Source organism: Micromonospora sp. DH14 (assembly GCF_029809455.1).
Classification (GTDB): Bacteria; Actinomycetota; Actinomycetes; order Mycobacteriales; family Micromonosporaceae; genus Micromonospora; species Micromonospora parva.
In genome coordinates this window covers 228,069-284,147 of sequence record NZ_JARVKT010000006.1, presented here as the reverse complement: position 1 = coordinate 284,147, position 56,079 = coordinate 228,069, and the positions used below count along the sequence as shown (strand labels likewise).

The following is a 56,079-nucleotide window of genomic DNA, read 5'->3' as shown; positions in this document are numbered from 1 at the left end:
GGGGCGGGTGGGGTGGTCGGCGGTGCGGTGCCGTCCAGCCCGAAGAAGCGGATCACCTGCGCGGCGTCGACCGGCAGGTTGTGCGTGACACCCTGCATGCTGATCGCCTCGACCGGCGCCATCGGACCGCTGCTGCCGTACCGGGTGCGGGTGTAGCCGGACTGTGGGGAGTCGGTGTACGTCGGGGTCTGGCTCAGCCCGTGCACGTTGGTCCACTGCTTGACCTGCTCACCGAAGTTCGGGTAGCGCAGCGTCTCATCGTTGGTGCCGTGCCAGATCTGCATCCGGGGTCGCTGCCCGGTGTAGCCGGGGTACGCCTCCCGGACCAGGTCACCCCACTGCTGCGCGGTCCGGATGAGTTGCCCGTTCGCGCACTGGCTGTTCCACTCCGAGGTGCCGCCGGTGGCGAAACAGGCGAACGGCACCCCGGCGAACGAGGCGCCCGCCGCGAACACGTCCGGGTAGTCACCCAGCATGACGTTGGTCATCATCGCGCCGGACGAGGTGCCGGTGGCGAAGATCCGCGCGGGGTCGGCGGAGTAGCGCTGCTTCACGTAGTCGACCATGGACATCAGCCCGACCGGATCGCTGCCGCCGCCACGGCGCAACGCCTGCGGCGAGTAGACGTCCCAGCACTTGCTGCTGCGGGTTGCCGACGGGTAGATCACGATGAACCCGTACCGGTCCGCCAGGGACGCGTACTGCGTGCCCGAGTGGAACGCGGGGCCCGTCCCGGTGCAGTAGTGCATCGCCAGGAGAATCGCCGGTCGGGTCGCCACCCGGTCCGGGACGTACAGGTGCATCTGCAGGTTGGTGGGGTTGGTGCCGAAGTTGGTCACCTGCGTGAGCGTCGCCGCCGACGCGGGGGTGGCGAACGTCAGCGCGGCGGCGGCCAACGTCACGGCAGCCATGACGACGCCGAGCATCTTCGTCTTGAGTGTCATCGTCGCGATCCCTTGCGAAAAAAGGCGCGTGGAAGGGGACTTGAGTCGAGGACTGCCCTTCGCCCGACCTTGACCGCGGCTCGCGTGACCATGTCAGCTTCAATCGAGCACGCTCGATTGTCAAGACTTCCGGAGACCTTTCGCCGCAACGGTTCCGGCGGCCACCTGCGCTACCACCGGCATCGACGGGCATGATCAGCGACTACCGGTCGCGAGAAATTACCGGGACATTATCGGAACCCGTCAGACCCCGCTGAGCGCGAGGTCACCGACGGCCCGACCGGGTGGTCGGACCGTCCGCCGCCGCTCAGTAGATGTCCCGCCCTCGCTCGTCCGGCACCCCGGACTTGCGGAAGAAGTACGTGTTGATCTGGTCGCGCCACTCGGTGGCGCACCGCACCTGCTCCTCCAGGCGTTCGGCGACCCGCTCGTACACGCTCGGGTCGATCATGCCGTTGAGCCGCTGCCACCGTCGCCGCATCGCCGTCACCTCCTCCACCCCCGCGAAGTGGGTGTCGTAGATGTGCTGGATGACCGTCGAGCCGCTGTGCAGCACATGCCCGTACGGCACGTGGTGGAAGAAGAGCAACAGCTCGTCGGGGCAGCTCTCGGGTGACTCGTACACCTGCGCCCAGTACGGCGGGTACTGGCCGGTGAAACCGGTGCCCGACGCGCGGGTGCGGTCCACGCCGACGCCGTCGCGGTCGGCGAAGTGGTAGGTGCCCCACCGCGTGTACTCGTACCCGTCGACGCCGGGGCCGTAGTGGTCGCCGGGGTTGACCATGAAGCCGACGCCCAGCGGGGCGGTGTAGCGCTCATAGGTGCGCCACGAGTCGTCCATGATCTCGTGCAGTGTCCGCCGCACCAACTCCGCGTCGGCGGTCGCCGACGGCGGGAAGGTCAGCGTGATCCACTCGTCGAGGATAGTCGTCGGGTCCCGCCGCGGATCCCAGGCCAGCCGGCCGAACGTGTAAAGGTTGGCCTGCGCCAACGGATGCCCGGTCCAGAACGGGTCGTCGCCGACGTTGGCGACGGCGACCATCCCGCCGCCCGCTGCCGCCTCCCCGGTGACCACGTCGGCGATCGTCCGCCCGCCCGGCCCCCAGGGGGCGAAGCTGAGCACCTCACTCCACCACGGACCGAGGTGGCAGACGTGCCGCTGCTGGCCCGTGTACTCCTGGGTGACCTGCAACTCCACCGCCAACCGGGTCGCCGGCATCGCGGCGAGCACCGGTGAGATCGGCTCCCGCGTCTGGAAGTCCACCGGACCGAACTTCACCTGGACGACCACGTTGGTGCGGAAGCGCCCGTCGAGCGGGGCGAAGTGATCGTAGGCGGCCCGCGCCCGGTCGGTGGACCGGTCCCGCCAGTCCTGGTGGTGGTTGTAGACGAACGCCCGCCAGTGCACCACTCCCCCGTGCGGGGCGAGCGCCTCGGCCAGCAGGTTCGCGCCGTCGGCGTGGTCACGGCCGTACGTGAACGGGCCCGGTTGACCCTCCGAGTCGGCCTTCACCAGGTAACCGCCGAAGTCCGGGATGCGCTCGTACACCCGCCGGGTGGTCGCGGCCCACCAGACCCGTACGTTCTCGTCCAAGGGGTCGGCGGTCGACAGGCCACCGAGGACCACCGGCGCGGCGAAGCTGACCGACAGGTGCACCCGGATGCCGTAGCGGCGCAGCACGTCCGCGATCTCGGCCACGTCACCGAGCCGTTCGGTGAGCAGCAGCGCCTCGGTGCGGGCCACGTTGACGTTGTTCACCGAGATCGCGTTGACCCCGCAGGAGGCCAGCAGCCGCGCGTACTCCCGTACCCGGTCCAGGTCGCCGCGCGAACGGCCGTCCCGCCAGAAGATCGAACCGCCGGCGTACCCCCGTTCGACCTGGCCCATCACCGGGTGCACGGCGACGTTGTCCCAGTGGTTCAGCATCCGCCGGCGCAGCGCCGGCCGGTGCCACTCCGGCGGGCGGGCCGGGTCGAAGGCCGCCGCGCAGAGCCGGACCACGTGGAAGAGCCCGTACAGCAGGCCGGCCGGCGCGTCGGCCAGCACCACCGTCACGTCACCGGCCCGCGCCAACACGAAACCCTCGTCGCCGAGCGTCTCGCCGTCGGCCAGCTCGACCAGCCCCGCCTCACCGGCGGCACGGGCCGCCTCGACCGCCGGGTTGGGCAGCTCAGCGGCGTCGCGCAGGGCGAACACCAGGTCGACGTCGACGTCCCAGGACGGGGAGTGCCACACCAGCCCGCCGTAGCGCGCGCAGGCCCGCGAGACCTCGTCGAGGACGGTGTCGACGAGCAACCCCTCGCCGTGCACGAGGACGCGGCGCGCACCGAGCGACCGGAACGCCTCCGGGGGCAACCAGGCCGGGTGGACCCGCGGCCCGTCACCATCCATCGGCTCGTCGACGAACATCAACTGCTCCAGGTCCACTGACTCTTCGGCGTTCACCGGTCTCCCTCCAGCACGACGACCCCGTACGCCAGCGGTCGCGGGATGGCGAGCGCCGACGGCGGTTCGGTCTCCTGTCGCGGGTTGTCGTCGCCCCCGAAGGGCACCGTGGCGCTCAGGGGCAGGCTCATGTGGTGAACTCCTTCCGGATCAGGTGGATCATCGGCTCGCTGACGCGCAGGAACGCCAGGGCGGCGATCGACGCGAGCAGCATCAGCACCGCCTCGGAGAGGACCGCGGTGACCGCGGCCGCCGCGGCCAGCAGCAGGACGTTCCCGACGGTGACCACCGGGGTACGCACGAGGAAGTGCGCCGCCAGTCGGAGCACGTCCCGGGTGCGGAAGTCGAACAGCGAGGTGATCACCAGGGCGTTGGCCGCGCCGAGTGTCACCGCCACCGCGATCAGCACCAGCGGTGCCGTCCACCAGGTCGCCAGGCCGACCGCGTCCCGGTAGGCGAGGTTCAGGGCGAGAACGGCCAACCACAGCAGCGTCGGCACCCAGATGCGCAGCACCCCGAACGCGTTCGCCCGGTAGCCACGCCAGAACACCGCCGCCGGGTGCAGGTCGGTCAGGTCGGTTCGCTGGTGACGCAGGACGTACAGGGCGGCGGAGAGGGCCGGACCGACAGGCACCAGGAAGAGCGCGACCAGCGGCAGGTTGCTGGGGTCGCGGTCCAGCAACAGCAACGGGAGCAGGCCGGGCACTGTGCTGAGCAGCAGGAGCAGTTCGACCACGAGCAGGATGTAGACGCGCGAGGTGATCCGCGACAGTGGTCCGTCGCCGAACTGTCGCCAGGTCTGGGCCGCGCCACTCACTATCGTTTCCTCTGATCGTCCGACCGGTGCCCACCACGAGGTCCGGTCGGGCCGCGACTGGCCGCCCGACCGGACCTCGCTGGTCAGCCGTTGTTCTTCTGGAACCGCTCGTACGCCTTGTTGACCAGCTCGATGTACTGGTCGGAGTTCTTGGCCTTCAGCTCCGCCACGTACGCGTCCCACTCGGCGAGCGGGCGCTGGCCGAGGGCGAACTTCAGCGTGTTCTGGGTGACGAAGTCCTTCAACGGCGTCTCCCAGAGCGACACCTGCTCGCGCTCCTCGTCGGTCAACGGGGCCGGTGGAGGCACCATCCTCGGGGTACGCGCGTCCATCACCTTCTGGAACTCCAGCTCTTCCGGGGAGAAGAACCCACGGACCAGGTCGGGGGTGCCGCCGTAGGCGAAGACGCCGTTGTGGAAGCCGAAGTCCTTCTGGAGGTGCTTGGGCGCCTTCGGGTGCAGCCCGAGGAAGTCGATGCCCGCGTCGAGCGTGCGCTTACCGGAGGCGTCCTTGGTGAAGGTGGTGCCCTCGACGCCCCAGCGGGCGAACTCCAGGCCGGCGTCCGAATACCACAACCAGTCGATGAACTGCATCATGGCCACGAAGTTCTTGCTCTCCCGGGCCTTCGTGGAGATCATGATGCCGTTCTCCAGCCGGGGGAACGGGTTGATCTCACCGGCCGGGCCGACCGGCAGCGGGATCTTGGCCATCTTCGCGTTCGGCAGCGTCTTGGCCAGGTCGGGCCGGTGGTTGTTGACCAGCGTCTGCGCGTTTCCGGTGACCACGAAGGACTTGCCGTTGGCCAGCTTCTGGCGTGCCTGGTCGTCGGTCTGGGTGAAGCTCTCCGGGTCGAGCAGGCCCTCGGCGACGAGCTTGTGCAGGAAGGTGACCATCTGCTTGTACTGCTCGGACGCTCCGGTGTAGGTGAACTTCTTCGCCGCCGGGTCCCAGGTGGCGTGCTGGTAGTCCCAGCCCGCCTGGGTGCCGTGGGCCGAGCCGAGGATGTTCAGCAGCGCGCCGGTCGGGTTCGGCTTGCTGAAGAGGTCGGAGTACGGGTAGACGTTCGGGTACTTCGCCTTCATCGCCTTGAGCACGGCGTACAGGTCGTCCCAGGTCTTCGGCGTCGGCAGGTTGAGTTCCTGCATGATGTCGGTGCGCACCAGCACCGTGTAGTCCTGCGTGGGCTTCTCGTGCAGCCCGGGCAGCAGGTAGAACTTACCGTCGGCCTGTCGCAGGTTGTCGATCTCCGGCTTGAGGTTCCACTTGGCGATCTTGTCCTTGAGGTTGGGCATCAGGTCCAGGTAGTCGCTCACCGGAAGGATCGCCCCGGAGGACACGAACGCGTTCTCCTGCGGGTGGTACGTCTTCGGGATGATCAGCGGCGCGTCCCCGGCCCCGATCAGCAGGCTGCGCTTCTGCTCGTAGTCGCTCAGCGGCACGGCCACCGGTTCGATGGTGACGTTGGTCCGCTTCGTCAACTCGGACCAGAACAGCCAGTCCTCCTTGAGCGGGTAGAACGTGTGGTTGTTGTAGAGGGTGGAGAACGAGAGCGCCTCGCTGGCCTTGAACTGGTCGCCGACGCCGTAGTCGGCCATCGCGCCGACCCGGTTCCCGGAGAGGTCCGTCGACTCACCGGGGTCCTCGGAACAGGCGGTGGCAAGGGAGAGCGCGAGCAGACCCGCGGTGGCTACCGCCACGCGGCGCCACGTCTTGTGGAGCATGGCTCGTCCTTTCAGTGGTGGGTTCGGAGGTGCCGCGGTGCGGCGTTCGGCGTCATCCCTTGACCGCGCCGAGCATCACGCCGCGGACGAAGTACCGCTGGACGAAGGGGTAGACCGCCAGGATCGGCAGTGTGGTGAGCACGATCGTCACGGCCTGGAGGGTGGCCGCGGCCTGCACCTTGTCGGCGTCGGCAGCGGCCGACTCGGCGCTGGTGGCACCCGCGATGAGGTTGCGCAGGTAGACGGTGACCGGCAGCAGATCCTGCTGGTCGATGTAGAGGAACGCGGTGAACCACGAGTTCCAGAAGGAGACCGCGTAGAAGAGCACCATCGTCGCGATGATCGCCTTCGACAGTGGCAGCACGATGCGCAGCAGGATGCCGTACGTGTTCAGGCCGTCGACCGCCGCGGCCTCCTCCAACTCGTTCGGCAGACTCTCGAAGAACGCCTTCATCACCAGCAGGTTGAACACGCTGATGGCGTTGGGGACCACCACGGCCCAGATGGTGTTCTTCATCCCCAGGCTGGTGACCAGCACGTAGTTGGGAATCAGGCCACCGGAGAAGAACATGGTGAGCAGCGCGACACCGACGAGAAAGGGGCGCCCCTTGAGCTGCGGCTTGGACAGCACGTACGCGTAACAGGTGGTCAGCACGATGGAGATGAGCGTGGCGACCACCGTGTACACCACCGTGTTGCGGTAGTTCGTCCAGAACAGCGAGTCCGACATCAGCAGCTTGTACGCGGTCAGGTCGAACCCGCGCGGGACGACGCTCACCTTGCCGGCGATGATGTACGCCTCTTCGCTGAGCGAGCGGGCCACGATGTTGAGGAACGGGTACAGCGTCACGACCACGACGCCGAGCAGCACTATCGTGTTGACGACGCGGAAGATCCGGTAACCCCGGCTGTCGTCCGGCCCGCGGGTCTTCGGGGCGTCGATCTTCGTCCCGACGGTCACCACAGGCTCGTCCCCACCGTGCGACGGGAGATGACGTTCGCCGACAGGACGAGGATCAGCCCGATCACCGCCTCGAAGAGGCCGATGGCCGCCGCGTAGCTGAAGTTGCTCGACTGGAAGCCCATCCGGAACAGATAGGTGGAGACCACGTCGGCGGTCGGGTACGTCAACGGGTTGTAGAGCAGCAGGATCTTCTCGAACCCGACGGCCAGGAAGCTGCCGATGTTGAGGATCAGCAGGGTCATCATCGTCGGGCGGATGCCGGGCAACGTGATGTGCCAGGTTTGGCGCAGCCGGCCCGCGCCGTCGATCCGGGCGGCCTCGTACAGGTCCTCGTCGATGGTGGTGAGGGCGGCGAGGTAGAGGATCGTGCCCCAGCCGACCGTCTGCCAGACCTCGGACGAGACGTAGATGGTGCGGAACCACTCCGGTTTCTGCAGGAAGGCCACCGGGTCGCCGCCGAACAGGCTGACGAGTTGGTTGGCCGTGCCCTCGATCGAGGTCAGCTGCATGACCATCGCGGCCACGATCACGATCGACAGGAAGTGCGGCAGGTAGGAGACGGACTGGACGAACCGCTTGAAACGGTGGACCCGGACCTCGTTGAGCAGCAGCGCCAGCACGATGGGCAGCGGGAAGCAGAACAGCAGGGTCAGCGCCCCGAGCACCAGGGTGTTGGTGAACACCTCCCAGAACGTCGGGTCGGTGAGGAACATCCGGAAGTAGCGCAGCCCGACCCAGTACTCACCGAAGATGCTGCCGCCCGGCTTGAACCGGCGGAAGGCGATGATGTTGCCGAGCATCGGCAGATACCGGAAGACCAGGAAGAACAGCAGCGGCAGAATGGCGAGGGAGTAGAGCTGCCAGTCCCGGCGCAATGCCTGCCGCCAGCTTCGGCCACGTCGCGGTGGGCGCGGAGCAGGGCTGTGCGCCTCCTGCGGCGGCGCCGGCGGCGGTGGCCGCAGGGTTGATGTCATCCACGACCTCCTATGCCGACTGGGGAGCAGCCCCGATCCGAAACTTCACGATCCGAAACTTTCCGGAAACCTGCGCAACCTTTTCGGCAACCTAAGTGCCCCATCGATGCCTGTCAAGAGTCTCAATCGGACCACCAGGCATTGTTTCCTGCACACGGTGACTCTGAGATCGGCGCTCCGTCGTCGATGGGCCGCGCGATGACCCACCAATGGGCGCCCCGACGACGAGACCGACTGGCGTGAATGTCACATCATGTTAAGGTCGGCCGAAACTTTCGAATGTTGTATGGGGCTGCGATGACAGAGCACCGCCCGCTCGGCCCACCCGCCTCCACCACCATCGCGACCATCGCCAACGATGTCGGCGTCTCCGTCGCGACGGTGTCCAAGGTCCTCAACGGACGCGGCGACGTCGCCCCCGGCACCAGAGCCCGGGTGGAGGCGAGCCTCGACCGCCACCAGTACCAGCGCCGCGCCCGGCGACACGCGACCAGCAGCGGTCGGGTGGGCCTCGTCTTCCACGAGTTCGACACGGGTTGGGCAATGGAGATCCTGCGGGGCGTCGAGGCGGTGACCTCCGCCGCCGGCATCGGGCTGTCGGTCGCCCAACTCGACGGCGCGCACCGACCGCCGGCACGATGGCTGGAGGCGTTGCTCGCCGACCGCCCGCTGGGTGTGGTGTTCGTCCTCTCCCACCTGGCCGAGGCGCAACAGCAGCACCTGCGTCGGCAGGGCATACCGTTCGTCGTCGTCGACACCGACAGCGCGACCTCGGCCTCCGTGCCCACCGTCGGGTCGAACAACTGGAACGGCGGCCTGCTCGCCGCTCGGCACCTGCTGGATCTCGGGCACCGCCGGATCGCCGTCATCTCCGGCCCACCCGAGGTGCTGTGCAGCCGCGCACGCGCCGCCGGCTTCCAGTCGGCCCACGAGGAAGCCGGGCTGGTGGTCGACCGCGAGCTGATCCGCTACGGCAGTTTCTCCGCCGGGGCCGGGCACGCGCACGGGCTGCAACTGCTCCAGCGGCCGGACCGACCCACGGCGATCTTCGCCGGGTCGGACATCCAGGCCATGGGGGTGCTCCGGGCCGCCCGTCAGTGCGGCCTGCGGGTGCCCGAGGACCTGTCGGTGATCGGGTACGACAACCTGCCGCTCTCCGCCTGGACCGATCCGGCCCTCACCACGATCAACCAGCCCCTGCGCGACATGGCCGGCATCGCCACCCAGATGCTGCTCGACCTGACGAGGGGGAACGAGCCGGCGACCAGCCGGATCGACCTGGTGACCGAGCTGATCGTCCGGGAGAGCACCGCGCCACCGACACACCCGCACTGACCCCGGCCCCTGCGAGGACCCGTGCCCCACGACGCCTTCACCGTCGACGAGCTTCAGCGCTACGCGCCCGAGGTCGCCGAGCCCGACGACTTCGACGAGTTCTGGCGGGACACGCTCGCCGAGGCGACCGCCGCGCCGGTGCTCGTCGACGTCCGTCCCGAGCCTACCGACCTACTGCTGCTCGACTCCTGGGACGTCACGTTCGCCGGTTTCGACGGTGACCCCGTACGCGCCTGGTACACCCGCCCGGCGGGGGTGCGGGGGCCGCTGCCGGCCGTGGTCGAGTACGCCGGCTACGGTCGCGGTCGTGGCCTGCCCCACGAACGGCTGACCTGGCCGGTGGCCGGGTACGCGCACCTGCTGATGGACAACCGGGGCCAGGCGGGGCAGTACGGCGCCGGGGACACCCCCGACCCGCACGGCGCGCCCGGTGGGCCCGCGCCGGTCACCTGGGGGATCCTCGATCCGAGGACCTACCACTACCGCCGCCTGATCACCGACGCGGTCCGGGCGGTCGTGGCGGTCCGGGCGCTGCCCGGGGTCGAGGGCGACCAGGTCAGCGTGGTCGGCAACAGCCAGGGCGGCGGCCTCGCCCTGGCGGTGGCCGGTCTCGTCGACGACCTCAGCGCGGTGCTGACCACCGCCCCGTTCCTGTGCGACATGCGCCGCAGCGTCGCGCTCACCGACCTCGCGCCGTACGGCGAGATCGCCCGGTACCTGGCCGTGCACCGGGAGGCCGAGGAGGCGGTCTGGCGCACGCTGTCCTACGTCGACGGTGTGAGCTTCGCCCGCCGAGCGACGGCCCCGGCGCATTTCGGGGTCGGCCGGCGCGACACCGTCTGCCCACCGCGGACCGCCTTCGCCGCCTACAACCACTACGGCGCCGCGAACGGCAGGCCGGTCCCACCCGAGCGCGAGATGCACGTCTACCCGTTCAACGGTCACGAGGGCGGCGAGGCCGTGCACGTCCGGCGTCAGCTGCGCTGGCTGGGCTCGGTGTTGCGCCCAGCCCGGCACCACCGGGCACATCCGCTCGTCGACCGGACGCCACGCCGCGCACCGACGCCGTGAGTGTGCTGCTCACGGCTCCAGCAGGCGCTGGACCGGAGCACACGCACGGCAGGGCCACACGCGTACGGTGCCGTCGTCGTGGGTCGAGACGAGCCGCTCGCCGTCCGGACTGAAGTCGACGGTCTCCACGGACGCCCCGAACCCGTCGAAGGTCACCGACTGCGCGGCCTCCGACGCGCGCCACAGGCGAGCGGTGCCGTCCTTTCCGGAGCTGAGCACCCACCGCCCGTCCGGGCTGAACGACACGTGCCAGACGGGGCCCTCGTGGCCCCGCAACACCATCGGCGCGTCGCCGCCGGTGATGGAGTGGATCTGCACGGTGCCGTCGAAGCCGGCGCTGGCGACCCGTTCTCCGTCCGGGCTGAAGGCCACGGCCCAGACCAGTCCCTCGTGACCGGGAAGGAGCAGCGGGTCGGCAGCGCCGAGGGCGTCCCAGATCCGCAGGGTGCCCTCCGCGCCGGCGGTGGCGACCTTCGTGCCGTCGGGGCTGAAGGCGGCGTACCGGATCTCCTCGGCGACCCGATGGACCACCGGGCCGCGCTGGCCGGTCAGGTCCCAGATGCGCAGGCTCCGGTCGTTGCTGACACTGGCCAGGAGACGGCCGTCAGGGCTGAAGTCGGCGGTCCACGCCTGTTTCTCGTGCCCGCGCAGCACCACCGGATCGTCTCTGCCGGCGAGGTCCCACACCCGCACCGTCCCGTCGCTGCCGCCGGTTGCCACCCGCGACCCGTCCGGGCTGACCGTGAGGCCGTAGACGTCGCCGTCGTGGCGGCCGAGCAGCCGAGGCTCGTCGGGCGCGGCCAGGTTCCAGACCCGTACCGTGCCGTCCTCGCCGCCGCTGACCACCCGCTGCCCGTCCGGGGTGAACGCGGCGGACCAGGTGGCCTTGTCGTGCCCGCGCAGGATCACCCGTTCGCTGCCCGGGTCCCAGACCCGCAGCGTGCCGTCGTCGGCGGCGCTCACCAGCCGTGATCCGTCCGGACTGAACGCCACCGCCCAGACCCGGTTGGTGTGACCGCGCAGCACCAGCGGGTCGCCGGCGCCGTCGGCGTTCCAGATCCGCACGGTCAGGTCGTCGCTGGTGGTCGCGATCCACTGTTCGTCCGGGCTGAGCGCGAGCCCTTCCACTGTGCCCTCATGCCCCCGCAACACCACCGGAGCGGCTGACCCGGTCAGCGACCACAGCCACGCCGTGCCATCGCTGCTGGAGCAGGCCAGGCGGCTGCCGTCGCGGCTGAACACCAGTGTCCTGGTGGCCGTGCGCGGCCCGGTCAGCGTCGTTGTGGCGGTTCGTTCGGCCAGATCCCAGAGCCGCACCGTCGCGTCGTGGCCGCTGCTGGCCAACTGGCGCCCGTCGGGGCTGAAGGCCACACCGACCGCGACCTTGGTGTGCCCCCGCAGCACCACCGGTCGAGCGCCACCACGGGCATCCCAGACCCGGACGGTGGTGTCCTCGCCGGCACTGGCGACCAGCCGTCCGTCGGGGCTGAACGCCACGCCCCACACCGGGCCCTCGTGCCCGCGCAGGACGATCGGCCCACCGGTCGCGTCGACCTGCCAGATCCGGACGGTACCGTCCGAGCCGGCGGTGACCAGCCGCTTTCCGTCCGGGTTGAACACCGGGCTCCAGAGCTGCCCGTCGGGTCCGCCGGGGAGAGCCAGGCCCGGCCCGGAGACGCCGCGCCCGGTCCAGCACCCCGGCCGCGGCCAACGGGTCGGCGCCGCCCACCAGCTCGGCGAGGGGGCCCGACGTCGGGTGTCCTCGGTGCCGTCACCGAGGGCGGTCAGCCGCAGGAAGATGTCCCGGGCCAGCCCACGCTGCCCCTCGTCGAACTGCGCGTACACCCCTTCGGCGGTCCGGGTGATGGCACCGTTCACGCCGCCCGACTCGCGATAGTGGGCCAGCGTGATCCGCCTGCCCTGCCGCAGGCGTGACGTTTCCAGCAGCGCGTGGGACAGCAGCGGTAGCGCCCCCGTCTGACCGTCGACGTCGGCAACGGCCATCTCGACCAACGCGGGGTCCACCTGCAACCCGGCACGCTCGGCCGGGCCGGTGATCGTCCGACGCAGATCCTCGTCGTCCATTGGGCCGACCAACAGTTGGTGCTCGTGCAGGGCCGCCACCAGGGCCGGGTAGGCCGCACACCGACCGTAGAAGTCGGCCCGCACCCCCAGCACCACACGCGCCCTGGGAAGGTCCGCCGCGGCGAGCAGCGCGGCAATGAACCCCGATCGTTCCTCCTCGTCCCGGCAGAGCGTGAAGAGCTCCTCGAACTGGTCCACCACGATGAGCAGGTGTGCGACCGACGGACGGGAGTCGAGAATGTGCTCGATCGTCGCGCGAATGTTCGCCGGATCGTCGGTCAGCCTGCTCTGGACCGTGTCGCGAGCGTCCGGTCCATTCACGAGCTGAGTCGCGAGCTCTTCGATGGGATGTTCGCCGGGGGTCATCAGCACAGTGGCCCAGGCCGGCTGACCCTTGCCGGGATTCTCGGCCACTGTCGCCAGCAGGCCGGCGCGGAGCAGTGATGACTTGCCCGCACCGGACGGGGCGAAAACGGCGACGAACCGCAGACGGGTGAGCATTTCACACAGTTGAGCCACCATGCGCTCGCGTCCGAAGAACCATTCGGAGTCCTCCGGCTGAAAGGCCGCCATTCCCCAGTACGGCCCCCGGCTGACCTCCGTCGTGTCGGCGGACGCCACGCTGGCGATCAAACTGTGCCACCGCTCGGTCCACTCGGCCAGATCGCCGTCACACGCGGCCACGTACGCGAGTGTCACCTGGAGGATCGGCACGGTCTCGCCGCTGGCCGCCTTCGCCAGGGTGGTCACCGAGAAGTGCGCCCGTCTGGCCAGTTGGCGGTACGTCGGCGTCCCCGCCTTCGCCCGCAGTTTCCGCAGGTCGAGCGCGAATCGCTCCAGCTCACCCGCCTCCGGGTCGAGCGGCCGGTCAGGTCTTCCCACGTTGTCCCCCGTCGAAGAGTTGTTTGTCAGTCTCGCGACGTGATTGGCAAACAATCCATCAGGGACTATATCTAGTTTTGTGATCGCCGATCGATGACTGTCAGATAGCAGGCATCGTACGACGAGGTGTGCGGGTGCCTTCGACAGGCAACGCGATCGGCGACACGGAGGAGAACAGGGAGGGCGGTGTGACGCGCGCCAGAAACGGTATCGGCGTTGTTTCCGACAACACCGGTGACCGTCCTGGGATCGGGGGGCGTCACACGGTCCTGAATAGACGGGGGGCCTTATCCAGATACGCGCGTGATCGACAACGGGATTCGTCGACACTGTCGGACCGGCTGATGGGGCGGCGACGGATTCCGTCGCCGCCCCATCACGGTGCGTGTGGTCAGGAGGCGGTGCAGGACTGCACCACCGGGCGGTTCCAGTTGCCGTTGGCCATGGTGGTGAAGCCGAAGGCGTTGCCGCTGCCGTTCGACCGCATGGTCATGACGTTCCCGCTGCTGTCCCAGGTCGGACTGCCGTTCCAGGTGCCGGAGATCTTCTGGGGCGGGGTGACGGCGACCACGACGGTCCAGTTGCTCGCGCCGCTGACGGTGACCGTGCTGTTGAACCGGTCGCCCCACCGGGTGCCGTCCTGCAGGGTCGCGGTGCAGCTGCCGCCGGGCGGGTTGGTCGGCGGAGTCGTGGGCGGGTTGGTCGGCGGGTCGGTGGGCGTGGTGCCGTTGTTCAACGCGGCGAGGACGGCGTCGTACGCTGCCTTCTTCTGACCACTGTTGTTGAACAGCAACGGGGTCTGCGACGCCCGCCACGAGTCGCTGTCCCGAATGCCCCACACCGTGACGCCGTTGCACCGGGCCACCGCCAGGCAGTCCTCCACCACAGCGCGGTAGGTGTTCGCCGGAGCGCCCTGGATGTCCAACTCGGTCACCTGCACGTCGACGCCCAGTGCCGCGAAGCTCGACAGCGTGGTGCGGTAGTTGCTGTTGTACGGCGAGTCGTTGTTGAAGTGCGACTGGAACCCGACACAGTCGATCGGCACACCACGCGACTTGAAGTCCCGCACCATGTTGTAGACGGCCTGCGTCTTCGCGTGCGTCCAGTTGTCGGTGTTGTAGTCGTTGTAACACAACTTCGCGTTCGGGTCCGCCGCATCCGCCGCCCGGAACGCCGCCTCGATCCAATCATTACCCGTACGCTGCAAATTCGAATCACGACGCGCACCCGAACTACCGTCAGCGAACGCCTCGTTCACCACATCCCACGCCACCACCTGACCCCGGAAGTGCGTGGCCACCTGCGTCACATGATTGAGCATCGCCTGCCGCAACGCACTACCACTCATGCTCTGCATCCAACCCGGCTGCTGCGAATGCCACGCCAACGTGTGACCCCGCACGCTCATACCCCGAGACCGCGCATGACTGACAATCTGATCGGCCGCCCCATAACTGAACCGACCCTGCTGCGGCTCCGTCGCGTCGATCTTCATCTCATTCTCAGGCGTCACCGAATTGAACTCACGGTTCAAAATCGTCGTGTACGCACTATCAGACAACTTGTTCGCCGCCACCGCCGTACCGAAGTACCGCCCCTTCTCCGCGGCGGACGCGCCCAGGGTCGTACCGGCGCTCGCCGTGCCCGGCAGGAACGCGGCGCTGGTTGCGGCGAGCAGGGCGGCGGCGGCGAGGACGACCGCCGTACGCGCTCGAGGGCCGAACCGTGGGCGGGTGTCCTCTTGGCACCGTTCGATCATGTCTTTTCCTTCCGTGGAACCCGGGGCAGCGCAGGTGACACGCACCGCCCCTGCGGTGGTGGGGTGCCGGGTCACGACCACGCGCGGGAGTGCGCCCGGGAAGTGGCACACACCGTTGGCCATCGACCTCGGTGGATGTGGAGTATGTCAGCGCCACTGATCGACAGGCAAGAATTTCCGGAAGGATTACGAGAATTGATTCGGCCCGGGTGCCGGAGCAGGGCGTAGCTGCCCAGGCCGGGTGCCATCGAGAGGCGACGGCGGCGCCCTGCTGGGGTCGGCCGGGTCGATTCACCAGCCGCAGGGCACCGCAAGTTCCGGAAGTTCTCTCGCAACGCTACCGGAGGTCGCGACACACCGGCCAGACCACAGACGAACTGGGGTCAGCGCTGCGCGGCAGCGTAGAGCCGGCTGACGGTCTCGGCCACGCAGACCGGCTTACCGCCGCTGTCGCTCTCCACCACGACCGTCACGACCAGCTGCACGCCGCCGGTCACCGGCGACACGTCGGCGATGGTCGCGGTGGCGCGTACGGCGGCGCCGACCCGCAGCGGCGCGGGGAAACGCACCCGGTTCAGCCCGTAGTTGACCCCCATCGCCACCCCCTCGACCCGGTAGAGCCCGCCCGCCAGGGCCGGCAGCAGCGACAGGGTGAGGTACCCGTGCGCGATCGTCGCGCCGAACGGCCCCGCTGCGGCTCGGACCGGGTCGACGTGAATCCACTGGTGGTCGTCGGTGGCGTCGGCGAACAGGTCGACGCGGCTCTGCTCGACGCGCTGCCACGGACCGGGTCCGAGGCTCTCGCCGGTCGCGGCGGCCAACTCCTCGAACGAGGTGAACACTCTCATGCCAGGTCTCCCTACAGGTGCTAGAAGGCGTTGACGCCGGTGAGCGCGCGTCCGATGAGGAGTTGCTGGATCTGACTGGTGCCCTCGTAGAGGGTGGCGACCCGGGCGTCGCGCAGGTACTTGCCGACCGGGTACTCGTCGATGTAGCCGTACCCACCGAACACCTGGACCGCGTTGTTGGCCGCGCGGACGGCGGCCTCGCTGGCGAAGAGCTTGGCCACCGACGCCTCGGTGGCGAACGGCTGGTCGCGGTCGATCAGGTCGGCCACCTGCCAGACCAGCAGCCGGGCGGCGGCGGTGTCCACAGCGATGGCGGCGAGCAGTTGCTGGACGAGCTGGTGCCCGGCGATCGGCCCGCCGAACTGGGTCCGCTGCCCGGCGTAACCGACCGCCGCGTCGAGGCAGCCCTGGGCGATGCCGACACACCCGGCGGCCACCGACATCCGCCCCTTGGCGAGGGTGGCCAGGGCCAGCCGGAATCCGCCGCCCTCGGCACCGAGCAGCGCCGTGTCGGGCACGCGTACCTCGTCGAAGCCCAGCTCGCCGGTGGCCTGGCCGCGCAGGCCGAGTTTGCCGTGGATCTCCCGTCGGGTCAGTCCCGGACTGTCGGTGGGCACCAGGAACGCGCTGATCCCCCGGTGCCCCGGGCCGCCGGTGCGGGCGAAGACCAGCGCCACGTCGGCGGTGGTGCCGTTGGTGATGAACGTCTTCGTGCCGGAGATCAGCCAGTCGGTGCCGTCGCGGACCGCACGGGTGCGCAGTGCGGCCGCGTCGGAGCCGCTGTCCGGCTCGGTCAGCGCGAAGCAGCCGAGCGCGGTGCCGGCGCAGAGCTTCGGCAGCCACTCGGCCCGCTGTTCCGCGCTGCCGTTGGCGGCGATCGACTTCGCGACCAGGCCGAGGGAGACCGAGACGATGCCGCGCACCGCGGAGTCGCCCCGGCCCAGTTCTTCCAGCACCAGGCAGTACGCGAGGTGGTCGCCGCCGGACCCGCCGTCGGCCTCGGCGATGGTCAGCCCCAGGAAGCCCAGGTCACCGAGCATGCCGACGATGGCGGGATCGACCGATTCGCGACGATCCCAGGCGGCCGCGTGCGGCAGCAGCTCGCGGTCGGCGAACTCGGCGGCCAGCTGGCGGACCGCCGCCTGCTCGGCGGAGAGGGTGAGGTCCATGACGCTCAAACTAGCGGTGATAGTTTAACGCGTCCAGAGCGGAGGGTCACCGCTCGGAGGCCAGACCGACGTGCCGTTCGGCGGTGAAGGCGCGGGCCAGCTCGGTACGGGAACGGATGCCCAGCCGATGGAACACGTTGCGCAGGTGGTGGTCGACAGTACGGGTGGAGAGGAACATCCGGGCGGCGATCTCCCGGTTGGTGGCGCCCTCGGCGACCAGCTCGGCGATCCGCAGTTGCTGGCCGGTCAGCAACCGCGCCGCGGGCAGGTCCGGCGGGCCGATCGACTCCCCGGCCGCCCGCAGCTCCGTGGTGGCCTGCTCGGCCCAGCACTCCACGCCGAGCAGGCTGAACATCTCGCGGGCCTGGTGCAGGTGCGTGCGCGCGTCGCGGGGGCGTCGGCTGCGGCGCAACTCCTGACCGAAGAGCAGTTCGGTGCGGGCCCGCTCGACCGTGCCGGCCTCTGTCGGGTGCAGCCGTAACGCCGCCTCGAAGTGCCGTTCCGCCTCGGCGCCACCCCGGGGAGCGAGCAGCGCGTGGCACCGCGCGGACAGGGCCCGGCGCAGCGGGCTCGCGGTGCTGCTGGCCCACCTGTCGAACGCGGCGAGCGCGGCCGTCGCGGCCGGCCGGTGCGGCAGGTGCGCCGCCGCCTCCACCAGGTACGGGGTGGCCATCACCTGCACGAGGACCTGACCTCGACCGGTGCCGAGCCGGGCCAGCGACGCCAGCCGGTCCGCCGCCTCGGCGTGCCGGCCGTCGACCAGGTCGAGCACCGCCAGGGCCCACGCGGCGAGCGCGTGCGGACGGCTGCCCGGCGTCGGTGACTCGCCGATCTCCCGAATCCGCCGCAGGCTGGTGGCCCGGTCGGCCCGGATCGCGGCCAGCACGGCCAGCATGCCCAGATGGACGTTGGCGCAGTTGACCTGGCCGGTGGCCCGGGCGACGCGCAGCCCGTCGCGGGAGGTCTCCGCCGCCGCCTCGTGTCGACCCAGCCAGTATTCGGCGACCGCCCGCAGCTCCAAGGCCCGCGACAGCATCGACAGCTCGCCCCGTTCCCGGGCCAGCTCGACAGCGCGCCCGGCGAGCCGGTGGGCCGCGCCGTCCACCGCCACCAGCAGCCCGGCCGCCGCGGCGCAGCTGAGCGCGGTGGGGGTCAGCGCCCAACCGGTCAGCCGGCCGCCCAGCACCACGGCGCGGCGCAGCGCGGGCCCGGCCCGCTCGTGGTCGCCCCGCAGGGTCGCCGCCACCCCGGCGACCAGACAGCCCATCACCTCCAGGGCCGGCGGGTCGTCCGGGCGCCGCAACGCCAGCGCCCGGCGGCCGACCTCGGCGTAGCGGTACTGGTCGCCGGCGAAGCAGACCGCCTCGCCGGCCCGCACCAGCCCGGTCAGGGCCAGGGCACGGTCGGTGCCGTCCACGGCCGCCGCGGCGGCCAGCAGCGTGACCGACGCGCCCGACGCGGTGCCGCAGCGCAGCTCCAGCTCACCGCGGAGCAGGTCGGCACGTGCGCGGACGACCGGGTCGGCGCAGACCGCGCGCAGGCGGTCGAGCAGCAGCCGGGCCGCGTCGGGTTGCCCACCGGCCCAGGCGTAGCGGGCGGCGGTCAACAGCCGGGCGGCGGTCAACTGTGGCTGATCGCTCAACTCGGCGGCCCACCGCAGGGCCACCGACGCGGTGGCCCAGCCGTCGGATCCGCCGACCGCGGCCTGTTCCAGCTCGGCGGCGAGGGCCGGATCGGCGCCCGCCATCGCGGCGGCGAGGTGCATCGCCCGGCGCAGCCGCTGCCCCTGCGCGACCAGCACCTCGGCGAGCAGTCGGTGCGCCGCGCGGCGCTCCGCGAGCGGCGCGCTGGCCGCGATCATCATGCGCACCAGCGGCTGCGGAAAGGTGACACCACGTGGCTCGACGCGGACCAGGCCCGCGACCTCCGCCGGGGCGAGCGCCTCGACCTCGGCGCCGGCGGCTGCGGCGGCCCGGATCAGGGTGCCCGGCGCGCCGTCCTCGTCGAGCGCGGCGAGCAGCAGCACCCGTCGGGTCTCCGGTGGCAGCCGGTCCAGCCGGGCCCGGTACGCCCGACCGAGCGCCCCGTCCGCCGGTGGCGCGGCGGGCAGCGGCTCCTCCCCCCGCCACTGCCCCGCGCTGAGCCCCTCGGCGAGGTCCACCAGGGCCTGCGGGTTGCCGCCGCCGGTCGTGGCCAACGCGGCCAGCGCCGACGCGGCCGGCCGTTCGGGGAGCCGGTCGACGCCCGCGCGCTCGGCGAGCCGACGAAGCCGGTCGGTGAGGACGGCGGTGCTCTCGTGCTCGGTCAGCGCCCGCAGCCGGTGCGCCGGTATCCCGTCGAGATTGGCGGTGACGTCGGCGGTGAGCAGGACGGCCAGCGGCAGGTGCCGCAGTCGGCGCGCGACGAACGCGAGCACCTGCGCGGTCTGCGGGTCACCCCGGTCGACGTCGTCCATGGTGGCGAGCAGCGGCCGCTCGTGGGCGGCGGCGGCGAGCAGCCCGAGCACCGCCATCGACAGCGTCAGTTGCCGGTCGGCCGGGCAGCTCTCCCCGGCCAGCGCGCGGCGCAGCAGTTGGCGCTGCTCGTCGGGCAGGTCGGCGGCATGGTGCAGCACCGGGTCGACCAGCCGTTGCAGGCCGGCGTACGGCAGGGTGGCCTCCTCGGCGAGCCCACTGCCGACGAGCACGATGCGGTCCTCGGCATGCCGGTGGGCGTAGCCGATCAGCGCGGTCCGGCCCGATCCGGGCTCTCCGCGTAACAGCAGGGCACCGCCGGCGTTGGTCATGCCGTCGAGCAGGCTCCGGACAGCCCGGCACTCGTCGTCCCGGCCACGCAGCACGGTTAGTTGCACTCTTGATGCAGTAACCATGCCTGCCAGTGTTACCCATCGGAAACCGAATGGAAAGAGGGGTCGATATCGGGCCGGGCCGGAATCAGTCGGGCGTGACCTCGGCCAGCAGGGCGCCCACGGTCCGGGACATCACCGCGCGGGCCTGGTCCACGCCCAGACCGAGCCCGTAGCGCAGCATCGACCAGGCCTGCCAGGTGCTCGCCGCCACCAGGGCGTGCACCAACTGTTCCCGGCCCGGCCCGGCCTCGGCCAGCTCGACGGCGAACAGCTCCTCGACCTCGTCGCGGACGCGCTCGATGTGCTTGAGTTTGTTGCGGTGCAGCTGCTCGGAGACGGGCTCACGCATCTGGGCGGCCCGCGCCGACGGCGCGATCAGCTGGAGCAGCCGAGCCCGCTGGCGGCAGTACGCGTCGACCCGCTTCGCCAGCGGCAGCCCGGGTGAGATCAGCCGGTGCGCGGCGTCCTGCTGGCGCAGCACCTCCGCGCCGCTGGCCTCGAAGAGCGTCTCCATGTCCTTGAAGTTGGTCCAGAGGGTGCGCAGCGAGATCCCGGCCCGCTCGGCGATGCGCTCGCCGGTCGGGCGGAGGTCACCCTCGGAGATGAGCGCGAGGTGCGCCTCGACGATGGCCGCGCGGGTGCGTTCGGCGCGGGCGGTGCGCCCGTCGACCCGGCCCACCACATCGACCCCGTCCATCCGCCTCCGCCCCCTCACCGCCATGGCGTCCCCCGACGCACCGCCGAGTCTAGACAGGGGTTGATCAGCGTTCCCGGACGCGCCACCGACGCCGTCATCCGGCCCGGCCGGTCAGCGAGACGCCGCCGCCGCACCGACCCACCCGGGCGCCCTCGGCGACGAGGCGCTGGGCGATGCCCAGACCAATCCCCCGAGCGGCGCCGGTGACGATGGCGATCCGGTCCGCGAGGCGATCCGAATATGCATTCACGGTGCAGATAGTAGGAGCGTCAATCGGCATCGGTCAACGCCTCGAACAGTCGCGCCGGCAGACCGGTGCAGCAACGCGCGCAGCCGTCCGACCGGGCGTGGTCACGCGAACCAGCCCGGTCGGACGTCGGGACACCCCGACTCAGGAGCCGGTCGGCACCCCGTTCGCCGGCGGCACCGCCGCGGGGGCGGTGTACTCGTTGACCGCCCCGTCGGCCTCGTCCGTCTCGTACGCCGGCCCGAAGTAGCTCTGCACTCCCCCGGTCACCCGGCTCAGCCGCTGACCGCCGTACCCGGAGTGGTCCTTCTCGGAGAAGCGCAGCGGCACCAGCCCGGGGCCCTGGAAGCCGCCCTTCTGCACGGCGTCCACCACCTTCTCCCGGGTGAGGTCCTTGCCGGCGGCGAGCAGCACCTGCACGAAGAGGTACCCGACCGACATGCCGTAGACGGTGTTGCCGTCGAACGGCGCGTCCCCGTTGTGCTCCTTGTTGATCTTCGTGAAGAGCTGGATCCACGGGTTCGCGGTGTCGTTCTGCATCGGCAGGTAGTTGGTGCCGACCATGCCCTCCAGCAGCGGCGCGGCGGCGCCGAGCTGCTTGGCCAGGGTCGGGTGGTCGGCACCGACGTTGGAGACGAGCCACTGCGGCTTGAAGCCCAGCCGTGCGGCGGTGCCGATGGAGAGCGCGGTGAAGCCGGGCACCGTGGCGAGCACGACGACCTGGCAACCGGCCGCCTTGAACGCGCCGATCTGCGGCGCCACGTTGGTGTTGCTGGTGACGTACGTCTGCTTGACCGCCACGGCCCCGGGGCCGAGCACCTTCTCCACACCCGCCAGGCTGTCCCGGCCGAAGTCGTCGTCCTGCCCGAGGAAGCAGACCTTCTGACCGGCCAGGTCCCGCTTCGCGTAGTTGGCGAGGATCTTGCCCTCGACCGTGTAGTCCGGGTTGAACCCGAACGTGCCCGGATACTTGTCGGGCTGGTCCCAGCTGCGGCTGCCCGAGGCGACGAAGAGATCCGGCACCCGGTTGCTCTTGAGGAAGTCGAGAACCCCGGTGTGCGTCGGCGTGCCCAGACCGTTGAGGACGGCGAAGACCTTGTCCTGCAGGACGAGCTGACGGACCACCTGCTGGGTGTTCGCCGGGTTGTAGCCGTCGTCCATGATCTTGTAAGTGATCTTGCGGCCGTGCACGCCACCGTTGGCGTTGACGTAGTCGAAGTAGGCCTTCGTCGCCGGGGCGATCTTCGAGTAGCCGGCCGAGGCCGGCCCGGTCAGCGGCATGTGGGTGCCGACGGTGATCTCGGTGTCGGTGACGCCCGGCACCGACGCCCCGCCGGAGCCGGGGCCGTCGTCACCGCCACAGCCGGCCACGGCGATGAGCAGGGCAAGGGAGCTGGCGATCGCGAGGCCGCGATGCGCTTTACGGTGCATGGGAAACACCGACCTTTCTCGGTCCGGTTGTCTGGGGAACGGTGTGGTGGTGGGGCGCCCGGCCGGGGCCGGACCGAGGACAGCTCAGGAACGCCGGGTCGGCCGCCGGGCCAGCACAGCCCGGCCGAGACGCGACAGCAGACCCTGCACACCGCCCGGGGCGGCGATCATGACGACGATCAGGGTGAGTCCGAAGATCGCCAGCGGAAGGTTGCCCTCCAGCCGCTGCGCCACCGCGGGCGAGAGCGTCAGCAGCTCGGTCAGCGAGTGGGTGAGATCGGGCAGGGCGACCAGCAGGACCGCCCCCCACAGCGCGCCGCTCAGTCGACCCAGACCACCGATCACCACCGCCATCAGCAGGAACAGCGACAGGGTCAGCGAGAACGCCCCGGGTGAGACGCTCTGCGCGAGCACCGCCAGCAGCGCGCCGCCGAGCCCGGCGGTGGCGGCGCTGACCACGAACGCGAGGACCTGGGTGCGGGCCACGTGGATACCGGCGAGGCGGGCCGCCACCTCGTCGTCGCGGACCGCCCGGAAGGTCCGCCCGTACCGGCTGCGGATCAGGTTCGCCAGCAGCAGCAACGCCAGCAGGGTGGCCGCGCCGGTGACCCAGAGCTGCCACCGCTCGTACGGGAAGTACGCGCCGAGCGCCAACGGCGGCGGCTTCACCGGCACCGACAACCCCTGCTCGCCGTTGAACACGCCGTCGAAGGTGACGGCCAGCGCCGGCACCACCACGGCCACCGCGAGAGTGACCCCGGCCAGGTAGGGGCCGCGCAGCCGGGCCGCGGCCACCCCGACCACCGCGCCGACCGCCACCGTGCTGACGACCGCCGCGACCAGCGAGATCGGCAACAGCCAGCCGCCGGTCGTCCCCCGGTCGGCGAACGCGGTCTGGCACAGCGCCACGGTGTACGCACCGGTGGCCATCAACGCACCGTGCCCGAGCGACAGTTGACCGTTGAGCCCGGTGAGGACGGTCAAACCGGCGGTCGCGCAGAAGTAGGCGGCCACCGTGGCGAGCTGGAAGTTGCGGAACGGCTCCACGGAGTAGCTGACCGCCACCAGCAGCAACCCGGCGGCGAGCACGACCGCCAGGTGGCGCAGCAGGGTCGAGCCGCGCCGACGGTCGGCCGGTCGGCCCGCCCCGACGAGCTGCTGTTTCGGCGGCACCGCCGCCCTGGTGGCGCTCACACCCGCCTCGCCGCGACCGGGGCGAACAGCCCACCGGGCCGGACCAGCAGCACCGCCAGCAGCAGGACCAGCACCGCAAGCGGCGTCAGGTCGCTGCCGGCGTAGCCACTCACGTAGGAGAGCAGCAACCCCACCACCAGGCCACCGACCACCGCCCCCGGTGGACTGTCCAGCCCGCCGACCACCGCCGCGGTGAACGCCGAGACGAACACCAGGTCCATCGCGTGCGGGTGCAGGCCCAACTCGGTCGGGAGGACCAGCATGGCGGCCAGCGCGCCCACCCCGGAGGCGAGCGCCCAGCCGAGAGTCAACATCCCGCCGACGTTGACCCCGAGCAGCCGGGACATCTCGGGGGCGAAGGCCGCCGCGCGCATCCGCAACCCCACCGGGGTACGCGCGAACAGCCACGCCAGGCCGCTGACCACCACCCCGATCGTGGCGAAGACGAACAGGTCGTACGGGGACAGCACGGCCACTCCACCCACGGTGAGGGCGGACCGGCTGAACGGGGCCTGCGCGGGGCGGAACTCGCTGCCGTACACCATGCCCAGCACGGCCTGGATCAGCAGCACCAGCCCGAGCGCGACGATCACCGGGTTCAGCGGTGAGGCGTGATCGACGTGCCGCATCACCACCCGGTCCACCAGCGCGCCGAGCAGCAGGCCGGCGACGATCGCGACCACGAAGCCCAGCCAGTACGAACCGGTCGCGGTGCTGACGGAGTAGGCGACGTACGCGGCGGCGACGGCCATCGCCCCCTGGGCGAAGTTGACGACCCGCGCCGCCCGCCAGATGAGCACCAGGGCCAACGCGAACGCGGCGTACACCGCGCCCCGGGACAGGCCGTCGACGGTGAGGAAGACGAAGCGGTCCAACAGTCCTCCCTCCGGGGGACGAGGTGGTGGTCAGAAACCGAGGTACGCGTGGCGCAGGTCGACGTCGTCGCGCAGTTGCGCCGCCGGGGCGGCGATCACCACCCGACCGAGGGACATCACGACGCCCTGGTCGGCGACGGCGAGCGCGCTGCGCACGTTCTGCTCCACGAGCAGGACGGTCAGGCCGGTGCGGTCACGCAGTTGGCGGAGCAGGGCCATGGTCCGCGCGACCACCCGTGGCGCCAGGCCGAGCGACGGCTCGTCCAGCAGCAGCAGACGGGGTCGGCCGACCAGGGCCCGACCGAGCGCGAGCATCTGCCGCTCACCCCCGGAGAGCTGGTGACCCAGGTGCCGACGGCGTCGGGCCAGTGGCTCGAAGAGCTGGTAGACCTCGTCGAGCGCCCGTCCCGCGTCGGCCCGGTCACGCCGCCACAACCCACCGAGCCGCAGGTTCTCGTCAACCGTCAGCTCGCTGATCACCCCCCGGCCCTCCGGGACGTGCGCCATGCCGCGTCGAACGAGCTGCTCCACGGGCGTACCCCGAAGGTCCTCCCCGGCCAGCAGAACCTGGCCGGCGGTCGGGCGGATCATGCCGGACAGCGCACGCAGCAGGGTGGTCTTGCCGGCGCCGTTGGCGCCGACGACAGCGGCGATCGTGCCGGCCGGGACGGTGAGGTCGATGGCCCGCAACACGGGCGCGGCGCCGTAACCGGCGGCCAGCCCCCGCACGACGAGCAGGTCGGTCCCGGTCACCGTGCCGCCTTTCGTTCGCGACTGCGGGGCTCGCAAACCCGGCTCACTCCTCGCGCTCACACCGTGCCGCCTTTCGTTCGCGACTGCGGGGCTCGCAAACCCGGCTCACTCCTCGCGCTCACACCGTGCCGCCTTTCGTTCGCGACTGCGGGGCTCGCAAACCCGGCTCACTCCTCGCGCTCACGGGGAGACCTCTTCCTCGACCGTCGCACCGAGGTACGCGTCGGTGACCGCCGGATCGTCGCGGACCTCGTCCGGGGTGCCGGCGGCGATGACCCGGCCGAAATCGAGCACCACGATCTCGTCGCAGACGGCCATCACCAGGTCCATGTGGTGCTCGACCAGGAGCACCGCGCAGGGATCGGTGTCCCGCCGGGGCAGTTGCCGGACCAGCTCCGCCAGCTCGGCGATGTCGTCGGCACCGAGGCCACCGGCCGGTTCGTCGAGCAGCAGCAGCCGGGGCCGGGCGGCGAGCGCGCGGGCCAGGGCGACCCGCTGACGTACCGCGAAGGGCAGGGTGCCCGGCGCGGCCTCGGCGTGCCCGGCGATGCCCAGCTCGTCGAGGATGGCCAGGGCGTCGTCGCGCAGCCGGCGCTCGTCGCGGTCGCTGGCCGGCAGCCCGAGCAGCGCCGGGACGAAGCCGGCACGGGCGGTGTGCGACGCGCCGGTCATCACGTTCTCCACCACGCTGAGCCCGGCGAAGAGCCCGGTGCCCTGCAGGGTCCGGGCGATGCCGAGCCGGGTCAGCCGGTGCGGCCGTGGCCGCAGCGGCCGGCCGTCGAGGGTGAGCGAACCCGTCTCCGGCGCGACGAAACCACAGATCACGTTGAAGAGCGTGGTCTTGCCGGCGCCGTTGGGCCCGATCACGCCCACCACCCGGTTGGGTGGCACCCGCAGGGACACGTCGTCGAGGGCGGTGAGGCCGCCGAAACGGACGCCGATGTGGTGCAGTTCGAGGCCGCGCTCCATCACCCATCCCTCTGTCGTGGCGGGTGTTTATTTACACTCGCAGTGTACGTTTCTCGGGTATGGCGTCAAGACCTTCAATGCTCCCGCGCGCAGGTGGACGGGGCGGCCGCCAACGGCGACCGCCCCGGTGACCGCCGTCAGGCGCTCGGACAGGTGTTGCGGTACTCCTGGATGGCCGAGCCGCTCGGGCCGGGGCAGAGGAACTGCTCGTAGCGGGTGTCGTCGTCGACGAACCGCTTCAACCAGGCCACCATCTGCCGGGCGGTCGGCGTGTTGGTGGTCTGCGGGAAGAAGTGGCTCGCCCCGTTCAGCTCCAGGTACGCCTTCTCCGCCGAGGCCGGGATGCTGTTGTAGAAGGGCACCGAGTGCGTCGCCACCGGCGCGACGCTGTCGCTCTCCCCACCGATGATCAGGGTCGGCACCCGCAGCTCGGACCAGCTCTTGTCCAGGTTCCACGGCGCCAGTGGCACCGCGGCCTGCAACGAGGGCCGCGACGAGGCCGCCTCCAGGCTGCCCCCGCCACCCATGGAGTGGCCGGCGACAGCGAGCCGGCTGCTGTCGATCCGGGTCCGCACCGAGCTGCGCTGGGTGAGGTAGTCCAGCGCGGCGAGCAGCTGCCGGCCCCGGCTGTCCGGCTGGTCCAGCCGGGTGTTGGTCTCGATGCCGATCACGACGAAGCCGTGCGAGGCGATGCGCGGTCCGAGCCAGCTGATGCTGGACCAGGCGGCGGTGTAGCCGGGTGAGATGGCGATGGCGCCGAAGGCGCCCTCGCTGGTGCTGGTCGGGTAGTAGATGACGCCGCCGCCGAAGCCGGTGACGCTCAGCGAGGACACGCTCTGCGAGGCCGTGGCGAACGGGCCGCGACTGGCCTCCAGGATCGCGGTGGTCGGGGCCGGGCCGCGCTCGTACGGGCTCGCGGCCTGGGCGGCGCCGCCCGAGCCGGCCACGACGCCGCCGGCGGCCAGGACGGCGGCCAGCGCGAACCGGGCTACGACGGAACGGGGACGGGTGGTGGTTGGTGAGGACACGTCGGGCACTCCCTAAAGTCGAGGGATATCGACGTGTGTCAGTCTCAGCCGCTCCGCCGGTCCCGGCATCGGCGAAATCACCAGTCCCCGCGCAGGATGCCGCGACCAGATGTGTTTCGACCCTCTGACCAGGGGTAGCAGGGCAGGCGCCTGCCCGTACACGCGCCATGGAGAGGGTTCGTTCAGTGGATTCCAGCAAGCCCGCCGAGGCGGTCAAGAACGCCGTGAAGACCGCCTCAGGAAAGATCGCCGACGCCCTCACCCCGGACGTCCCCGGTGCGCCGGGGAGCGCGCCACCACCCGTCGAGGAGCCGACGACGCCGCACGAACCGCTGCCACCCAAGCCGGAGCAGGGGGCACCGCAGACGCGCACCCCGACCGGAGCGGAAACCGGCGCGCCGACGACCGCGAACGGTCAGCAGGGGGCCTACCTCACGACCGCCAACGGGGCGCGGCTGCGCGACACCGACCACTCGCTCAAGGCCGGCCCGCGCGGCCCGGTGCTCCTGCAGGACCACCACCTCCGCGAGAAGATCACGCACTTCGACCACGAACGCATCCCGGAGCGCGTGGTGCACGCCCGGGGCGCGGGCGCGCACGGTGTCTTCACCGCGTACGGCACCGCCGAGGCGGTCACCCGGGCCGGCTTCCTCAAGAAGGGACGCGAGACCGAGGTCTTCGTCCGCTTCTCCACGGTGCTCGGTTCGCGGGGCTCGGCCGACACCGTCCGCGACACCCGCGGCTTCGCCACGAAGTTCTACACCGACGAAGGCACCTTCGACCTGGTCGGCAACAACATGCCGGTCTTCTTCATCCAGGACGCCATCAAGTTCCCGGACATCATCCACGCCGGCAAGCCGCACCCGGACCGGGAGATCCCGCAGGCGCAGAGCGCCCACGACACCTTCTGGGACTTCGTGTCGCTGCACACCGAGGCGCAGCACCACACCATCTGGAACATGTCCGACCGAGGCATTCCCCGTTCGTACCGGACGATGGAGGGCTTCGGCGTGCACACCTTCCGGCTGGTCAACGAGGCCGGGGAGACGGTGCTGGCCAAGTTCCACTGGAAGCCCAAGCTGGGTGTGCACTCGCTGACCTGGGAGGAGGCGCAGCTGCTCGGCGGCATGGACCCGGACTTCCACCGCCGCGACCTCTACGACGCCATCGAGGCCGGCGCGTACCCCGAGTGGGAGCTGGGCATCCAGGTCTTCCCGGACACACCCGAGGAGACCTTCGCCGGCATCGACCTGCTGGACCCGACGAAGATCGTCCCGGAGGAGCTGGCCGAGGTCCAGCCGATCGGCCGGCTGGTGCTCAACCGGACGCCGACGAACTTCTTCGCCGAGACCGAACAGGTCGCCTTCCACCTCGGTCACCTGCCCCCGGGCATCGACGTCACGAACGACCCGCTGTTGCAGGGCCGGCTCTTCTCGTACCTCGACACGCAGCTCACCCGGCTGGGCGGGCCCAACTTCGCGCAGATCCCCATCAACCGCCCGCACGCCGCCGTGAACGACATGCTGCGTGACGGCTTCCACCAGCACGCCGTGCACGCGGGCGTCGCGCCGTACCGGCCCAACTCGCTCGACGGCGGCAACCCGTTCCCCGCCGGGGACGCCGAGCACGCCTTCGTCGACGTGCCGGTCACCGTGGCGCAGGCGCCGAAGGTACGCGCCAACCCCGCCTCGTTCGACGACCACTACAGCCAGGTCCGCCTGTTCTGGCTGAGCATGTCGCCGGTCGAGAAGGAGCACATCATCCGGGCGTACACCTTCGAGCTGGGCAAGTGCTACCACCAGGCGATCAAGGAACGTCAGCTGCAGAGCCTGGCCAACATCGACCCGGTGCTGTGCGAGCAGGTCGCCACCGGCCTGGGCCTGCCCGCGCCGCAGCCGACCGTGCCGCTGGCCGACGTCGCGCCCAGCCCGGCGCTGTCGCAGGTCGGCCGGGAGTGGCCCGGCGACGGCCGTACCGTCGGGATCGTCGTCGACCCCGCCGGTGACCTGGACGGTGTCGACGAGGTCCGCCGGGCCGTGTTCGACGCCGGCATGGTGCCGCTGCTGATCGCCCCGCACGGCGGCATGGTGGGTGACCTGCCGGTGCAGCGCACCTTCGCCACCGGCCGGTCGGTCGAGTTCGACGCGGTCCTGCTGGCCGCGGCGCCGGCACCCGCGCCGGACGCCCTGCCCGCGCGCGACGCCAAGGCCGGCCGGCCGGAACCGACCACTGTCGACCCACGGGTGCTGCTGCTGGTCGAGGAGTGCTGGCGGCACGCGAAGGCGATCGGCGCCTGGGGCGCCGGTGTCACGGTGCTGGAGCAGGCCGGCGTCGCCGGCACCCCGGGTGTCGTCGCGGCGGGCTCGGGCACCGAGGCACTGACCGCGGTGCAGCAGTTGATGGCCGCGCACCGGGTGTGGGAACGGTTCCCCGTCTCGGTCGCCTGACCTGACCACACCGACGAGGGCCGTCCTCCCCACGGGGACGGCCCTCGTCGGCGTGCTGGCGCTATCGCCGGGCCCACTGCAGCTGGCTCGTGCCGGCGCCACAGCTGCGTTGCTCGATCAGCGCGCCGTTCGCGGTGCTCTGGCCGACAGTGCCCAGACACATTCCGCTGTGCGCGTTGACGATTTGCCGGGCCTCGGTCAGGGCGAACTGCTGCGCCGGGGTGGTGTTGCAGGTGGTGAGCTGGATCGCCGCCCCGGCGTCGCTGGACGCGCCGAGCACGTCCAGGCAACGCCCACCCAACTGCACGCTCCCGTCCGGGCGAAGCGACCAGGTCTGCTGGGCGGCACGGTCGTCCCGGCAGTCGAAGATCCGAACCCGGACCGGGTCGGGCGAGTCCGGCGCGTCGACGTCCAGGCACCGGTTGCTCGCCACCCCGACCAGCCGGTCGCCCGACCGCGCCGGCGGCCCGCTCGGCGTCGACGACACCCGCCGGTCCGGCGTGCCGGACGGGGTGACGCCGTCCGCTGTCGACGCCGGCCGGAAGCCCGCGGTGACCTCCCGGAACGCGTCCGCCCCCGCCGCCCAGGTGGACTCGGGCGTCAGCCAGGCGATGCTGTAGCCCTGACGCTTCCCGGTCGTGAAGGTGCGCTGGCGCGCGTGCATCGCGGTGCCCGCGTCACTGGTGTAGGCCCACTCCAGGTCGGCCGCCTTGAGCTGGTAGTTGACGGCGACCAGCTCGACCCGGCGGAAGTCGCGGTACCGCTCGCCGACGGCCGGGCCGCCCAGTTCGGTCAGCGGATCGCTGCGCGGCGAGTCGGTCCGGTTGACGACCAGCATCCGTTCGCCGTCCGGCTCGTGGAGTTCGACCCGCTGCCCGTGACGGACGATCCGCCAGTCGCGCGGCGCCTGCATCGAGAAGCCGCTGCCGTCCCGGTAGACCGACCAGGAGATCGGCTGAGGCGCGGCGGTGCTCGGCGCGGCACCGGTCCTCGACGGCGCACCCGGCACTGCGGCGTCCACCAGCTCCGCCCCGCCGCCGGTCGGCCGCTGGGTGGCCAGCGGAACCCCGACCGCCACGCCGAGCGCGACCACTGCCGCGAGGCCACCGAGAAGCCAGGCCCGCCGACGACCGGACCGTCCCGGACGGTCACCGTCCGCCGCAGCGGCCGACGATCGGGGTACGTCCGGCACGTCGACCGAGCCGGACCTGATCGCGGCCGGTGGTGGTGCGGCGGGCGCCGAGCGCCAGGTCACCGCGATCGGCGGGTGTGGGGTGCCGGCCAGCACCGCCCGGAGTAGTTGCTCGGCCGTGTCGGCGTCCATCCGCTCGGCCGGGTCCTTGCGCAGCAGGCCGGCCAGCACCGGCGCGAGCGGTCCCGCGCGTCGCGGCGCGGGTGGTGGCTCGGTGACCAACGCGGTGAGACTCATCAAACTCGACGGTCGGGCGTACGGCGACTGACCCTCGACGGCGGCGTAGAGGGTCGCGCCGAGCGACCAGAAGTCCCCCTCCGGACCCACGGTGCCCCGCATCGCCCGCTCCGGCGAGACGTACGCGGGCGAGCCGAGCACCACACCGCTGAGGGTCAGGTTCACGTCCTCGACGGCGGTGGCCAGGCCGAAGTCGGTGAGCACGATCCGGCCGTCCACACCGATGAGGATGTTCGCCGGTTTGACGTCGCGGTGCATGATCCCGGCGCGGTGGGCGGCGCGCAGGGCGCCGAGCACGGCCAGCCCGATCTCGGCCGCCCGCACCGGCGGGACGGGGCCGTCGGTGGTGATGGTGTCGTGCAGCGACCGGGACGGCACGTACTCCATCACGATCCGCGGGTCACCGTCGGCGCTCAGCAGCACATCGAAGACCCGGACGACGTTGGCGTGGTCGAGCTGCGCGATTGCCCGCGCCTCCCGAAGCGACCGGATCCGCAATTCCTGTCGGGCCTCATCGGTCAGGCCGGGCGGTGGAACGATTTCCTTGATGGCGACGTCCCGGTGCAGCATTCGGTCGCGGGCTTTCCACACTCGACCCATTCCGCCCTGGCCGATGACCTCGGCGACGTCATACCGATCGGTAACTGGAGGCGGCACCATCTGCGACACCCGAAGAGGCTACCTGGCACGATGTCGAACAATTTCCGGCGTCCGAAGCACGCCACATTCTGTGACCCGGCTCATCCCCACCGGGAATGTCGTTAATGGAGCCCGAGACGGTGCGGGCGCACCGTTGATCCACCAGGAATTGGCCAGTTGTTCACCGTGGCACCCGCACCCGTCGCGGCGGAGTCAGCCGATGTCGGCCAACCGGGGCAGCACCTCGTCGCCGAGCCGCTGGGCGAACTCGACCGGGTGCCGATCCGGGGTCACCTGCACCTCGCTCACGCCGAGCGCCGCGTACGCGGACACCTCGGCGAGGAACGCGTCGGTGTCGTCCAGCGGCGGCTGGGCGGCGACCACCGTCTTCTCGATGGTGTCGTAGTCGCGGCCCTCGGCGGCGCAGTGCCCGCGCAGCACATCCAGCTTGCGCGCGACGTCGTCGATGCCGGCGCGGCCGAACAGGTTGCAGGCGTCGGCGTACCGGGCCACCAGCAGCAGGGTCTTCTTCTCGCCCCCGCCACCGATCATGATGGGCGGGTGCGGGCGGCTCAACGGCTGCGGCGAGTTGATGGTCTCGGCGAGCTGGTAGTGCCTGCCGTTGAACGGGCCGTCGTCGGCGCTCCACATCTGCAGGCAGATGCGCAGCGTCTCCTCCAACCGCTCGAACCGTTCGGCCACCGGCACCACCGGCACACCCAGCCCGAGCTGCTCCCGCTCGTACCAGGAGGCGCCGATGCCGAGGCGGGCCCGGCCGCCGGAGAGCACGTCGAGGGTCGTCACGGTCTTGGCCAGCAATCCCGGGTACCGGTACATCACACCGGTGACCAGCACGCCCAGCGTCATCCGCTGGGTCTTCGCCGCGACGTAGGCCAGCGTGGTGTACGCCTCCAGCATCGGTTCGTCGGCCGCGAACACCGCGTCCATCTGGAAGAAGTGGTCCATCACCGTGAACGACGCGACGCCGGCCTGCTCGGCGCTGGCGGCGGCCTGGGCCAGTGTCGGTGCGATGGCGGCCGGGTCGGCCGGGGTCGAGTAGTTCCAGTAGTGCAGCCCGAGCTTCATGTTCGGCACCTCCGCAACGAGCCTAGTGCCGCCCGGCCCGCGCCGGGGCGGCTCCGCGCCGCCGACGGGTCGGGTCCGGTCACGTCCATTACCGGATCATGACAATTCGGGGATCACGCGCGGATATCCGGCTGGCAGCTTTCGGTGGGTGATCCAACAGACCACCGAGTCCCGGCCTACCGAACGGGAGCCCGACGCGACGCGTGTCCGGTTCCGCCACCGCCAGCGGACCGGACCCATCCCTGCCACCGCGTCCGCGCCCGCCGCCGGATCACCGCGGGCACAGTGGGCCGACGCCGCGAAGGGCGTGTGCATCGTCCTCGTCGTGCTGTGGCACGTGGTGGTGAAGGACTACCTCCAGATCGACTGGCACATCGGCGTACCGGTGCCGGGCTTCTGGGGAACGCTCGGTGAGCAGTTCCTCCCGCTGCGGATGCCGCTGTTCTTCACCATCTCGGGTGTCTTCGCGGCGAACGCCGCCCAGCGGCCCTGGCGGCTGGTCGCCCGCAGCCGGATCGCCGGGTTCCTCTACCTGTACGCCGTCTGGCTGCTGATCCACACGGCGGTGCTCGCCGCCGCGCCGCAACTGCCGACCGACCGGGCCACCTCGGCGCTCGGTCTGCTGGAGCAGCTCACCATCACGCCGTCCAACCTCTGGTACCTGTACGCCCTTGCGGTGTACTTCACGATCGCCAGGGCGACCCGACGGCTGGCCCGGACGCTGGTCCTGCTCCCGGCCGCCGCGCTGTCCGCCGTTGCCGCCGCCGGCCTGCTCGACACCCCGGGCAACCGTGCCGGTCTCTACCAGAACCTGGTCTTCTTCCTCGCCGGCCTGTACCTGCGACCGCAGATCGAACGGTGGGCGGCCACGGCCAACCGCCGCCGGCTGGTGCTGACCTCGGGGGCCTACGTCCTGGCGCTCGCCGCGATGGCGGTGACCGGCGCGCAGCAGTGGTTCGGTGTGTGGCCGGCGGTCTCCGTGCTGGCAGTGATCTTCGGCATAACCGCCGCCGCCCGGCTGACCTCCTGGTCGGCGCTCAGCGATCCACTGGCTAGGCTCGGCCGCATCACCCTGCCGATCTACGTCATCCACATGCCGGTCCTGGCCCTGCTGCACCGGCTGTTGCTCGTACCGGTTTCCGGGTTTGGTGGGTCTGCTCAGGGCCTGATCGTGCTCGGTTATCCGATTCTGCTGACCGGGCTGGTGATCGGCCTGAGCCTGGCCGTGCACCGCGCGCTGCTCGCGGTCCGCGCGGGCTGGCTGTTCGCGCTCCCCGGCCGGCGGCGGGTGGAGGCGGCCCGATGAGCATGCTCGCCGAAGCCCTGGTCGACCTGGACGCGATCTCCACCAACGTGCGGACGATCGCGTCGGTCACCGGCACCGGGCTGATGGCCGTGGTGAAGGCCAACGGGTTCGGCCACGGCGCGGTGCAGGTGGCCCGGGCCGCGCTCCGGGCCGGCGCCACCTGGTTGGGGGTGACCTCGACGGCCGAGGCGCTGAGCCTGCGCGAGGCGGGTGTGACAGCGCCCACGTTGAGCTGGCTGCACCGCCCGGACGACGACTTCGGTATGTTGATCAAGGGTGGCGTCGACATCGGCGTGTCCACGACGACGCACCTGCATGCCGTCGCCGACGCGGCCCGTCTGCTCGGCGCGCCGGCGATGGTGCAGCTCAAGGCGGACACCGGGTTGTCCCGCAACGGGGCCACCGGGGACGACTGGCCCGAGATGGTCGGTTGGGCCCGCAAGTACGAACGGGAGGGCGGTATCCGGGTGCGCGGGGTGTGGTCCCACCTCGCCGACGCCGATCTGCCGGGCGCCCCCGCGCTCACCCGACAGGTGGCGATCTTCGAGGAGGCGCTGCGGATCGCACGGTCGGCGGGTCTGGACCCCGATCTCGTCCACCTGGCCAACTCGGCGGCCGCGTTCTGCGCACCACAGACCCGCTTCGACCTCTGCCGGATCGGGATCGCCCTGTACGGCGTGGACCCGTTCGGCGCGAGCGGTCCCGGCGAGTACGGGCTGCGCGCCGCGATGACACTGCGGACGAGCGTGGTCAACGTCAAGCGGGTGCCGGCCGGCACGGGTGTCTCCTACGGGTTCGAACACGTGACCAGCGCACCGACCACGCTGGCGCTGCTGCCGCTCGGCTACGCCGACGGGCTGCCCCGGGTCGCGGGTGGGCGCGCCTCGGTGTGGCTCGGCGGCCGGCGGTGCCCGATCGTCGGACGCATCGCCATGGACCAGTGCGTGGTCGACGCCGGGGATCTTCCCGTGACGATCGGCGACCCGGTGGTGGTGTTCGGCCCCGCCGAGGGTGACCACCACCCTCCGACCGTCGTCGAGTGGGCCCGTTGGGCCGACACCAACCCGCACGAGATCTTGACCGGCATCGGGGCTCGGGTGGCCCGCGACCACCTCGACGGAAGGGCACGGAATTCATGACAACGCGACTGGCGGTCCTCTACGGCGGGCAGAGTGGCGAGCACGAGGTGTCCCGCCGCTCGGCGGCGAGCATCCTCGCCCACCTGGACCGGGAGCGGTACCAGGTCACCGAGGTCCTCATCGACCGCGACGGCGGGTGGCACGTCGACGGTCGACCGACGCCACTCCCCGCGGCGTTGCGTGTGCTGCGCGCCCAGGATGTGGTGTTCCCCGCCCTGCACGGCCCGTACGGCGAGGACGGCATCGTGTCGTCGCTGCTGGAATGGCTCGGTGTGCCCTACGTCGGCAACGGTGTGTTCGCCAGCGCCGCCGGCATGGACAAGGGGGTCACCAAGCGGCTCCTCGCGGCGGAGGGCCTGCGGGTCAGCCCGGGGGTGACCCTGCGTCCCGGCGAGGAGCTGTCGCCCGCTGACCAGCGCCGGCTGCAGCTGCCGGTCTTCGTGAAGCCGGCCCGGGCCGGTTCGAGCCTGGGTGTGGTCAAGGTGGACGACTGGGCGGGGGTGCCCGCCGCGCTGGAGCAGGCCCGTCAGGTCGATCCGAAGGTGCTCATCGAGCAGGGCGCGCGCGGACGCGAGATCGACGTGGCCGTCCTCCAGCACCCGGACGGGCGGGTGCAGGCCGGCCCGCCGTTGGAGATCAGGGTGAGCGGCGCCGGTTTCTTCGACTACGACGCGAAGTACGACGGCGGGGCGACGTTCCAGATTCCCGCCCCGCTCGACGCGGCGACCACCGAGGTGCTCCAGGACCGTGCGATCCGCGCCTTCCAGGCCCTCGACTGCCGCGGGTTGCTGCGGGTCGACTTCTTCCTGCCCACCGAGGGGTCGCCCGAGCCCATCGTGAACGAGGTCAACACCTTCCCCGGCTTCACCGCCGCGTCACAGTTCCCGCAGATCTGGCAGCAGGCCGGCATCGGGTTCGCCGCCCTGATCGACATCCTGATCTCCGGCGCGCTGGCCGATCAGGACCACCGCCACCACGGCGGCCTGCCCCGGCAGGCCCGGGCTGTCGACCTGGTGTGAGGCGGCGGCGGTCCGGTCACCTGGCGGGACACCGGCGGGCTGGCTGGGCACCGTCGGACCCGACGACGGTGACCGGACCCGAGCTCGCCACCAGGCCGGCCTGGGCGGCGGCGTCGGACACCGTGCAGATGATCTGGTCGGTCGCCGTCGCCGACAACGTCTGCGTCGTCCCGGTGACGCGCACCGTGAGACCACCGAACCGACCGGCCGCGGGCGTCACCTCGACCACCGGGTTCAACCCGGTCGGCACGTCGCTGGTCAGGCCCTGGCCGCGTTCGTTCGGCTGCGGGCCGGCGGCGAGCAGCGCAAGGGCCTTGGTCGGTGAGGAATCCCCCCTGGCCGGGCGCAGGACCAGCACCAGTTCGCCCTGCGCGACCAGGTAGAGCCCGACTCCCTGCGCGGGGCCGCTGACCGCGGGACGACCGGTGATGACGGCGCTGGGCCGTACCCCGCATCCCGTCAGCAGCGGGCCGAGCAGCAGTGCGCCGGCGAGCAGCGCCCGCCCGGTGCGCCGGCCGGTCACCGGGCACCCCCGGTGTCCGTCGTCTCGCGGGGCAGCCGGAGCGTGAAGACCGCGCCACCACCCGGGGCGTTGCCGGCGACGAGAGCCCCCCGGCGCTCGCCGTGGCGGTGCAGCCGCGCGTTCTCCCAGGAGATGGCGAGGCCGAGGCCGCTGCCCTCGGAGCGGGTCCGCGCGGTGTCGGCCTTGTAGAAGCGGTCGAACACGTGCGGTAACACCTCCGGGTCCAGCCCCGGCCCCTGGTCGGCCACCTCGATGGTGACCCAGTCCGGGTCGGCGCTCAGGCGTACGGTCACCGGCTCGGCACCGTGCCGGAAGGCGTTGCCGACCAGGTTGGCGACGATCACGTCCAGCCGGCGGGGATCGAGGCGGGCGACCACAGCGGGCGGCAGGTCGGCGCGTACCCGGTCGGTCCAGCCGCGGATCCGCAGGGTCGCGGTCACCGCCGCGCCCACGTCCACGTCGTCGAGGGCGAGCCGGGCCGTGCCGGAGTCGAACCTGCTGATCTCGATGAGGTCGTTGACCAGGTGGGTGAGGTTCTGCGTCTCCTGGCTGACCAGCCGAGCGGCCCGGCCCGCGTCCCCGGGCAGGTGCTCGGCCTCCTCGTCGAGCACGTCGGTGACCGCCGTCATCGCGGCCAGCGGGGTGCGAAGCTCGTGCGAGACGTCGGCAACGAAGCGGCGGGCGTCGGATTCCATCCGCCGAAGCTCACCGACCTGCCGCTCCAGCGTGCCGGCGGTGTCGTTGAAGGTCCGCGCCACGTCGGCCAGCTCGTCGACGCCCCGGACCGTCAGCCGGGTGCTCAGGTCGCCCTCGCCGAGGCGGCGGGCCGCTCGGCCCAGGTCGCGGACGGGTCGCAGGACTCCCCGGGCGGACAGCAGGGCCAGCAGGACGGCGAGGAGCAGGGACAACCCGCCGGTCCACCACGCCCTGGTGGCGAGCTGGTCGATGCTCTGCTGCTCGGGCAGGAGATCGCGCACCGAGTAGACCTCCAACCCGGACGGGTGGGCCGTGCCGTCGGGGCGCTCGAGCCGCAGTTGGGTGCCGATGAGCAGCCAGGGCTGCCCGTCCTGCGAAACACGCTGCCAGGCGATCTGACCGTCGCCGACCTCCGCCCGCAGCTCGGGGCTGAGCGGGGCAGGTGTCTGTGAGCCCTGTGCCCGCATGTCCCGGTAGATGACCACCGCGAAGCCCTCGCGGTCGGAGAGCCGCTGGGCCAGCAGGTCCAGGTCGTTCTGGGTCGGCGGAAGCTGGGCGATCGGGTAGACCTTGGTGAGCTGGTCGGTCAGCGACATCACCGCGGCGTCCTGCGCCTGCTGGAGGATGACCGTCCGGGCCTGGAAGTAGCTGCCGCTGGCCACGACGGCCGTGGTGGTGACCCCGAGCAGCGCGAACGCCAGCAGCAGCCGGACCCGCAGGCTCGATGCCTGGGCGGCGACCGAGCGCCAGAAGGTCACAGCGGCCCGAACCGGTATCCGAAACCACGCACGGTCTGGATGAAGACCGGCGCCGACGAATCGGCCTCGATCTTGGCGCGGACCCGCTGGACGCACGCGTCCACCAGTCGCGAGTCACCGAGATACCCGTGCTCCCACACGGCCTCCAGCAGTTGCTGGCGGCTGAGCACCTGACCGGGCGTGTGTGAGAGTTCGAGCAGCAGCCGCAGCTCCGTGGGGGCGAGGCTGACCGGCGACCCGTCCTTGCTGACCACCAGCGCCGCCCGGTCGATGGTCAATGCGCCGTGCTGTTCCAGGCCGGCCCGCTCGCCGCCGCGCCGAGAGTCGCCGCCGGTGCGTCGCAGCACCGCGCGGATGCGCGCCTCCAGGACCCGGGCCTGCACCGGCTTGACCACGTAGTCGTCGGCGCCGGCCTCCAGGCCGGCGACCACGTCCATGTCGTCGTTGCGGGCCGTGAGCATGATGATCGGCAGGTCGCCGAGCTGCCGGATCCGGCGGCAGACCTCGAACCCGTCCATCCCGGGCAGCATGAGATCGAGCACCACGACATCGGACGGGGCCGCGCGCAGCCGCTCCAGCCCCTGCTCACCGGTGCCCACGGCGTGCACCGTGTGGCCCTGCCGGGTGAGCGCCAACTGCAGTCCGTCGCGCACCGTCTGGTGGTCTTCGATCAACAGCACCTGGGACATGTCATCAAGTATCCCATCATGAGACCTTTCGGGTTTCGGTCGACGGCTGCGGCTGCGGCTGCGCGGGGCTGCGCGCCGCCCTCGGCACCGCGAAATCCGTCGAACGCACCAGGAACACCACAGCGCCCACCAGGAACATCGTCGACCCGGCTACGGCCACGATCGCGACCAGCAGCCCGCGCTGCACCGACGCGGCCAGACCGGGCACGACCACCACCAGCGCCCAGACCAGCACGACCAGCCCGACTGCTGCCTCGGCCAGCCTGCGCCAGAGGCCGCCGCCGGCCGAACCGCCGGCCGCGTCGTGGTCGGTGGCCCAGGCCGCCAACGCGGCCGCGGCCAGGAAGAACACTGTCACCCCCAGCAGTACGCCACCGAGCACGTCGCTGAACCGGTGCCAGCCCGCGATCATCGTGGCGGCGGCGATCACCGAGACTCCCGCCGCACCCGGCACCGCCAGCCAGCGCCGGGCCCACCCGGGCAGGACCAGCAGGAGCGCCAGCAGCAGGGCGGTCGCCGCCGCGACGTGACCGCTGGGAAAGCTGTTGTGGGTGGTGGAACTCTCGATCCGCAGGTCCGGGCGGGGCAGCTCTGTCTTCACCGCACCGGCCACCAGCACCGCGCAGACGACAATGCCCACGCCGACGACGCCCGCCACCAGCCGGCGACGCAGCACGCCCACCAGCAGCACCACGCCGAGCAGGGCGGCGATGAGCGTCGGGTTGCCGAAGGTGGCCAGCACGGTCTTGGCCGGGCCCACGAGCGTTGTCCGCTGCTCGTACCCGCCGCCGGATTGGGCGGGCGGCAGGAGCACCCCGTCCAGCCACTGCCCGGCATAGGTCCGCACGAAGACGGCGGCGGTGAGGGTCAGGGCGAGCAGACCACACAACGCCGCGGCGAGCAGTCGGAGCCCCAGCGGCACCGCCGCGCGGGCGTGGGGCAGCGGGCGCGCCGGACCGGGTGTCGGGCGCCCGACGGAGTACAGCGATCCGGTGGACATGGCGACCATGCTCGCCCCCGCAGGTCCGTACGCCGTCCTCGAATTGTCTTGGTTCTGTCACAAACACCCCCGCCGCTTCCGGAGAAGCGCATGGTCGGCGGTGGGGTCGGGTGGCCTGGCCGGCACAACGGGATTCACATGCTTACATGCAACTATGTTTTACCCAGCCGAGATCAGCCACCACTAGGGTCAGGACGCCGATCGATGTCTCGGTCGGCGGTGCGACAAATCCATCCGGAGTGATGTGGGGAACCGGAAGGTGTTGGCAAATGCAGGAAATTCCAGTCGCCAGCCTGGTCATCGGCATCGCATCCTCGCCGGCCGAGCGGCGACATCTGGCCCGGCTGCTCGGCGGCAGCGACGCCTTTCTGATCGTCTCGACAGTCGACCAGGCGCGAGAGTTTCTCGGGGTGGTCGAGGCGCCCGCCGCCCCGGCCCCGCCGACCACGGCGGCGCGCGCCGAGGTGATGCCGAGCCCGCAGCCCCCGCCGCCGGACCTGGCGGTCGACTCCGACCGTCGGGTGCTGCGGTGGCGTGACCAGGAGATCGACCTGACCCGGTTGGAGCACGACGTGCTGCTCTGCCTGGTGCACGCCCCCGGGCAGGTGTGGACCTACGAGCGGCTGCACCTGGAGGTCTGGGGCAACCGGCACCTCGGCCGGGGCTCGGACATGCACTCGGTGGTCCGCCGGGTGCGCGCCAAACTCGCCAGGCTCAACGCCGCGGCGACGATCCACTCGGTACGCGGCGTCGGATTCCGGCTCGCGCCCGTCTGATCACCCCGGGCGCGGTCCGGCCCGCCTGGTCGAGGACCAGGCGGGCCGGACGTCACGCGGCTAGTGCTCGGCCGTCAGCACCGGATGGGCGCCAACCCGAAGTTCTCCACCGTCGGGGTCGCGGTGTCGATCCTGGTCTGGCGGGTCTGCGGCTTCCAGCCGTCCTTGGCCACGATCATCGTGAGCGGGTTGTTGCGGCGGTCCACCCAGTAGGCGTACTTGCCCTCGGCGTCGGTGGCGAAGGTGTACGACGCCGCCCACGAGTCGACCTGCACGACCGCACCGGCGAGCGGCGAGGTCGCACCCTGGCAGCTGGTGCCGGTGACCGTACCCATGAGCTTGCCCCAGGTCTTCGGGGGGTTCGCGGTCATGGTCACCGCGACCGGCGCGACCGAGTACGGGGTGTTCTCGGAGATCGCTACCGCGCCGGAGTAGGTGCCCGGCTGGTCCACGTTCGCCGTCAGACCGACGGTGACAGTGACCTTCGCACCCGGTGCGAGGGTGACCTCCGACTTGTCGACGGTCATCCAGCTGACGTCGGCGGCCGACTCGGAGCATCCCTCGAAGCCCGGGAGCACCTCGCTCTCGGGAGCCGCGTCGAAGCTGCCGGACGAGCCGCCGATCTTGTAGAAGCCGCACGCCGCGCCGCCGCGGTACCGCGCGGTGTTGGCGTTGGGCAGGTTGGACCACGAACCGGCGGCCGGGTCGAAGGCGAAGCCGGCGTTGCTGATGGCCCCGCCCTGCGAACCACCGACGACGAGCAGCTTGCCGCTGGCGACGGCGTACGCGCTGGCCCAGTTCTCGGTCGGCGCGTCGGCGACGGCGGTCCAGGTGTTGGCACCCGGGTCGAAGGCGTAGCTGGACTTCTGCGCGGCGGAACCGTCGTTGCCGCCGGTGCAGTAGAGGACGCCGTCGATCCCGCCGCAGGAGGCGAAGGCCACCGACTTCGGGTAGTTGGCCATCGACTCCCAGGTGTCACTGGTCGGGTCGTACCGCACCACGCTGTTCGACATCGGCGTGCAGGACGCGGTCGTGCAGCCACCGACCGCGTACAGCTTGCCGTCGACGACACCCTGACCGGCTGCGGCCCGCGGCGCCGGGTTGTCGGCCAGCTCGGTCCAGGTGTTGGCCCCGGGGTCGTACGACCAGGTGGCGGAGTCCGGGCCGGCGTCGCCCCAGCCACCACTGACGATGATCTTGCCGTTCACCACGCCGGCGGTCACGGCGTTGCGGGCGCCCGGAAGGTCGGCGATCGCCGTCCAGGTCTGCGCGGCCGGGTCGTAGGCGTAGTTCTTGGTGGTGGAGGCCTCACCGTTGCCGCCACCGATCGAGTACACCTTGCCGTCCAGGTTCACCACCCGGTTGTCCATGATCGTGGCCGGGTAGTTGGCGATGTCGGTCCACGGCGCCGCCTGGGCGGCAACCGCCGGGGCGGCGGCCTTGGCCGCCTTGCCGGACGCCTTGGCGGCGAACGACGTGGGGACGGTGAGCCGCTGCTCCGGCGCGCCGCCGGAGCCGAGCACCTGCTGCCGGGTGACAGTGGAGCCGTCCGCCCGCAGGAGTTCGAACCCGTTGTCCCGCTCACCGAACTTCACCTCGACCGGCGCGCCGCCGGTGTTGGTCACCGTGAACGTCTTGCTGGTCTTGCCGTTGGGCATCTGGAGGGTGGCGCTGAGCTGCGTCGGCGTCACCGCCAGTCGGCCGGCCGCGAGCTGGAAGTTCGCGGTGGTCGCCCAGTCGGCCTCGACGGCGACAGTCTTGGTCTGGCTGACGTAGTTGCCGGCGGTCGCCGTGAACGGGTGCTCGCCGGTCAGCGACGAGTAGATCCAGTAGAAGCCGTCGGCCAGCCCCGGGTCGTCCGGGGTCGCCACCGTGACGGCCTTCTCGGCGGGCCGGTCCTTGCTGGTGACGGTCGCGCCGTTGACGTAGCTGCCGTCGTTCTTGTCACGGACGTTGCCGACGACCAGACCACCGTCGACCGGCACGCAGGTCACCTGGCTGCCGATCAGGACGTTGTCGACCTCCCACCACCACTCGTACGAGGCGTCGTAGTAGTGGAACCGGACCTGCACCCGCGCCTGACCGGCCGCCTGCGGGATCGGAATCTCGGTCAGCTTCGGTCCCCGGACGTCCGTCTCCTGCCGGAGCACGTTGGTCCAGGTGGCACCGCCGTCGATGCTCAGGTCGACGTCGGCGGTGTCGTCGTTGAGCTGGTTGAAGTCCTGGTTGAACCGGATCACCGGCGCGGTGACGGCGGTCAGGTCGACCACCGGGCTGACCAGGGAGGTGTCCTGGCTGGTGCCCGCGCCGTATTCGTCGCTGTCGATCATCGCGAAGTTGCCGCTGCCGCCGGTCAGGTTGCCCCGGTTGCCGTCGTCGGTGAACTTCCAGACCTGACCGCTGCCCGCGTTGTCCACGACGGTCCAGCCGGGCGGCGTGGTGGTGGCGTCGAAGGTCTCGTACTCACCGTCGGAGCCGAACGTGTACCCGGCGGCGGTGGTGCAGTCGGTGGTGTCCACCGGCACGGCGACGTTGGCGGTGACGTTGCCCGCGCCGACCACGACCTGCTTGGTGACGGTCTGGTAGCCGGGGTACTGCGACTCGTACGTCAGGGTGTACGTCTGCCCGGCCGGCAGCTTGATGCTGTAGCGGCCGTTCGACGGGGTGGTGTAGTCGTAGACGCCGGACACGCCGGCCACTGTCACCTTCGCGTACAACGGCCAGCCGTGGCCGGAGCCGTCGGTGACCGCTCCGGTGACGTTGACACTCGGCACCGCGGTGAGGGCGACGTTGAGCGTCGTGGTCGTGCCCTTGGCGATGGTTGCCGTCGTGGTGGTGCCGCCGTACCCGAACGCCGCGACGGCGACCTGGTAGTCACCGGTGGGGAGCTGGGTCGAGAACTTGCCGTCGGCGCCGGTGGTCAGCTCACGCTCGGACGCGCCGGTGAGCGTCAGCGTCGCGCCGGCGATCGGGGCGCCGGAGGTCGCGTCGGTGACCGTGCCGGCCAGCGTGCCGATGTCGCCGGTCGGGGCGGCGTTGAGCAGCGCGAGGGCGTCCAGTCGGCCTTCGCCGTAGACGTTGTTGTCGGCGGCGGTGCCACCGCACTGGTCGTCGGCCTTGTCGATCGCGGCGCCGTTGAGCAGTGCGCGGGTCGCGTTGACGTCACCGATCAGCGACGGCGCCGCCGAGTACAGCAGCGCGATCGCGCCCGCGAGGTGCGGTGCGGCCATCGAGGTGCCGCTGATGCTGCCGTAGGCACTGCCCGGGATGCTCGACCGGACGTTCACGCCCGGCGCGGAGATGTTGGGCTTGATCTCGCCGTTCTGACCGGCGCCGCGGGCGGAGAAGCCGGCGACGTTGTTGTTGATGTCGTACGCGCCGGTGGAGTAGTTGCTGGCGAGGCTGCCCGGCGAGCCGCTGGTCTGGCAGGCCGGTCCGCTGTTGCCGTTGGACCAGGTGCCGAAGATCCCGGACGCGGTCCAGGCGTTCGTCACGTCCTCCATGAACGGCTCGTTGGACGGGTCCCGGGTGCCCCACGAGTTGTTGATGATGTTCGGTCGCTTGCTCGCGTCCGCGTTCTGACCGTTGAGGTCCAGCGGCTCGAGCATCCACTGACCGGATTCGATCAGGGCGGCGTCACTGGGGCAGCACCCGTTCGCCGCGATCCACTTGACCCCGGGGGCGACACCGATCTGGTTCGCGCCGTCGGAGCCGGCCATGGTGCCCATCGTGTGCGTACCGTGGCCGTCGCCGTCGCAGGGAGCGGTCGCGCAGGCCCCGGTGGCGTTGGCGGCGTTGAACCAGTTGTAGTTGTGGTCGAAGGTGCCGTCACCGTTGTTGCCCCGGTAGGAGTTCACCAACGCCGGGTGGTCGAACTGCACCCCGGTGTCGATGTTCGCGATGGTGATGCCCTCGCCCTTGACGCCGTACTGGGACCAGACGTCGTCGGCGTTGATGTTGGCGATGCCCCACTCCAGGGCGTTCACCGTCTTCTCGTCGGCGCCCTTCGTCGTCTCCGGCACCTTGTACGCGACCGGGGCGTAGAGGCCCTCGACCTCCGAGTGGCCGGCGAACTTCTGCGCCATCGCCAGCGAGCCACTGTTCACCTTGATGGCGTTGGTGGCCCAGAAGGTCTGGTACTTCGTGCCCGAGCTGTCGAGGTCGGCCCGGATCTTGCCCTGGCTCGCCGCGGCGGTCTTGCGCAGCGCGTCCGCCACCGCCGTGCCGCGCTTCGACCAGTCCTTGATGGCGCTGGCCTTGCTCAGGTCCGCCCGGTCCTTGAACCGGATCCAGAAGTCGCCCTCACTCTTGGCCTGGAGCTGCTTGGCGAGTTCGGGTCGGATCTTGTCTCCGGTCGAGGTGCCCGCCCCCATCGCACCGCCCGGCGCGGCCTGCGCGCCCGAACCGATGGTGGCCAGGCATGTCGCGGCGAGAATCGTCGCCGCACCGGCGCTCACCAGCGATCTGGCTGCGCGTCGCCATTGTGGACGTCTGAACATAGGTGCTGCCTCCCTCAGAACGACCCAGGGTGTAGTGGGCCATGGTGGACCTCCCCATGCACCGCGCGGGTCACGCCGGTTGCCCGAGTGGACACTATGATCGAGAAGAACGGACGATCAAGAACTTGCCGTGAGCAACTTGTCGCTAAGAGTCGCAGTGGCCGGCGGCGCGCTTGCCAATCATTGTCAGGACCGTGACGAGAGCTGGGCAGGGATGCCCATCGATCCCGGGTGGTGCGGTGGCCAAGGACGAGGCAACGGTGAACAGCGGTGATCCGGCCGACGAGCCGTTCCCGCTGCTGATCGCGGTCACCCCGTCGCCGGCCGAACGGATCCGGCTCGCGGAGCTTCTCGACGGCATCGCGCCGCTGCTGCTGGTCGCCGACCTCGACGAGCTGCGCCGGCTGATCGCCGCTCCGCAGCAGGTCGCCGCCGCGTCCGAACCGGGGCCGGTCGCCACCCTGGTGATCGACTCGGCCCGCTCCAGCGCCCGCTGCGGAGAACGGGAGATCGACCTCACCCGGCTGGAACACGACCTGCTGACCTGCCTGATCACCGAGCCGGCCCGGGTGTGGAGCTACGCCGAGCTGCACCGGTCGGTCTGGGGTGACGAGGGGCGCGAACGCAAGGCGGACGTGCAGTCGTTGGTGAAGCGGCTGCGCCGCAAGCTGACCGACCTGGGCACCGGGGCCACCATCGACGTGGTGCGCGGGGTGGGGCTACGGCTGACCGATCACCAGCAGGCCCGGGTCGAACGGGCCTGACAGAAACGTCGCATGAACCGATCACGACCGGAAGATCAGCAACAACCCCCACCCCATGCGTCGCACCGGGTGACGACCGGTCAGATCAGCCCGGCCCGGGCCCACAGCAGACGCCCCGGCCCCGCCACCAGGCCGACACCCGCCAGGTTGGCGTGCACCCGCGCCGCCGACCAGCGCAGGGTGGCCTGCCAGTGCGGGTTGGCGCGGGCGGCGGCACGACCGACCGCCGGTGGGATGCCCACCGCCGCGTACACGTCGGGATGGACCAGGCGGTTGGCGATCGTCCAGGCGGCGCGACCGACCAACAGCCGGGCGTACGCCATGCCCACCGGGCCGGTGGCCGCCACCGCGGCGGCCAGCTCCTCGCGGGCGAACCGGACGTGCCGCGCCTCCTCCACGACGTGGATGCGGGAGACCATCCGGATCAACGGTTGGAGTGACTCGTCCGCCATGATCTCGCGCTGGAACGCGTCGAGGATCTCCTCCGCGATGAGGATCGCGGCGTACATCCGGGGGCCGCTGGCGGTGGCCTTGAGGAAGCGTCCGAGGTGGTGGTCCACCGTGCTCGCGCGGTAGACCGGACACCCCATCGCCTCGATCAGCCGGCCGAACATGATGGAGTGCCGGCACTCGTCGGCGACCTCGGTCAACGCGTACTGGGCCTGCCGACTGGTCGGGTCGGCGCGGTAGTACTCCCGGATCAGCATCTGCATGAGGATCGTCTCGAACCACAGCCCGGCGCTGGCGGCGCTGGCCACCTCGTGCCTGGTCAGTTCGACGCGCTGCTCCTCGCTGAGCCGCTCCCACAACGGGGTGCCGTAGAGGCTGCTGTGTTGTGGCGGCAGCCAGTAGGCGCCGGGAACGTGCGGGGCGTCCCAGTCGATCTCGACGGTGGGGTCGTAGCTGGTCCGCAGTGCGGACGTGAGCAGTCGCTCGGCGACCGCCGCGCGCTCGGTCTTCGCCGGTGCGGCCTCCATGACTCCTCCATATTGACGTGACGGCCGGTAACTGTTACGAGTAGTAGCATGCAATCGCCGCTCACTGATGTCAATGCATCCGACCCACCTCCGGCCGACGACCCGAAAGCGAAGGGCAACGGCCGCCGGGACCGCTGGGCAGACCATCGTGAGCACCGACGGCAGGAGTTGGTCAGCGCCGCCGTGCAGGCGCTGCTGCGACACGGCCCGGACGTCGACATGGAACAGGTCGCTGCCACCGCGGGCGTCAGCAAACCGGTCCTGTACCGCTACTTCGCCGACAAGTCGCAGCTCTGGGTCGCGGTGAGCGAGGTGGTGGCGGCCCGGGTGGTCGACGCCATCGCGCCGGCGATCGAGCAGGTCCGCGAGGAACGTGACCTGGTCGAGGCGACGATCGACGCGTACCTCGGGGTGATCGAGTCACAGCCCACGCTCTACCGGTTCCTGATGCGACAGGCCGGTCAACCCGGCATCCACCAGGTGGTCACCGGCACCAGCCGGCAGGTCGCCGCCGGGCTGGCCCGGGTGATCGGTGACCGGTTACGGGCGCTGGGGCTGGACGCCGGCCCGGCGGAGCCGTGGGCGTACGGCCTGGTGGGCTTCGTGCAGGCGGTCGGCGACTGGTGGACCACGCACGGCCAGCCGATCAGCCGGGCCGCCCTCACCGACTACCTGACCACTCTGCTGTGGAGCGGCATCGAGGGGGTACGCGCCAGCGCCGACCTGCCACCCGAGCTGACCCGCGCCCACGAGCGGATCGTGCCGTGAGCTACCACGGCCCGGCGGCTGTCGAGGGCACCTCGGTCCGGGTGCACCTCAGCGGGCGGTGGGAGCCGGTCGACGGTCGCTTCCACTGGGGTGGGCGGATCGAGCCGGCGCCACTGGTGACCCACCTGCTGCGCCGCGGGCGGCGCGACGTCGACATGCGCATCGCCGACCGGGTCCGACCCGCCCGACTGGCCGAGGTCGATCCGTGGGGCGGCGTACGCGTCACCGGCGTGGGCGATCCGCCCTGGCCGCCCGAGCCCGACCCGGCCGCCGCGCCCGAGCCCACGGAGGAGTGAATGGAGACAGACGTTGCCATCATCGGCGCCGGCTTCGGTGGCCTGGGCGCCGCCATCCGCCTGCAGCGGGCCGGCTTCACCGACTTCCTCGTCTTCGACCGGGGTGACGACGTCGGCGGCACCTGGCGGGACAACAGCTACCCCGGCTGCGCCTGCGACGTCCCGTCGCACCTCTACTCGTTCTCCTTCGCCCCCAACCCGAACTGGTCCAACACCTTCTCCAGTCAGCCGGAGATCTGGGACTACCTGCGCGGCTGCGTCGACCGCTTCGGCATCCGCCCGAAGTTGCGGCTGCGCCACGAGGTGCACGAGGCGAGGTGGGACGACCAGCGCCAACGGTGGCTGCTGCGTACCTCCGGCGGCGAGCACACCGCCCGGGTCCTGATCTGTGCGGCCGGCCCGCTCAGCGACCCGGCCATCCCCGACCTGCCCGGGATCGACGAGTTCGCCGGCACCGTGTTCCACTCGGCGCGGTGGCGGCACGATCACGACCTCACCGGCCGCCGCGTCGCGGTGATCGGCACCGGCGCCTCCGCCGTCCAGTTCGTGCCCCGGATCCAGCCGGCGGTCGAGAAGCTGATGCTCTTCCAGCGCACCCCCGCGTGGATCATGCCGAGACTGTCGCGCCGGATCAGCGCTGTCGAGCAGGCCGCGTTTCGCACAGTGCCCGGCGCGCAACGCCTCGCGCGGGCACGGCTCTATCTGCTCCGCGAGAGCCTGGGCCTGGGCTTCCTGTACCCGGCGGTCAACCGCTTCGCCTCCCGGCTGTCACTGCGTACGCTGCGCCGGCAGGTTCCCGACCAGCACCTGCGGGACAAGCTCACCCCCCGGTACACGATGGGTTGCAAGCGGGTGCTGATCTCCAACGACTACTGGCCGTCGCTCACCCGGCCCAACGTGGACGTGGTGACCGCCGGCATCGCCCGAATCGTGCCGGATGGCCTCGTCACCGACGACGGTGTGCACCACCCGGCGGACACCGTCATCTTCGGCACCGGTTTCCACGTCACCGACTCCCCCGTCGTGCGGCGCATCCACGGTCGTGCCGGACGTAGTCTGAGCGAGGCCTGGACCCCGAGCATGCACGCGTACCGGGGCACCACCATCGCCGGCTTCCCCAACCTGTTCTTCCTGCTCGGCCCGAACACCGGGCTCGGGCACACCTCGGTGGTGCTGATGATCGAGGCGCAGTTGCGCCTGGTCCTCGCGGCCCTGCGGCACATGCGGGCCACGGGCATCCAGGCCATCGAGCCCACCGCGCAGGCGCAACAGCGCTGGACCGAGCGGATCGACCAGAAGATGGCCGGCACCGTCTGGCAGACCGGCTGTTCGAGCTGGTATCTCGACGCCACCGGCCGCAACACCACCGTCTGGCCGGGCCTCGCCACCAGCTTCCGGATGCGGCTGCGCCGGTTCCGCCCGGCCGACTACCGGACCGCCTCGGCCGGCAGCACCCCCAACGACTCGGAACGGGAGCACGCCGATGCGCTATGACCTGGCCGGCAAGATCATTCTCATCACCGGCGCGGCGCGCGGCATCGGGGCGCAACTGGCCCGCGAGGCCGTCGCCCGCGGGGCCCGGGTCGCCCTCGTCGGCCTGGAGGGCGAGCTGCTCGAACGGCTCAGCGCCGACCTCGACGCGCACTGGTACGAGTGCGACGTCACCGACCAGGCGGCGGTGGACGCCGCGGTGGCCTCGACCGTGGACCGCTTCGGTGGCATCGACGTGGTCGTGGCCAACGCGGGCATCGCGAACCTCGGCACCGTCGCCGTCGGACCGGTCGACGCGCTGGTCCGTACCGTCGAGGTGAACCTCTGCGGCGCGATCCGCACCGTCAGCGCGGCCCTGCCCCACGTCACCGCCGCCCGTGGCCACGTCCTGATCGTCTCGTCCGCCGCCGCCTTCACGGCGATGCCCGGCATGGCCGCCTACTGCGCGTCCAAGGCGGGGGTGGAGCAGTTCGCCAACGTGCTGCGCCTGGAGACCCGCCCGCAGGGCGTCACCGTCGGCACCGCGCACCCGATCTGGATCGACACCGACCTGGTCCGCGACATCCGTGACGACCTGGCGTCGTTCCGCACCGCGCTGCGCCGGCTGCCACGGCCGCTGTCCACCGTCGTCCCGGTCGAGCAGTGCGTCGAGGCCCTGCTGCGCGGTGTCGAGCGCCGCAAACGCAAGGTGTACGTGCCACGGTCGCTCGCCGTGGTGCAGGCGCTGCGACCGGTGGTGCTGAGCGGTTTCTCGGACGCGTTGATCAGCAGGTTCGGCGGCGGGACGATGGTCGACCAGATGGAGGACGAGGTACGCCAGCTCGGGCGGTCCTTCGGCAGGACGTCGGTGGGAGGGCGGTCATGACAGTTCATTTCCGCCGGGCGGGCAGCGGGGAGCCGCTCGTGCTCGTCCACGGCATCGGTCACCGCCATCAGGCGTGGGAGCCGGTGTTCGAGCGGCTCACCGCCCACCACGACGTGATCGCGCTCGACCTGCCCGGGTTCGGGAACTCTCCGGTGCCCGGCACCGGCATGCCCGCCGACATGGCCGCCACGGTGGCCGGGGTCCTGCCGGTGCTGACCGGGTGGGGGCTGACGCGTCCGCACGTCGCCGGTTACAGCCTCGGTGGGGCGATCGCCCTGGAACTCGCCGCCGCCGGGGCGGTCGCCTCGGCCACCGCCCTCTCCCCCGCCGGCTTCTTCACCCCGGCGGAGCGCCGCCGGGCGCTGGCCATCCTCCGCACGCTGCGGGCCAACTCGTACCTGCCCACCCCGATCATGAGGGTCGCGCTGCGCTCGGCGTACCTGCGGGCGTTGTGCTTCGCGCCGCTGATGGCCCGCCCGACGCTGCTGGACGTCGAGCGCGCGCTGGGCGACGCGCTCGCCCTGCGCCGCGGGCGCGGTTTCAACGCGGTGGCGCGAGCCGCCCGCGACTACCGCTTCGACTGCCAGCGACTGTCCGGCGCGACGGTGCCGGTGACCGTCGGCTGGGGGGACCGGGACCGGATCTTCGGCGTCCACCAGGCCGAGCGTGCCCGGGCGGGCCTGCCAACGGCACGGGTGGTGACGCTGCCCCGTTGCGGTCACGTGCCGATGAGCGACGATCCGGACCTGGTCGCCGCGCTCATCCTGGAGACCACCGGCGCCGTGCCCCGCGGCGACCGGCCGGACCCGTCGGTCGCCGTCTGACGGTCACGAGTCAGAAGATCACTTCACACTCTCAACGTCGGCGTCGACGTCGCCATCTCCGCGTTTTTCGGTAATCACCTGGCGTACTCAGAGAGCCACGTAACGTGAGGTAGAGCCGGTAATCGGCTGATCGCCAGACGTGCGCCGGGCCGCCACCGCGGTGCCGCTCGGTCAACCGCCGGGTCGGACAGCTCGGCAACGTCGCGGCCCACTCAGCCGCAGGAGGTGTGGACGATGCCCATGCTGTCGGTCTTCGATCCTCGGCACACTGTCGCTCCCCCGGGGTACAGCCGCTGGCTCATCCCGACCGCGGCGCTGGCTGTGCACGTGTGCATCGGTCAGGTCTACGCGACGAGTGTCTACAAGAACTCCCTCATCGCGCACTTCGACAGCAGCCAGACGGCGATCGGGGCGATCTTCAGTATCGCCATCGTCATGCTGGGTTCGTCAGCGGCGGTGGGTGGCCGGTGGGTGGAAAAGAACGGGCCGCGCCGGGCGATGTTCGTCTCGGCGTGCTTCTGGGCCACCGGGTTCCTGGTCGGCGCGCTCGGCATCGCGACACAACAACTCTGGCTGCTCTACCTCGGGTACGGCGTCATCGGCGGCATCGGGCTCGGCATCGGCTACATCTCGCCCGTCTCGACACTGATCAAGTGGTTCCCGGACCGCCCCGGCCTCGCCACCGGGCTGGCCATCATGGGGTTCGGCGGCGGCGCCCTGGTCGCCGGTCCGCTCGCGCGCCAACTGCTCTCCCTCTACGACTCCGGCTACAACCCCAACAATCCGGCCGCCGTCGCGTCGGGACATGCCCTCGTGGCGCTCTTCGTCACGTTCGGCATCGGCTATTTCGTGATCATGATGTTCGGCCCGTTCAACGTCCGGGTTCCGGCGCCGGACTGGCGGCCCGCCGGGTTCGACCCGGCGAGCGTTGCCGCCAAACCGCTGGTGACGACGGCGAGCGTGTCCGTGTCGAACGCGGTGCGTACCCGGTCGTTCTGGTTGCTGTGGATCGTGCTGTTCTGCAACGTCACCGCGGGCATCGGCATCCTGGAGCAGGCCAGCCCGATGATCCAGGACTTCTTCCGGGACAACGGGACCGCCACCACGGTCTCGGTGTCGGCGGCGGCCGGCTTCGTGGGGGTGCTGTCGCTGTTCAACATGGCGGGCCGGTTCGTCTGGTCCACGACGTCCGACCTCATCGGCCGCAAGCCCATCTACATGGTCTACCTCGGCGTCGGCATGGTGCTGTACCTGCTGCTCGCCGTGGCCGGGCACTCCGCGACAGCGGTCTTCGTGCTGATCGCCGCCGCCATCATCTCCTTCTACGGCGGTGGCTTCGCCACCATGCCGGCCTACCTGCGTGACCTGTTCGGCACCTTCCAGGTCGGGGCGATCCACGGCCGGATCCTGACCGCCTGGTCGGCCGCGGGTGTCGCCGGCCCGCTGATCGTCAACAGGATCCTCGACACGCAGGGCAAGCCCGGCACGCTCACCGCGGCGGCGTACCGGCCCGCGCTGTTCACCATGGTCGGCGTCCTCGCCATCGGGTTCGTCGCGAACCTGCTGGTCCGTTCGGTGCCCGAGCGGTTCCACGAACCGAACCGGGGGCCGACGTCGCCCGTGGCGAAGGCGACCATCACCGAGCCGGTGGCCATCGGGCCGCAGAGCCAGCCGCCCGAGCCGCCGCGCGTCGGTAGCCAGACCGGGCGACTGTGGTTGTCGTGGCTGCTGGTCGCGGTGCTCCTCGGGTACGGCATCGTCCAGACCGTCATCACCGCCGCGAAGCTGTTCACCGGCTGACCGCCGCGCCCACACCTCTCCTCGGATCCGGAGGAAGGCGCCCCCGTTCAGGGGGCGCCTTCCTCGTCGGTCCGCTCAGTGCCGGGTCGTCGACCGGCTCTCGTCGAGACGTTCCCGCTGGGGCACGACCGTGTACTTCGGATCGCGCGCCGACACCCGTCCCGCCTCGAAGACACCGAACCGGGTGGCGATCGACGACGCCACCAGGGCGGCGCCGGAGAGCGCCGACAGGACCCGGCTGCGTCGACTGACCAGCGCGGCGACGGTGCCCACTGTCAGCAGGACGCGTCCCGCCTTGACCAGCCGGCCGCTGCGTCCGTGCGTGTAGGGCTCGCCGGTGAGGCCCTGCCGCTCCAACTGGTGCCCCCCACCGAACTCGACGGCCGCCGCGGCCACTGCGAGTCGCCGTAGGGGGGCGGTCTCCGCGGGCGGTGCCGCGATCAGTCCGACCCCGGACGCGGCGGCGAGCGCGCTGCCGGCGAAGACGAACGGCAGCGACGGGTAGGCGTCGTGCCAGGACGGCACGGCCGTGTCGGCGAGCAGCACCCCGGTGTACGTGGCCAGCGCCGGTGCGGTGGCTGCGGCGGCCAGTCCGGCGACGTTGCCGACGGGCGGTCCGATCCGGCGGGCGAGGCCGAGCACACCGTGCTGCGGGAGCAGTGGCGCGAGTTCGGCGACCGCTGCCACGCCTGCGAGGGGCCCGAACGCGGCGAGGATCCAGGTGCCGACCGACATCGGCGAGGTCACCTTGGCCACACGGAGCATGTGATGGAACCGGGTCGGCCGGCCGAGGTCGTGGATCAGCAGGTAGGTGCTGGCGGCGACGCCGCCGAGCGCCGTCCACCGGCCCACCTTGCGCAGCCCCGGTCGTCCGGTCAGTTGGGCGCCCGCGCCGACCAGCGCGCTTCCGGCGGCGAGGCCACCGGTGAACAGGTAGCCGGCGATGTCGTACTTCCAGACCGGCGGCTTCAGCACGGGCCGGCCGTAGTAGGAGGCGAAGTCGGCCGGCGGCACCGTGAGCTGTTCGCCGCCGTCGCCGCGTCGCCGGCCGGGCTGCCGGTGGCGCTTCCCGTCGGGCTGGTCGAGGCCGGCCTGGAACTCGCGGAACCGGGCGCCGACCGGCTCGTTCGATGGTGTCTCGTCGGTCATTGCCGCCTGCCCAGGAACGCGACCGCCGCGGCGACCGCCATCGTCATCGCCGCCAGGCCGGCGCGTTTCCACATGGCCGGTAGGTCGCGGGTGGTCACCACCGGGTCCGGTGGCAGCCCGTACACCTCAGGCTCATCGAGGAGCAGGAAGAACGCACCGTCCCCACCCACACCGTCGTTCGGGTCGTGCCCGTACAACCGCGCCTCGGCAACCCCACGCTCGTGCAACGTCGCCACCCGCGCGGCAGCCCGCTCCCGCAACTCATCCAGTTCCCCGTACTGGATCGACTCGGTCGGACACGCCTGCGCACACGCCGGCGTCATCCCCACACCCAACCGGTCGTAACACAACGTGCACTTCCACGCCCGACCATCACCCTTACGCTGGTCGATCACCCCGTACGGACACGCCGAAATACAGTAACCACACCCGTTGCAGATGTCCTCCTGCACCACCACCGTCCCGAACTCCGTCCGGAACAACGAACCCGTCGGACACACATCCAGACACGCCGCATGCGTGCAGTGCTTACAGACATCCGACATCATCAACCACCGGAAATCCGTACGACCCTCCACACCCGTGCCCCGCCCCGGCGGCTGCGCCCCCGGCATCCCCAAAAACTCCGGACCCCCCGACATCCGCGCCGCCGCCCCCGGGGAACCGGTGGGCAGGCCCGGATCCGTGCCGGTGTCGGTGCTGGTACGCGCGCCGACCGCCGCCGTGAGCGGACTGACCGCCGGCCCGTCCGGGTTGTCCTCGAACGCCGCAGTCGCCCAGCCCACCGGGCGGGGCTGCTCCACGAACGCGACGTGCCGCCACGAGTTCGCCGTCAGCGCGCCGGTGTTGTCGTACGACATGCCCAGCAGGTCGAGCCCGCTCTCGGGGACACCGTTCCACTCCTTGCAGGCCACCTCGCAGGCTTTGCAGCCGATGCAGACGCTGGTATCGGTGAAGAACCCCATCCGCGGCGGCGCGTCCTCATAGCCCGCGTCCGGTGCGGGGTCCAGCGGCCCGTACAGGGCGTTGGCGTGGGGCATCGGTCAGGCCTCCTGGTCGCTGGCGCTGTCGGCGACGTCGGTCGTGACCATCGGTGGGTAACGGTGCACGAGGTTCCCCGACCGCCGTCGGTAGTCGACGACGAGGTCCAACAGCTCCTGTCCTCTGGGGCGTCGTCCGGGCCGGACGTCGCACGTGCCGACCTTGCTCTCCTGAATCAGGACGTTCGGGTCGAGGGTGATGCCGAACAGGTCGTTGGCCGAGTCGCCGGTCACCAGGCCCTCGAAACCGAAGTGGTACGGCAACCAGACCTGGTGGATGATCCGGCCGTCCACCCGCAGCGGCGTGACGCGATCGGTCACCAGCACCTTCGCCTCCACCGACGCGCGGCTGGTCACCAGGTGGGCCCAGCCCAGGTGGCTCAACCCTCGTAGGGCAGCCAGCTCCGGCGACACCTCGACGAACATCTCGGGCTGCAACTCGGCCAACGGCGACACATTGCGGCTCATCGCACCGGCGGTGTGGTGCTCGGTGAGCCGGCTGACAGTGAACACGTACGGGAAGACGTCGCTGTGCTCCTGCGGCGGGCTCGGGTTCAAGTTGTTGATCGGGTGCGTGTAGACCTTCCGGGTCGGGTTGGCCTGCTGCCGGTAGAGCGGGTTACGCACCGGCGACTCCACCGGCTCGTAGTGGGTGGGCAGCGGCCCGTCCAGCACGCCGGTGGGCGCGTACAGCCAGCCCTTGCCGTCGCCCTGGAGGATGAACGGGTCGTCGCCGGCGATGCCCGCCACGCCTGCGGCGTCGTGCTCCGGTCGGTAGGACGGCGGTTTGGTCTTCTCGAAGTCCGGCACGTCGTAACCGGTCCACTCGCCCTTGTCCGCGTCCCACCACACGTAACGTTTGCGCTCACTCCACGGGTTGCCGTCCGGGTCGGCCGACGCCCGGTTGTAGAGGATCCGCCGGTTCGCCGGCCACGCCCAACCCCACTCGGGCGCCACCAGTGACTGCTGCGCGCCGGGTTTGCGCCGGGCGGCCTGGTTGACGCCGTCGGCGTACACCCCGGTGTAGATCCAACAGCCGCCG

At 71.0% G+C, this 56,079-nt stretch carries 44 protein-coding genes and 2 pseudogenes (1 of these 46 cut by a window edge); 14 read left to right on the top strand and 32 right to left on the bottom strand.

Annotation, left to right across the window (positions count from 1 at the left end):
* The 7 genes from QCZ28_RS11585 to QCZ28_RS11555 all read right to left on the bottom strand — a co-directional run.
* A partial coding sequence (locus QCZ28_RS11585; RefSeq protein ID WP_279516628.1) for a PHB depolymerase family esterase occupies positions 1-944 on the bottom strand: 944 nt, incomplete at its 3' end.
* A 307-nt stretch (positions 945-1,251) separates the two neighbouring features.
* A complete protein-coding gene (locus QCZ28_RS11580; protein WP_279516627.1) occupies positions 1,252-3,390 on the bottom strand; it encodes an alpha-glucuronidase in 2,139 nt (712 codons plus the stop codon).
* Positions 3,387-3,521 (bottom strand): hypothetical protein, encoded by a 135-nt coding sequence (locus tag QCZ28_RS11575; protein ID WP_279516626.1) that lies wholly within the window; start codon positions 3,519-3,521, stop codon positions 3,387-3,389. Before QCZ28_RS11575 ends, QCZ28_RS11580 begins: the two co-directional genes overlap by 4 nt.
* Positions 3,518-4,207 carry a YesL family protein gene (locus QCZ28_RS11570; RefSeq protein ID WP_279516625.1) on the bottom strand — a complete coding sequence of 230 codons (690 nt, stop codon included), beginning with the start codon at positions 4,205-4,207 and terminating at the stop codon, positions 3,518-3,520. Before QCZ28_RS11570 ends, QCZ28_RS11575 begins: the two co-directional genes overlap by 4 nt.
* A gap of 83 nt (positions 4,208-4,290) precedes the next feature.
* Positions 4,291-5,928, bottom strand: a complete 1,638-nt coding sequence (locus tag QCZ28_RS11565; protein ID WP_279516624.1) for an extracellular solute-binding protein — start codon at positions 5,926-5,928, stop codon at positions 4,291-4,293.
* 52 nt (positions 5,929-5,980) lie between these two features.
* Entirely contained in the window at positions 5,981-6,889 is a 909-nt protein-coding gene (locus QCZ28_RS11560; RefSeq protein WP_279516623.1) for a carbohydrate ABC transporter permease, read from the bottom strand.
* Positions 6,886-7,866 (bottom strand): ABC transporter permease subunit, encoded by a 981-nt coding sequence (locus QCZ28_RS11555; RefSeq protein WP_279516622.1) that lies wholly within the window; start codon positions 7,864-7,866, stop codon positions 6,886-6,888. The genes QCZ28_RS11560 and QCZ28_RS11555 overlap by 4 nt, the downstream gene beginning before the upstream one ends.
* A gap of 297 nt (positions 7,867-8,163) precedes the next feature.
* On the opposite strand from QCZ28_RS11555, the gene QCZ28_RS11550 reads away from it, so the two are divergent.
* Positions 8,164-9,201 (top strand): LacI family DNA-binding transcriptional regulator, encoded by a 1,038-nt coding sequence (locus QCZ28_RS11550; RefSeq protein ID WP_279516621.1) that lies wholly within the window; start codon positions 8,164-8,166, stop codon positions 9,199-9,201.
* 21 nt (positions 9,202-9,222) lie between these two features.
* Complete coding sequence (locus QCZ28_RS11545) at positions 9,223-10,272, top strand: acetylxylan esterase (protein ID WP_279516620.1); 1,050 nt, start codon at positions 9,223-9,225, stop codon at positions 10,270-10,272.
* Positions 10,273-10,281: 9 nt separating this feature from the next.
* On the opposite strand, the gene QCZ28_RS11540 is transcribed toward QCZ28_RS11545, so the two are convergent.
* The 13 genes and pseudogenes from QCZ28_RS11540 to QCZ28_RS11480 form a co-directional block, all read right to left on the bottom strand.
* Positions 10,282-13,239 carry a hypothetical protein gene (locus tag QCZ28_RS11540; RefSeq protein WP_279516619.1) on the bottom strand — a complete coding sequence of 986 codons (2,958 nt, stop codon included), beginning with the start codon at positions 13,237-13,239 and terminating at the stop codon, positions 10,282-10,284.
* 391 nt (positions 13,240-13,630) lie between these two features.
* Entirely contained in the window at positions 13,631-14,998 is a 1,368-nt protein-coding gene (locus QCZ28_RS11535) for an endo-1,4-beta-xylanase (RefSeq protein WP_279516618.1), read from the bottom strand.
* Between the two features lie 383 nt (positions 14,999-15,381).
* Complete coding sequence (locus tag QCZ28_RS11530) at positions 15,382-15,846, bottom strand: MaoC family dehydratase (protein ID WP_279516617.1); 465 nt, start codon at positions 15,844-15,846, stop codon at positions 15,382-15,384.
* Between the two features lie 20 nt (positions 15,847-15,866).
* Positions 15,867-17,015 carry an acyl-CoA dehydrogenase family protein gene (locus tag QCZ28_RS11525; protein ID WP_279516616.1) on the bottom strand — a complete coding sequence of 383 codons (1,149 nt, stop codon included), beginning with the start codon at positions 17,013-17,015 and terminating at the stop codon, positions 15,867-15,869.
* Between the two features lie 46 nt (positions 17,016-17,061).
* Positions 17,062-19,884: a LuxR family transcriptional regulator gene (locus QCZ28_RS11520; RefSeq protein ID WP_279516615.1), complete on the bottom strand. Its 2,823-nt coding sequence runs from the start codon at positions 19,882-19,884 to the stop codon at positions 17,062-17,064.
* 64 nt (positions 19,885-19,948) lie between these two features.
* Positions 19,949-20,560, bottom strand: coding sequence for a TetR/AcrR family transcriptional regulator (locus QCZ28_RS11515; protein WP_279516614.1), 612 nt, complete (start codon positions 20,558-20,560; stop codon positions 19,949-19,951).
* Between the two features lie 139 nt (positions 20,561-20,699).
* A pseudogene (locus QCZ28_RS11510) lies at positions 20,700-20,840 on the bottom strand (SDR family NAD(P)-dependent oxidoreductase); the annotation flags it as partial.
* Positions 20,841-20,951: 111 nt separating this feature from the next.
* Positions 20,952-22,238, bottom strand: coding sequence for an ABC transporter substrate-binding protein (locus QCZ28_RS11505; protein ID WP_279516613.1), 1,287 nt, complete (start codon positions 22,236-22,238; stop codon positions 20,952-20,954).
* Between the two features lie 84 nt (positions 22,239-22,322).
* The gene (locus QCZ28_RS11500; protein WP_279516612.1) at positions 22,323-23,432 is read right to left on the bottom strand and encodes a branched-chain amino acid ABC transporter permease; all 1,110 of its coding nucleotides are present in this window, start codon (positions 23,430-23,432) and stop codon (positions 22,323-22,325) included.
* Positions 23,429-24,307: a branched-chain amino acid ABC transporter permease gene (locus QCZ28_RS11495; RefSeq protein WP_279516611.1), complete on the bottom strand. Its 879-nt coding sequence runs from the start codon at positions 24,305-24,307 to the stop codon at positions 23,429-23,431. The genes QCZ28_RS11500 and QCZ28_RS11495 overlap by 4 nt, the downstream gene beginning before the upstream one ends.
* 30 nt (positions 24,308-24,337) lie before the next feature.
* Positions 24,338-25,060, bottom strand: coding sequence for an ABC transporter ATP-binding protein (locus QCZ28_RS11490; RefSeq protein WP_279516610.1), 723 nt, complete (start codon positions 25,058-25,060; stop codon positions 24,338-24,340).
* 180 nt (positions 25,061-25,240) lie between these two features.
* The gene (locus QCZ28_RS11485) at positions 25,241-26,029 is read right to left on the bottom strand and encodes an ATP-binding cassette domain-containing protein (RefSeq protein WP_279516609.1); all 789 of its coding nucleotides are present in this window, start codon (positions 26,027-26,029) and stop codon (positions 25,241-25,243) included.
* A gap of 137 nt (positions 26,030-26,166) precedes the next feature.
* A complete protein-coding gene (locus tag QCZ28_RS11480) occupies positions 26,167-27,057 on the bottom strand; it encodes an alpha/beta hydrolase (protein WP_279516608.1) in 891 nt (296 codons plus the stop codon).
* Between the two features lie 185 nt (positions 27,058-27,242).
* Here QCZ28_RS11480 and QCZ28_RS11475 point away from each other — a divergent pair, with 185 nt between their 5' ends.
* Positions 27,243-29,504, top strand: a complete 2,262-nt coding sequence (locus tag QCZ28_RS11475) for a catalase (RefSeq protein ID WP_279516607.1) — start codon at positions 27,243-27,245, stop codon at positions 29,502-29,504.
* 61 nt (positions 29,505-29,565) lie between these two features.
* On the opposite strand, the gene QCZ28_RS11470 is transcribed toward QCZ28_RS11475, so the two are convergent.
* The 3 genes and pseudogenes from QCZ28_RS11470 to QCZ28_RS11460 form a co-directional block, all read right to left on the bottom strand.
* Positions 29,566-29,937, bottom strand: a complete 372-nt coding sequence (locus tag QCZ28_RS11470; protein ID WP_279516635.1) for an RICIN domain-containing protein — start codon at positions 29,935-29,937, stop codon at positions 29,566-29,568.
* 93 nt (positions 29,938-30,030) lie between these two features.
* Positions 30,031-31,593: pseudogene (locus tag QCZ28_RS11465) on the bottom strand (serine/threonine-protein kinase); the annotation flags it as partial.
* 192 nt (positions 31,594-31,785) lie between these two features.
* Positions 31,786-32,658 carry an LLM class F420-dependent oxidoreductase gene (locus tag QCZ28_RS11460; RefSeq protein ID WP_279516606.1) on the bottom strand — a complete coding sequence of 291 codons (873 nt, stop codon included), beginning with the start codon at positions 32,656-32,658 and terminating at the stop codon, positions 31,786-31,788.
* A gap of 148 nt (positions 32,659-32,806) precedes the next feature.
* Here QCZ28_RS11460 and QCZ28_RS11455 point away from each other — a divergent pair, with 148 nt between their 5' ends.
* From QCZ28_RS11455 to QCZ28_RS11445, 3 genes are read left to right on the top strand one after another with little or no spacing between them, the layout of a single operon-like run.
* The gene (locus tag QCZ28_RS11455) at positions 32,807-33,964 is read left to right on the top strand and encodes an acyltransferase (RefSeq protein ID WP_279516605.1); all 1,158 of its coding nucleotides are present in this window, start codon (positions 32,807-32,809) and stop codon (positions 33,962-33,964) included.
* A complete protein-coding gene (gene alr / locus QCZ28_RS11450; protein ID WP_279516604.1) occupies positions 33,961-35,103 on the top strand; it encodes an alanine racemase in 1,143 nt (380 codons plus the stop codon). The genes QCZ28_RS11455 and alr overlap by 4 nt, the downstream gene beginning before the upstream one ends.
* Complete coding sequence (locus QCZ28_RS11445; protein ID WP_279516603.1) at positions 35,100-36,122, top strand: D-alanine--D-alanine ligase; 1,023 nt, start codon at positions 35,100-35,102, stop codon at positions 36,120-36,122. The genes alr and QCZ28_RS11445 overlap by 4 nt, the downstream gene beginning before the upstream one ends.
* A gap of 16 nt (positions 36,123-36,138) precedes the next feature.
* On the opposite strand, the gene QCZ28_RS11440 is transcribed toward QCZ28_RS11445, so the two are convergent.
* The 4 genes from QCZ28_RS11440 to QCZ28_RS11425 are packed head-to-tail and all read right to left on the bottom strand — an operon-like array spanning position 36,139 to position 39,788.
* Positions 36,139-36,645 (bottom strand): hypothetical protein, encoded by a 507-nt coding sequence (locus tag QCZ28_RS11440; RefSeq protein WP_279516602.1) that lies wholly within the window; start codon positions 36,643-36,645, stop codon positions 36,139-36,141.
* Positions 36,642-38,099 (bottom strand): sensor histidine kinase, encoded by a 1,458-nt coding sequence (locus QCZ28_RS11435; protein WP_279516601.1) that lies wholly within the window; start codon positions 38,097-38,099, stop codon positions 36,642-36,644. The genes QCZ28_RS11440 and QCZ28_RS11435 overlap by 4 nt, the downstream gene beginning before the upstream one ends.
* Positions 38,096-38,788 carry a response regulator transcription factor gene (locus QCZ28_RS11430; RefSeq protein ID WP_279516600.1) on the bottom strand — a complete coding sequence of 231 codons (693 nt, stop codon included), beginning with the start codon at positions 38,786-38,788 and terminating at the stop codon, positions 38,096-38,098. Before QCZ28_RS11430 ends, QCZ28_RS11435 begins: the two co-directional genes overlap by 4 nt.
* 16 nt (positions 38,789-38,804) lie before the next feature.
* Positions 38,805-39,788, bottom strand: a complete 984-nt coding sequence (locus QCZ28_RS11425; protein WP_279516599.1) for a phosphatase PAP2 family protein — start codon at positions 39,786-39,788, stop codon at positions 38,805-38,807.
* A gap of 269 nt (positions 39,789-40,057) precedes the next feature.
* Between QCZ28_RS11425 and QCZ28_RS11420 the strand changes: the two genes are divergently transcribed.
* Positions 40,058-40,564 carry a winged helix-turn-helix domain-containing protein gene (locus QCZ28_RS11420; protein WP_279516598.1) on the top strand — a complete coding sequence of 169 codons (507 nt, stop codon included), beginning with the start codon at positions 40,058-40,060 and terminating at the stop codon, positions 40,562-40,564.
* 74 nt (positions 40,565-40,638) lie between these two features.
* Here QCZ28_RS11420 and QCZ28_RS11415 read toward each other — a convergent pair whose 3' ends face one another.
* Positions 40,639-45,021, bottom strand: a complete 4,383-nt coding sequence (locus QCZ28_RS11415; RefSeq protein ID WP_279516597.1) for a S8 family serine peptidase — start codon at positions 45,019-45,021, stop codon at positions 40,639-40,641.
* A 281-nt stretch (positions 45,022-45,302) separates the two neighbouring features.
* On the opposite strand from QCZ28_RS11415, the gene QCZ28_RS11410 reads away from it, so the two are divergent.
* Positions 45,303-45,827: a winged helix-turn-helix domain-containing protein gene (locus QCZ28_RS11410; RefSeq protein WP_279516596.1), complete on the top strand. Its 525-nt coding sequence runs from the start codon at positions 45,303-45,305 to the stop codon at positions 45,825-45,827.
* A gap of 80 nt (positions 45,828-45,907) precedes the next feature.
* Here the strand turns inward: QCZ28_RS11410 and QCZ28_RS11405 are convergent, their stop codons facing one another.
* Positions 45,908-46,804 (bottom strand): diiron oxygenase, encoded by an 897-nt coding sequence (locus QCZ28_RS11405; RefSeq protein WP_279516595.1) that lies wholly within the window; start codon positions 46,802-46,804, stop codon positions 45,908-45,910.
* A gap of 48 nt (positions 46,805-46,852) precedes the next feature.
* Here QCZ28_RS11405 and QCZ28_RS11400 point away from each other — a divergent pair, with 48 nt between their 5' ends.
* The 6 genes from QCZ28_RS11400 to QCZ28_RS11375 all read left to right on the top strand — a co-directional run bounded on the left by QCZ28_RS11400 (position 46,853) and on the right by QCZ28_RS11375 (position 52,848).
* A complete protein-coding gene (locus QCZ28_RS11400; RefSeq protein WP_279516594.1) occupies positions 46,853-47,572 on the top strand; it encodes a TetR/AcrR family transcriptional regulator in 720 nt (239 codons plus the stop codon).
* The gene (locus tag QCZ28_RS11395; protein WP_279516593.1) at positions 47,569-47,868 is read left to right on the top strand and encodes a DUF4873 domain-containing protein; all 300 of its coding nucleotides are present in this window, start codon (positions 47,569-47,571) and stop codon (positions 47,866-47,868) included. Before QCZ28_RS11400 ends, QCZ28_RS11395 begins: the two co-directional genes overlap by 4 nt.
* Complete coding sequence (locus QCZ28_RS11390) at positions 47,869-49,362, top strand: NAD(P)/FAD-dependent oxidoreductase (protein ID WP_279516592.1); 1,494 nt, start codon at positions 47,869-47,871, stop codon at positions 49,360-49,362.
* Positions 49,352-50,224, top strand: coding sequence for an SDR family oxidoreductase (locus tag QCZ28_RS11385; RefSeq protein ID WP_279516591.1), 873 nt, complete (start codon positions 49,352-49,354; stop codon positions 50,222-50,224). Before QCZ28_RS11390 ends, QCZ28_RS11385 begins: the two co-directional genes overlap by 11 nt.
* On the top strand, positions 50,221-51,048 hold the full coding sequence (locus QCZ28_RS11380) for an alpha/beta fold hydrolase (RefSeq protein ID WP_279516590.1): 828 nt from the start codon (positions 50,221-50,223) through the stop codon (positions 51,046-51,048). The genes QCZ28_RS11385 and QCZ28_RS11380 overlap by 4 nt, the downstream gene beginning before the upstream one ends.
* A gap of 240 nt (positions 51,049-51,288) precedes the next feature.
* On the top strand, positions 51,289-52,848 hold the full coding sequence (locus tag QCZ28_RS11375) for an OFA family MFS transporter (protein ID WP_279516634.1): 1,560 nt from the start codon (positions 51,289-51,291) through the stop codon (positions 52,846-52,848).
* Between the two features lie 75 nt (positions 52,849-52,923).
* On the opposite strand, the gene nrfD is transcribed toward QCZ28_RS11375, so the two are convergent.
* The 3 genes in view from nrfD to fdh are tightly spaced (at most 3 nt apart) and all read right to left on the bottom strand, a layout consistent with a single transcriptional unit that may run on beyond the window.
* Complete coding sequence (nrfD, locus tag QCZ28_RS11370; RefSeq protein ID WP_279516589.1) at positions 52,924-53,997, bottom strand: NrfD/PsrC family molybdoenzyme membrane anchor subunit; 1,074 nt, start codon at positions 53,995-53,997, stop codon at positions 52,924-52,926.
* The gene (locus QCZ28_RS11365; RefSeq protein ID WP_279516588.1) at positions 53,994-55,037 is read right to left on the bottom strand and encodes a 4Fe-4S dicluster domain-containing protein; all 1,044 of its coding nucleotides are present in this window, start codon (positions 55,035-55,037) and stop codon (positions 53,994-53,996) included. The genes nrfD and QCZ28_RS11365 overlap by 4 nt, the downstream gene beginning before the upstream one ends.
* Before the next feature lie 3 nt (positions 55,038-55,040).
* Positions 55,041-56,079 carry the final stretch of a formate dehydrogenase gene (gene fdh / locus QCZ28_RS11360; RefSeq protein ID WP_279516587.1) on the bottom strand. 2,237 nt of this gene lie beyond the right edge of the window, so the window shows 1,039 of its 3,276 coding nt (coding positions 2,238-3,276); its start codon lies off the right edge, out of view — the gene reads right to left on this strand; it ends in the stop codon at positions 55,041-55,043.

What these genes read in the sequence shown, in the direction of transcription:
- QCZ28_RS11505 (WP_279516613.1), bottom strand. Translation starts at nt 22,238, where the DNA reads ATGCACCGTAAAGCGCATCGCGGCCTCGCGATCGCCAGCTCCCTTGCC.
- QCZ28_RS11515 (WP_279516614.1), bottom strand. Translation starts at nt 20,560, where the DNA reads ATGGACGGGGTCGATGTGGTGGGCCGGGTCGACGGGCGCACCGCCCGC.
- QCZ28_RS11375 (WP_279516634.1), top strand. Translation starts at nt 51,289, where the DNA reads ATGCTGTCGGTCTTCGATCCTCGGCACACTGTCGCTCCCCCGGGGTAC.
- QCZ28_RS11555 (WP_279516622.1), bottom strand. Translation starts at nt 7,866, where the DNA reads ATGACATCAACCCTGCGGCCACCGCCGCCGGCGCCGCCGCAGGAGGCG.
- QCZ28_RS11485 (WP_279516609.1), bottom strand. Translation starts at nt 26,029, where the DNA reads ATGGAGCGCGGCCTCGAACTGCACCACATCGGCGTCCGTTTCGGCGGC.
- alr (WP_279516604.1), top strand. Translation starts at nt 33,961, where the DNA reads ATGAGCATGCTCGCCGAAGCCCTGGTCGACCTGGACGCGATCTCCACC.
- QCZ28_RS11530 (WP_279516617.1), bottom strand. Translation starts at nt 15,846, where the DNA reads ATGAGAGTGTTCACCTCGTTCGAGGAGTTGGCCGCCGCGACCGGCGAG.
- QCZ28_RS11380 (WP_279516590.1), top strand. Translation starts at nt 50,221, where the DNA reads ATGACAGTTCATTTCCGCCGGGCGGGCAGCGGGGAGCCGCTCGTGCTC.
- QCZ28_RS11525 (WP_279516616.1), bottom strand. Translation starts at nt 17,015, where the DNA reads ATGGACCTCACCCTCTCCGCCGAGCAGGCGGCGGTCCGCCAGCTGGCC.
- QCZ28_RS11575 (WP_279516626.1), bottom strand. Translation starts at nt 3,521, where the DNA reads ATGAGCCTGCCCCTGAGCGCCACGGTGCCCTTCGGGGGCGACGACAAC.
- QCZ28_RS11535 (WP_279516618.1), bottom strand. Translation starts at nt 14,998, where the DNA reads ATGATCGAACGGTGCCAAGAGGACACCCGCCCACGGTTCGGCCCTCGA.
- QCZ28_RS11405 (WP_279516595.1), bottom strand. Translation starts at nt 46,804, where the DNA reads ATGGAGGCCGCACCGGCGAAGACCGAGCGCGCGGCGGTCGCCGAGCGA.
- QCZ28_RS11425 (WP_279516599.1), bottom strand. Translation starts at nt 39,788, where the DNA reads ATGTCCACCGGATCGCTGTACTCCGTCGGGCGCCCGACACCCGGTCCG.
- QCZ28_RS11390 (WP_279516592.1), top strand. Translation starts at nt 47,869, where the DNA reads ATGGAGACAGACGTTGCCATCATCGGCGCCGGCTTCGGTGGCCTGGGC.
- QCZ28_RS11520 (WP_279516615.1), bottom strand. Translation starts at nt 19,884, where the DNA reads ATGGTTACTGCATCAAGAGTGCAACTAACCGTGCTGCGTGGCCGGGAC.
- QCZ28_RS11385 (WP_279516591.1), top strand. Translation starts at nt 49,352, where the DNA reads ATGCGCTATGACCTGGCCGGCAAGATCATTCTCATCACCGGCGCGGCG.
- QCZ28_RS11460 (WP_279516606.1), bottom strand. Translation starts at nt 32,658, where the DNA reads ATGAAGCTCGGGCTGCACTACTGGAACTACTCGACCCCGGCCGACCCG.
- QCZ28_RS11445 (WP_279516603.1), top strand. Translation starts at nt 35,100, where the DNA reads ATGACAACGCGACTGGCGGTCCTCTACGGCGGGCAGAGTGGCGAGCAC.
- QCZ28_RS11420 (WP_279516598.1), top strand. Translation starts at nt 40,058, where the DNA reads ATGCAGGAAATTCCAGTCGCCAGCCTGGTCATCGGCATCGCATCCTCG.
- QCZ28_RS11565 (WP_279516624.1), bottom strand. Translation starts at nt 5,928, where the DNA reads ATGCTCCACAAGACGTGGCGCCGCGTGGCGGTAGCCACCGCGGGTCTG.
- QCZ28_RS11400 (WP_279516594.1), top strand. Translation starts at nt 46,853, where the DNA reads ATGCAATCGCCGCTCACTGATGTCAATGCATCCGACCCACCTCCGGCC.
- nrfD (WP_279516589.1), bottom strand. Translation starts at nt 53,997, where the DNA reads ATGACCGACGAGACACCATCGAACGAGCCGGTCGGCGCCCGGTTCCGC.
- QCZ28_RS11430 (WP_279516600.1), bottom strand. Translation starts at nt 38,788, where the DNA reads ATGTCCCAGGTGCTGTTGATCGAAGACCACCAGACGGTGCGCGACGGA.
- QCZ28_RS11550 (WP_279516621.1), top strand. Translation starts at nt 8,164, where the DNA reads ATGACAGAGCACCGCCCGCTCGGCCCACCCGCCTCCACCACCATCGCG.
- QCZ28_RS11365 (WP_279516588.1), bottom strand. Translation starts at nt 55,037, where the DNA reads ATGCCCCACGCCAACGCCCTGTACGGGCCGCTGGACCCCGCACCGGAC.